We start from the raw sequence: 55336 nt of genomic DNA on the forward strand, positions 1-55336 counted from the left end.
AACGAACCGGTCGCCTACATTCAGAACGAGGTGCGCGAGGGCGGCGCCGATGCCAACACGATGCTGACCGGGGTCGTCGACGTGCACAACGCCAGCTACGACTACATCCATCAGAAGCAGCCCGGAGCTCAGGTCACCGCCAACGTCGGATATGTCGCGGGTGCGGAGGATCAGGTCAACGGCGAGTTGGTCGACCGGATCGGCGCCCGGCTCGACTACGTGGGCGTCGACTACTACTTCGGATTCGACCCGGCGCAGTCGCTGTACAGCGCGATCGGACGGGCCACCGGTTCCGCGATGCCGCCCCTGCCCGGCCCGCGCATCTGGGAGATGCCGCTGCGCACCGAGGGCATCTACTATGCGCTGCAACACTATTCGCGCCGTTTCCCGGGCAAGCCGCTGTATATCGTCGAGAACGGCATGCCCACCGAGAACGGCCTGCCCCGCGGCGACGGCTATACCCGCAGCGACCACCTCCGCGACACCGTCTACTGGCTGCAACGCGCCAAGGCCGACGGTATGAACGTGATGGGCTACAACTACTGGAGCCTCACCGACAACTACGAATGGGGCAGCTACACACCCCGTTTCGGCCTCTACACCGTCGACGTCCGCACCGACCCGTCGCTCACCCGCCGCCCGACCGACGCCGTCGGCACCTACGCGCAGATCGTCGCCGCGGGCGGCGTCCCCGCCGACTACCGCCCCACCCGACCCCCGGCCCTCTGCATCTTCGTCGACCCCCCGGCCAGCTGCGTCAGCCCGGTCGCGGGGCCGTAGGCATTCCGGAAGTCATCCGGGCCGCTCCACTGATGTCATCGATGCCGTGGTGTGACGGTGGCACGCAGTGGTTAACTCCTCTGCGACAACACAAGTGGAGAGGAGCGGGCCGTGGCCGACGACGGCGGTGTGGTGGATCTCGGACAGGATCGGGCGCACAGTGCCCGCATATACGACTACTACCTCGGCGGACGTGACAACTACGAAGCCGACCGGGTGGCGGCGGCAGCGATCGAGCAGGCCATCCCGTCGGTGCGGGCGGTGGCGCGGGGTAACAGGGCGTTCATGGCGCGCGCGGTCCGGCACCTGAGTGCCGACCTCGGCGTTCGCCAGTTTCTCGACGTCGGCACCGGAATCCCGACCGAGCCGAACCTGCACCAGGTCGCCCAGGAGGCCGCACCCGATGCGCGCGTGGTGTACGTCGACAACGACCCGATCGTGCTGGCCCACGCGCGGGCACTGCTGACCGGGACTCCGGAGGGGGTCACCCGATACGTCGAGGCGGATGTGCACGATCCGGGAAGGATTCTGTCCGCGCCCGAAGTGGAAGCGACACTGGACTTTTCGAAGCCGGTGGCGCTGAGTCTGATAGCGCTGTGTCATTTCGTACCGGGAGACGAGGTGTACGACATCATCGACACCCTGCTGGCACCGCTGGCCTCTGGATCGTTTCTGGTGATGACGCACCTGAGCCCCGATTTCGCCCCGGACATGGTCGAGGGGACGGTCGCGGCCTATCGAAAGAGCGGGATCGAGATGGAAGCTCGGTCCTACGACGGGGTCGCGCGCTTCTTTCGCGACATGGATGTGATCGAGCCCGGCATCGTGGCGATCGACGACTGGCACGCCGGCGGGGTGGCTCCCGCACTGCCCGACGATGTGAGCACGCTCGACACCGGTGCGACCGCGCCTCCGGCCGCCGGATATGCCGCGGTCGGCCGCAAGCGGTAAAGATTTCTTCCGATGATGTCGATTCCAGGGGTGTCCCGTTCGAGGGGTAGGTGAGGGGCTGAGAGGCAGCCCACCCTGGAAGGACACAAGCATGCGCACAGTGGTGGCTTTCGAGCACATGACGCTGGACGGTTACGCCTCCTCCGGCGAGAACCTGGGATTCGAGTTCACGTTCCGCGCCTACGACGACGAGTTGCAGGCGTATGCCGAACACATTCAGGCCGACTTCGAGACCGCGGTCTACGGGCGGGAGACCTATCTGGGGATGTTCGGATACTGGTCGCAGCATCCGAATGCCGACAGTTCGCCGGCCGAACGCAGGCACGCCGAATGGGTCAACGCCGTGGACAAGATCGTCTGCTCCACCACGCTGGAGTCGGCCGAATGGAACAACACCCGGCTGATCAGCAGCGACCTCGCCGCGCAGATCGAGGCGCTGAAGCGTGAGGACGGCGGCGTGATCGCGATCTACGCCAGTCCCAAGCTGGTGCATTCGTTCATCGATATGGGTCTGGTCGACGAATTCCGCATCGTCGTCCATCCGGTCACGCTCGGTTCCGGCACGCCGGTGTTTCACGACAAGGCGAAACTGGATCTCGACCTGCTGGAGTCGAAGGCTTTCGGTTCGGGCGCGGTGTATCTGCGTTACCAGGTGCGATGAGGAAGGATGCGGACATGCGCTATCTGATGCTGATCCGTCTCGATCCCACGGCCGCGCCGACGCAGGGGCCGGATCCGGCGATGGCCGAGAATATGGGCAAACTGCTCGAGGAGATGACCAAGGCCGGCGTCCTGCTCGACACGGCGGGACTGCGACCGGTCGAGGAGGGCGTGCGGGTTCGCCAGACCGCTGGCAAGCAGAGCGTGCTCGACGGCCCGTTCAGCGAGTCCAAGGAGGTCGTCGGCGGATACTGCCTCGTGCAGACCCGCTCGCAGGACGAAGCCGTGGAGTGGGGTTCGCGCTTCCTGCGGTTGCACGGGCCGGAATGGGATATCGAACTGGAGATCCGGCAGCTCGACGACCAGGCTTGACGTTATGTCCTTCCCCGAGGTGAGTGGCCGCCCGCACGATGGTGCCGACGGCCGCTCACCGGCGGCTCGGGCCGTCGAGGCGGCGTGGCGCATCGAATGGCCGAAACTCGTGGCCGGACTCACCCGACTGGTCGGTGATATCGCCACCGCCGAGGAATTCGCACAGGACGCACATCTGGCGGCCCTGGAACAGTGGCCGCGCGAGGGGATTCCGCCGAACCCGGGCGGCTGGCTGATGCTCACCGCGAAACACCGCGCCATCGACCGGATCCGGCGTGACGCCACCTTCGCCCGCAAACTGCCGATGCTCGGACACGACCTGCTCGCCGAACAGGCCGGCGATCAACCGAACGACATCGATGACGACCTGCTGCGCATGGTGTTCACCGCATGCCATCCCGCGTTGTCGCAGCCGGCTCGGGTGGCATTGACGCTGCGCATGGTCGGCGGCCTGACCACCGAGGAGATCGCCCGCGCGTATCTCGTGCCGGAAAAGACGGTGGCACAACGGATCGTGCGAGCCAAACGCACCATCGCCGAGAAGAAGCTACCCTACGAGGTTCCGGCGGGTCCGCAGCTGGCCGATCGGCTGGAATCCGTGCTCGAGGTCATCTATCTGATCTTCAACGAGGGGTACGCCGCCACCTCCGGCGACAACTGGGTGCGCGCCGAACTGTGCGACGACGCATTGCGATTGGCGCGCATCCTCACCGGGCTGATGCCCCGGGAGCCGGAAGCATTCGGCCTCGCCGCCCTCGTGGAATTGCAGGCCTCCCGGACCGGTGCGCGCAGCGACGCGACGAAACAGCTTGTGCTGCTGCCCGATCAGGACCGCAGCCGCTGGGATCAGCTGTCCATCCGCCGCGGTTTCGCCGCCCTCGGCCGGGCCCACAACCTGGCCGTGCGTCGTGGTGTTCCGCCCGGCCGCTACGCCCTGCAGGGCGCCATCGCCGCCGCGCACGCCATGGCCGCCACCTCCGAGGACACCGACTGGCGGCGCATCGCCGGCCTGTACGCCGTTCTCGCCGAACGCTTTCCGTCGCCGGTCGTCGAGGTGAACCGCGCCGTCGCGGTGGCCATGGTGCACGGCCCCGCCGCGGGTCTCGACCTCGTCGACGCGGTGGCCGCGACCGGCACACTCGACTCCTACCATCTGCTTTACGCCGTGCGCGCCCACTTCCTCTCGCAGCTGGACCGCCCGGCCGACGCCCGCGCCGCCTATTTGCGCGCCGCCGCACTCACCGCCAACGCCGCCGAACAGGCGTTGTTGCGCGACCGTGCCGCCCGCCTGAATTAGGTCGAGTGTCGCCGGGCGCCTTCGATTTCCGGCGGCGTCGCCACCGCGTCGAGACGCGTTGTCAAGGTGGTGCGGTGAGTTCTCCGGAGGCATCCGAACGGTAGCCGCTCGGCCTGTGGGCCGGGCGGCGTTGTGAGCAGGGTTCCCGCCGGTGGCTGAGCGACCGGTGCGGTTGGCGTCTCTCGCAGCGCCGGATGATGCCGGATTCTTTCGCCGGGCGCCCGCATACGTGTGCGCCCAGTCTCCTGGAGTACTTCCTCATGCCCCCTGTGGTTTTCGTGCTGGCTGTCGCGGTGTTCGCGCAGGGCACATCGGAGTTCATGGTGTCGGGTCTGCTGCGGCGGATCGCCGACGATGTCGGCGTCTCGCTCGGCGCCGCCGGTTTGCTGACCTCGCTGTTCGCCGCCGGAATGGTGATGGGAGCGCCGGTGATGGCAATGACCGCGGGCCGGTTGCCGGTTCGATATTCGGTCACGGCGTTTCTCGGGGTCTTCTGTGCCGCTCACGTGATCGGCGCTACCACAACAGGTTTCGCACCGCTGCTGGTCACGCGGGGTGTCGCGGCGGTCGCCGAGGCCGGATTCCTCGCGGTCGTGCTGGCCGCACTGCCTCGGTTGGCCGGTCCTGCGCTGGTCGGGCGCGCGGCCTCCGTGGTGGTCTCCGGCGTGACGGTGGCCTGTATCGCCGGTGTGCCCGCGGGCACGATGCTGGGTCAGATCTGGGGCTGGCGTTCGGCGTTCTGGGCCGTCGCGGTGCTCAGCGCGGCGGTGCTCGTGCCGGTGTGGACGATGCTCGGCCGGCGAACACAGGCCGAGGGTGGTGCGCCCAGCGGGACCGTCCCTCCGATGCGGCGCGAATGGTCCGCGCTGACGCAGCGCCCAGTTGCGCTCGCCGTCATCGCCGGAGTCCTGGTCAACGCCGCGACCTTCGCCGCATTCACCTATCTGGGCACCATCACGACCGCCGTCGGCGGGGCCGGCGGGTGGGTTCCCCTGGTGCTGGCCCTCTTCGGCGCCGGCTCGTTCCTCGGTGTGACGGTCACCGGTCGCTACAGCGACCGCCATCGGCGCCGGATCATCCGCGCCGGAACGGTCCTGCTCGTCGGAGTCTGGGTGGCGGCCGCGCTGGTCGCGCACACGCTGATCGGGGTGACGGTCATGTCGGTGGTGGCGGGCGCGGTCGCGTTCGGCGTCGGCTCGACACTGATCGCGACGATTGTGCAGACCGCTACGCCGACCGCTCCCCGGATCGCCGGCGCGCTGGCGACCACCGCCTTCAATATCGGTGCCGTACTCGGGCCGGTCGCCGCCGGTTCGACCGTCGATCACACCGGTCGCCCGGCCACCGCGTTGTGGTGCGGTGCGGCCTTCACCGCTGCCGCGCTGGGTGTCGTCCTGCTGGAACGGAATCGGCGCGAGGCGAGCCGATCGAGCAGCGATATCGCCGATCGCTGCCCGTCGCGGCGTGGCAGGTGACGGAGCGGTTGCCGGGTCCCGAATTTGCCCGCAACCTGTTCCAACTACCCGAACAGCGATAATGAGCGCGAAAGTGTTCGAAACCGAGATGGTGGGAGAGACGACTGTGAAGCTGATCGGTGTGATCGGTGGCGGAACCATGGGTGCGGGAATCGCCGAGGTATGCGCGAAGGCCGGGAGCGAGGTTCTCGTCCTGGAGACGACTCCGGACTTCGCCGAGGCGGCGCACAAGCGCATCGAATCGTCGATCTCGCGGGGAGTGACGAAGGGCAAGATCACCCAGGACGAGGCCGACGCCGTGCTCGCCCGGGTGCGGGTGACCCTCGACATCGAGGAGTTCGCCGATCGCGACCTGGTCATCGAGGCCGCTCCGGAGATCGAGTCGCTGAAGTACGAGATCTTCGGCAAGCTGGACAAGATCGTGAAGCCGGCCGGCATCCTCGCCACCAACACCTCCTCGATCCCGGTGATCAAGGTGGCCGGAGCCACGCAGCGTCCGGAGCAGGTCGTCGGCCTGCACTTCTTCAATCCGGTGCCGGTGATGCCGCTGGTGGAGGTGATCTCGACGCTGGTCACCTCGCCGGAGACGGCCGCCGCCGTCACCGACTACGCGAAGAACACCCTGCACAAGACCACCGTGCAGGCCGGTGACCGCTCCGGATTCATCGTCAACGCGCTGCTGATCCCGTACCTGTGCCAGGCGGTGCGGATGCTGGAGTCGGGCTACGCCAGCGCCGAGGACATCGACGCCGCGATGAAGGGCGGCTGCGGCTACCCGATGGGACCGCTCACCCTCCTCGACACCGTCGGCCTCGACATCGCGCTCGCCGCCGCCGAATCGCTGTACGGCGAATTCGCCGAGCCGCACTACGCACCCCCGGCGCTGCTGCGCCGCATGGTCGACGCCGGCCGCCTGGGCCGCAAGACCGGTCGCGGGTTCTACGAGTACAACTAGCGGCGTTGGCCCGCGTTCCCGGTGATATCCGGCCGGGAACGCGGGCTCGAGCCGAATCAGGTGTCGGGATCCTCGTTCTGGTCGCGGGCGGGTCCGGGCCCGGCCAGTTTGCCGGAGTGCTCCGGCGGCGCATCGACTGTGCGCCGGCCCTGGGTTTCCTGATCGTCCTGCTCGGCGTCGGCGCCTGCGTCGGTGTTCTCGGGGTGACTCATGCCGTGCGCGTACCCGTTCGGCGGCTGTCGAATCGCGAGCCCGCGCCGACGCCCCGGACCGTTCTCGACGGCACAAGAAGGAACCGCCCCCGGGCGAGGCGCGGATCGGAAGTTACTCCTCGTTCTTAGCGGAGCTGCTCGCTGGCGCGACATTGCCTTCTTGTCGTGTATGACGGAAGGTGGGATGTCGATGTGTCGCACTCGTCGGCCGATAGTCAATGTCACTGTCGTGGAGCTCTTCTGAACTTCCGGACGCCGGATCTCGACGTGGGTGAATTCGTGCGAATCCGGCGACGCTCGGCCGGTGGGGGTGATAAGTTATCTATCATTCTCTCAACAACGGCACTGCGTCCCCGGGTGCGGAGGTCGCGGCAAAGCTGCCGAGTGATTCGGAGGTGTCACCTTGTCTCCGTTTGCACGCTGGAAGTCCCTCGCGGCCGCCGGACTGGTGGCGGTGACGTGTGGCCTGGCGCACTTCGGCGGTGGCGCCCCCGCGCACGCGTCGCCGAGTTGTCCCGGCCTGTATGTGCTGGCCGTGCCCGGCACGTGGGAAACCTCCGATGCCGATCCGCGCAAGGGGATGCTCGCGGCGAGTGTGGATGCGCTGCCGGGCGACGTCGGGGTCGGCTATATCGCATACACCGCGACCGCCTTCCCCTGGGAGGGTGAGGTCTACGGCCGCTCCAAGCGCGAAGCCGTCGACAAAGCCCGTGCCGCGGTCGCCGCGGTGGCAGGGTCGTGCACCGCGACCCGCATCGCGATCGTCGGCTACAGCCAAGGCGCCGACGCCGCGGGTGATCTCGCGGCCGAGATCGGCACCGGCCACGGTGTGGTGGCGCCCGACCGAATCACGTTGGTGGGCTTGATCTCCGATCCTCGCCGCGCACCCACCGACACCCTGATCGGTCCGCCTGTCGCCGGGGCCGGCGCGGGCGGCCCGCGCCCTGGCGGATTCGGTCTGCTCGGTCCGCGGACCTACACGTTCTGTGCGGCCGGAGATCTGTACTGCGCAATGCCCGACGGCGATTTCGCCGGCCGTATCGCCGGATTCTTCGTGGAGATCTCGAATCCCGATCCCGCGATGTTCGACCGGTACTCCCGGGATGCGGGGGATCTTCTCGATTCGACGCTGGCCGCGGGAGGTCTCGGCTTGCTGGCCGGCCAGCTCGACGCGAACGCCGTGGACGAGCGCAAGGCCCAGATCGCGGAGTTCGTGAATTCCGGTGTCCACCAGAGCTATCCGTTCTACGTCGTCGGGCCCGACGGCGAGACGGCGCTGTCCTGGCTGCGCCGGCAACTGGTGGATCTGATAGGCAGGTGAGGTGGGTATGCGGGAAACGGCCGATCGTGGTGCGGTGGCGATCGTCGGTGCGGACGGGCCGCTGGGAAGTGTGATCGATCGCGTCTGTGGGCAGCAGTCGGTGGCGGTGGTCGGCCGGGTCACTCGCAGAGGCTGGGTGATCGACGGGCCGCCCACGGTGGTCATCGACGTCGGTTCTGCCGAAAACCTGTGGGACAGTGCCGAATTCTGCCAGCGGTGGGGCAGCGCCCTGCTGTATTGCGCGGCGAACCCGGATCCCGGCGGATTCACCCGGCTGCGTGAATTGAGCGCAACCGTACCGGTGGGACTCGCCACGACCCTTGCCCGACGCGATACGGGGCTCGAGTTGCTGGCCGCGCAATTGCTCGGTGTCGCCGGGGAACTCGCGTCGGCGGTCCCCGGCTGGTATCCGATGGCGGATCGGTTCTTCGCGGCGAACTAGTCGGCGGGTGCGACGCGTTCGGATTCCAGCTGCCGCCGCAGCAATTTCCCGGTCGCGTTGCGCGGCAGTTCGTCGACGAAGACGACGTCGCGCGGAACCTTGTGGCGGGCCAGATTCGCCTTGACGTAGTCGCGGATCTGCTCGGCGTCCACGTCGGCTCCGCCGGCGCGAACGACGAAGGCGCGCAGCCGCTTTCCGAAGTCGCGGTCGTCCACGCCGACCACCGCGGCCTCCGCGACGTCGGCCCGGCTCACCAGCAGGTTCTCGACCTCGAGAGGGTAGACGTTCTCGCCGCCGGAGACGATCATGTCGTCGTCGCGGCCGTCGACGAACAGCCGGCCGTCGGCGTCGAAATGCCCGACGTCGCCGCTGCACAACAACCCGTCGACGATCTCCTTGTGCTGCCCGTCGGTATATCCGGTGAAGCTGAGGCCGCTGGAGACGAAAATCGTGCCCACCACACCGGGCGTGGTCACCGGATTGCGGTCGGAGTCGTAGATCGCGACCCGGCATCCGACCGGCGGCCGGCCGACCGTTCCCGGCGCCTCGCGCATATCCCGCGGTGTCGCCACCGCCGCCACCGCGACCTCGGTAGAGGCGTACAGGTTGTAGAGCACGTCGCCGAAGACGTCCGCGGTGCGGCGGCTCAGATCCGGTGAGATGGACGAACCGGCGGCGAAGATCACCTCGAGCGACGACGTGTCGTACTGCCGCAACACCGACTCGTCGAGATCGACGATGCGCTGCAACATCGTCGGCACCAGCACGAGGGTCGCGGCGCCGTATTCGGCCACCGCGGCGAGCGTGCGAACCGGATCGAACTTGCGCTGCCGGAGGATGATTCGATTACCCAGCGCCCAGCCTAGCGTGCACTGGGACAGCCCGGTCCCGTGGAAGATCGGCGCGGCCATCACCATCGTGGCATCGCGCGGCAGCGGTATCCGGTCGAGGAACTGGGCCGACTGCAGCGGGGAAACCTTGTCTCGCGGAGCGCCTTTCGGTGTTCCGGTGGTCCCGCTGGTGAGAATCACGAGTCCCCCGGGGCGCGGCGGCGCCGGTACGGGGTCGGTGGAATGCGGCCCGGCCTGCGCGTAGATGGTGGTGAGGGCGGAGGTCTCGTCGTCGTCCCAGGTGAGCAGCCGGGGGATGCCGGCCGGAACGGCGCGGGCGCGGTCGACGAATTCGCTGTCCAGGAGCAGAGCCTCGATCTTCTCGCGGTCGACGACCTCGGCGAGTTGCGGGCCCGCGGACCCGGTGTTGAGCAGCACCACCCGGGCGCCCAGCTTGCCCGCGGCCAGCAGGCTCAGAACCATGCCGCGGTGATCGCGGCACAGCACGGCGAGCACGGATCCCGGCCCGAAACCGCGCGCGGCGAGCCCGCGGGTGAGTGCGTTGGATTCCCGGTCGAGGTCGTCGAAGGTGAGGGTGCCCCGTTCGTCGACCAATGCCGGCGCCGTCGGATCGCGGCGCGCGGCGTGGGCGAGCACGGTGACGAACGGGCCGTAGGTCCCGGCGTCACGCGCGGTGCGCACGATATCGAGCGGATGCCACGGGTCGAACATGCCGCGCCGCCGCAACACCGACGCGGCGGCGAACGCGTCACCGACGGACCGGACCAGCCCGCTCGCAGAAGTCGACAGCACCACACAGACCTCGATCCCAGCCAGGCCGGCGAACCCTTCGTATCGTGTCGCCGAATAATTCAGAATATACATTCACATATTGCGGGATGCCCCGGTTTCGGGGGCATTGCCGCCGACCTTCGGATGGTGAGAAGATGAGACGCCTAATGTCTCAGTGATCCTCGGAGTGATACGTATGAATCGAGCCGCCCGAACCGCCGCCGCGGCCCCGCCGCCGGATGCCGGACTCGCCCGCCGGCGGCAGTACATGGCCGGTCCCGCGGCATTGCTGGGTGGCCCGGCGAATGTCGTGATGCAACTCGGTTTGCCGCCGGTCGGCCGCGGTGTGGTCGAAAGTACCGTGGAGAGCGGCCAATACGCGCGGCATCCGCGCAAGCGCGGTCGCACCACGCTGACCTATCTGGCGGTGGCCATGCTCGGGACCGAAGAAGACCGCGCCGCCTACCGTGCCGCCGTGGACACCTCGCATCGGCAGGTGCGTTCGCGTCCTGGCAGCCCGGTCCGCTACAACGCCTTCGACCCGCAACTCCAGCTCTGGGTGGCCGCCTGCATCTATCGTGGCGTCGATGATTCGACCCGGTTGTTCTACGGAAGAATCGACGATAACTTGGCGGAGGAGTTCTACCGTGAGTCCGCACGCTTCGGCACCACCTTGCAGATGCCGGAACGGCTGTGGCCGCCGGACCGGGCGGCCTTCGAGGAGTACTGGAACGCCAAGCTGGGCGAGATCTCGTTCGACGACGAGGTTCGCCGCTATCTGCTGGATCAGGTCATCGGCCTGGGGCCGTACAGCCGTGTCGAGCGAATCGCCTTCGCGCGGGTCAATCGCTTCTTCACTACCGGCTTCCTTCCTCAGCAGTTCCGCGACGCGCTGGGGCTCGGATGGGGGCCGCGGCGGCAGCGCGCCTTCGAGATCGTGATGCGAACCATCGGAACGGTGCTGAAGCGCCTGCCCGAACACTGGCGCAGCTACCCGTTCGACGGGTACCTCGAGGATATGCGGCGGCGGCAGGCGCTCGGAAAATCGTTGGTGTAGAAGACGGTCAGGTCGGTCCGCCGTCCCTGCGAGAGGGATACCGTGGTTGTCATGCCTTTCCGCGTATACACGACAGCGAGTGGGCCGGACCGAGAACAGTCTTTCCCCGACCCGGAGGACAATTTCAAGTTCCTCGAGGGGGGAGTGCTGGCGGTCTACACGGCGGCGAAGTACACGTATTTCGCTCCCGGCTACTGGACGCACCTCGAAGAACACAAGCCCTGAACGTTTCCCGGTCGGCGGACTCGGGTGCGTACTCGCCCGCCGCCGGGCTGCTACCGCGCCGACAGCGCGGTGCGCAGTTTGGTGAGGAACCGGCTCAGGTGGGGGTCGGATTCGGGGAGGGCGTCGTCATCGATGTCCCACCATCGCCCATCGGCGAATTCTCGTGGGTCGAGTGCGAAGGGACGTTCGCGGTCGCCGCGCATCACGTACCACAGCGAGACGTCGCGGTGTGGATGCGCTCCGACGGTCCGGGTGATGGTCAGAAACAGGGGGCGTTCGCCGACAACGGTGAATTCGGCCTGCGTTCCGAGCTCTTCGGCGGCCTCTCGTCGCGCTGTGTGCAAGGGATTTTCGGCCGGGTCCACGTGACCGCCCATCGGCAGGTGCAGTCCGGACTTGCGATGCGCGCCGAGCAGTACCGCGCGGGCATCCGGATCGACGACCACCACATACGACACCAGGTGCTGCGGCGGTGTGGCGGGAGGTTCCCGCCGGAAGATGTCGTCGGTGTCGTCCAGCCAGGACAGCGTCTGCTCGATGTGCTCCTGCTCCACGGGGTCCAGCGGCGTGATCGCTGCGACGATGTCCGCGACGACTGCGGTGGCCGGGTGCATATGCGGACGATAGCCGCGGGTACCGACAATCGGCCGGAGTTGATCGGGGCTAGTGCGGACGGAGGCGCAGTTGTGCGATGAGCGCCTTGTGATCGGCGCCGGGCAGGCGGAACGTGTCGACGGTGTCCGCGTGACCGTCGGCGACCAGGATGTGGTCGATGCCGACCAGTGGTGGCCAGCGCTTGTCGGTGGGATACGTGACGAGGTGGCCGGCGCCCTCCTGTTCGGCCGCGTCGTGGAACCGGCCCGAGAGCATCGCGCGGAATTGGGCATGGTCGAAGGTGGCGTTGAAATCGCCGCCGACGATCACCGGCCGGTCCGCGGGCGAGCGGTCGAGAATGGCTCGCAGCCGGGACAATTCGTCGGCCCACAGGTGTGTTCCGGAGATCGGGGGCACCGGATGGAAGGCATAGACGGTGACCGGTCCGGCTCCCGGGACGGTCGCGGTCGCGGAGAGCTGGTTCAGGACGAATCCGTCGTATTCCACCGTGTCCGAGAGGGGATACGCGCTCCAGATCCCGGTACCGGTGGCGGTCCGTCCGGGTGACAGATACCGATGCGGCAGCAACCTTTCCAGGCCCACGCCCTCGAGTGCGCGCACCGCGGCCGGCGTCAGTTCCTCGACGGTGAGGATGTCGACCTTGCGTTCGCGCACCTGCTCGATCAGCGCCTGCGGATCGGCGCCGTCGAACAGCAGATTGGCCTGCATCACCGTCAGCGGCGTGCCGTGATCGCCGGGGGAGTGGCCGACATACAGCGGAGCTTGCGTCCAGATCGCCACGCCCGCAACTGCAATGGCCACCGCGACCCCGGCCCACCGCTTCGCGGCAGCGAACAGCGCCACCCCGGCCAGTGCGGTGCACATCAGATACGGCGCGCCCGACGCCGCCAGAACCAGCCACCGGGACTCGGTTCGATTGAAATGCAGAACCACACCGGCGGCGCCCACCACGGTCGCGACCACGGCAAGCGATTCGAGCGCGATCCGCCCCCACGCCGCCCTCACGCGCCCGACCTCCGCACCCCGGATCCGGCGATCGCCCGCCGCGCGGCCTCGATCGTCGCCGGCGCATGCCGCAGGCGGAACGCGGAGGGGTAAGGCCGTTCGGCCGTCGTCCGCAGAAGATCGTCGTGCTCGTCGCCGACTGGGGGCGTCCCGTGCGCATACGGCTCGGGCAGGGGGAACGGCACGGCACTCCCATCGATCGATCGGCTCGCGGACGTGGTGAGTGTATTCATGGCTCGCGGACGGGTTTTCGGCCGTCGGCCGACGTAGCCGTGCCGTGCAGGACGTTGGCGACCAGGGTGGTGGCGAAGTGCTCGCCGAGTGGCAGGTTCGGCAGCAGCAGGCGGTGGTAGCAGGCGCCCCACAGCTGGTCCACGAGGATCTCCGGGTCGACATCGGCACGCAGTTGCCCGCGCTCCTGTGCGCGGCGCATGGCCTCCACGGCCAGCCGGCGGCGCGGTCCGGAATAGCGTTCGAGCAGCGCGGCGGACAGGTCCGGATCGGTTTGGGCCAGGCCGATGAGTTCGGCGATCACCCGCCCGGCGCGGGTGCGCGTGAGGACGTGGACGAACGAGCGGAGCTGCGCGGTCAGATCGGCCTCGATATCGCCGGTGTCGGGAAAGGTCAGGGCGGATTCGACGGCGTGGAAGTATCCGTCGAGTGCGAGCGCGCCCTTCGACGGCCACCACTTGTACAGCGTCGTCTTGCTGACGCCGGCCTTCTCCGCGACCGCCTCGATGGTGAACGCGCCCATCCCCGACTCGAGCAGCAGCGCGCCGGCGGCGTCGAGCGCCTCGGCGCGCACCTCGGCGGCCGGACGGCGGCCACGGCCTCGTCGCGGGCGTGCCACGTTGTCCAGTTCCGGCATCCTCACCCTCCTTTTCCGAATGTTCTCAGCGTGACATATGGACGCAGCGTCCACAATTTGATTATATGGACGCTGAGTTCATAAGTTTCGAGGAGGCATCATGGCAGAACACACGCGCGTCGCACTGGTGACGGGCGCCTCGGGCGGCATCGGTCGCGCCGTCGCCCGGCGCCTCGCCGCCGACGGGATGGCCGTCGGCGTGCACTACGCCGGCAACAAGGTCGCGGCCGACGAACTCGTGGCCGAACTCGAAGGGCGCGGTGGCCGAGCCCTCGCGGTGGGCGGCGACGTGGCCGACGAACACGCGATGGCTGCCGCGTTCGACGCCGTCGAGGCCGCCTTCGGCGGGATCGATGTGGTCGTCGACACGGCCGGGATCATGACGCTGGGGCCGGTCGCCGACTTCGATCTCGACGCCCTGGATCGCATGCACCGCATCAACATTCGCGGCACCTTCGTGGTCGCCCAGCAGGCCGCGCGGCGCGTGCGCGCGGGCGGCGCCGTCATCACCTTCTCCACCTCGGTGACCCGCCTGGCGCCTCCCGGGTACGCCGCCTACGCCGCGAGCAAGGGGGCGGTCGAGGCGATGACCCTGATCCTGGCCCGCGAACTGCGAGGCCGCGACATCACCGTGAACGCGGTCGCCCCGGGCCCCACCGCCACGCCCCTGTTCCTCGACGGAAAGGATCAGCAGGCCGTCGACCGCCTCGCCGCGCAGTCTCCGCTGGAACGACTCGGCACTCCGGAGGACATCGCCGAAGCGGTCGCCTTCCTCGCTGGCCCCGGCCGCTGGATCAACGGCCAGGTCCTTTTCGCCAATGGCGCCATCGCCTGAGGCCCACCCAGCGGGAGGATTCGCCGGAAGGAGCCGGCGAGCCGCCACACTCTTGCCATTCTGAGCGGAGGACTCGCCGGAGTGGAGGTGGGCGAATGGACGAGCCGGGTGCCGAAGCGCCGAGACTGCGCGAACTCGGTGCGGACCCGGACGCCGTGCTGCGGCTGATCCGATACTTCGACGGTTTCGACGAATCCGACGCCAACGCGGATGCGGTGGTCCGCGCCGCGGCGCTACTGGCCGAATGCCCGGCGGGGGCGAGGTGGCCGGCCGGGACCGTGATTCGCTACGACGCGGCGGGGCGTCCGCTGCCGGCGGTGATGCCGCCGCCGGAGGTGATGCCGCCGCCGGAGGTGACCGGCGAGCCGGCGGTGTGGCTGGAGCGGGCCGGCGCCCCGCACGCCCTCGACGCGGTCCTGGTGGATCGGCTGCGGCACTGTCTGCGGGTGGTGGCGGTGCGCGGTTCGGTGGCGGAGCCGACGGGTCTGGACGATCCCGCGCTGCTGGAGGTGGTGTTGTCGGAGAAGCAGCGGCGCGAGGATCGCGTGCGGGCCATGCGCCTGCTCGGCATCGACCCGGCGCAGCCGATGCGGGTGCTCGCCGTGTCGGGACCCGGTGCGGTGGAAGCGGTCCGGATCATCGGCGCCCGGGTGCGGCTGGTGCGTTCGGCGCCGATCGGCGCGACCACCGCGGTGCTGATCCAGGACCGGGAAGGCTGCCGGGAGCTGTCGGATGTGCTGAATTCGGCTGTGGTGCAGGAATTTCCGGCGTCGCGCCGGGGCGCGTGCGGGCCGTGGGTGGGGATGGGGGAGCGGTTGCCGGCCTACGCGGCCGCCACGTCGTGGGAGCAGGCGCGGCGGGCGTTGCGTTTCGCCTCCTCGACCTGGCACGGGCGCCGGGTGGTCGCGTACGAACGCCTCGGGTCGCTGGCCCTGCTCGGTGAGCTTCCGGTGCAGCGACTGCTGGGCATCTCGGATGTGTTGCGGGTCAACGAGTTCGCCGCCACCGAGGCCGGTGCGCTCGCCGTCGACACGCTCGAGGCGTTCTGTGTCTTCGGATCGCTGCGCCGCACCGCCGCGGAACTGCACCTGCATCACAGCACCGTGGCCGCGCGCATCGCGCAGGTCGAGGCGGTGATGGGTTGGGATGTCGACGAGGCGCTCGACCGCTTCATGGCCACGCTGGCGCTGATGGTGCGACGCATCGCCCTGTCCTCGGCCGAACTCGCCGCGGATCCGGAAGCGGCCGGGCGCCCCGATCCGACGCGTGTCGGATGAATGCGGCCCATCCGGCGACGGGCGGCGGGTGATCCGGATCACTCGGTTCGGCCATGCTCGGCAGCGACAGAAGGAGTTTCGACATGGCAGTCATCGATCCGAATCGCACCTGGGCTCCGCTGGAAGAGCGGCTCGCCACCACCACGAACGAACGGCACCGGCAGGTCCTCGAGATCGTCATCGAACATATGAAGGCCGAAGCGACGCTGGATCTGGACGGTCTCATGCGGACGCTGGTGCCCGAACCGGCCTACCAAGCTGCTGCTGTGGCCCGTCGACGCGGAAGGACGGATCGTCGGTGAGGACTCGTATCACTCAAGTCCGGTCGAGATTCGCAAACCGAGTTTCGGCGAATTGCCGGGCGAATACATCGAACTCGTGCACTCGAAGGCGTGAAACGGCCAGACTCGGCTGATGGAAGGCGATACGGAAATGACTGAACTCTCCCATGCGACCGCGGACGTGCGCCGCACGGATATCGCGACCATGCTGCTCGACCGGCTCGGAGACGAGCGGCTCGGACTGCGCACCCGTGATCGGGATTGGACCTGGGACGCGGTGGTCCGGGAATCGGCCGCCCGTGCGGAACTGGCGCGCTCCCTGCGCCGCGACGGGCCCTTCCATATCGGGGTGCTGCTGGACAATGTTCCCGACTTCGTGTTCTGGCTGGGTGCGGCGGCCTTGGCGGGCGCCACGGTCGCCGGCCTGAATCCCACCCGCGGAGACGCTCAGCTGGCCTCGGATATCCGATACGTCGATTGCCAGTTGATCGTCACCGACGCGGCCGGGATGACGCGACTGCGCGAACTGGATCTCGACCTTCCCGGCGACCGGTATCTGCAGGTCGACGAACCCGGTTATGCCGCGCTCGTCGACGCCCATCGCGTCGAACCGGCGGCCGCGGGCGGCCCGGACGCGCTGATGCTGTTGCTGTTCACCTCCGGCACCACCGGAACCTCGAAAGCGGTGAAATGCAGTCAGCGCCGCCTGGCCATGATCGCGTACGCGGCGCGGGACAAATTCGGTCACGTGCGCGACGATGTCGACTACTGCTGTATGCCGCTGTTCCACGGCAATGCCATCATGGCGTTGTGGGCGCCCGCGCTGACGGTCGGCGCGACGGTATGTCTCACACCGAAATTCTCTGCCTCCCAATTCCTTCCGGACGTTCGATATTTCGGCGCGACCTTCTTCACCTACGTCGGCAAGGCGCTCGGATATCTGCTCGTCACCCCCGAAACACCGCAGGACGGCGACAACAGTCTGGTGCGCGGTTTCGGCACCGAGGCGTCGGTGGCCGATCAGGCCGAATTCCGGCGCCGGTTCGGCGCCGAATTGTTCGAGGGCTACGGTTCCAGTGAGGGCGCGACTTTGGCGGCGCTGGACCCGAATGCCCCGCCCGCCGCCCTCGGCCGTCCCGCGCATGCCGGCGTCGCGGTGGTGAATCCGGATACGCTGCGCGAATGTGTGCGTGCGGAACTCGACGAATACGGCCGGGTCCGCAATCCCGACGAGGCGATCGGCGAGATGATCGACAAAGCCGGCGCGTTGGCCTTCGAGGGCTATTACAAGAACGATGCCGCCGATGCCGAACGCATTCGCAACGGCTGGTACTGGACCGGAGATCTCGGCTACATCGATACCGAGGGATTCCTGTATTTCGCGGGCCGCAAGGGTGATTGGATTCGCGTCGACGGTGAGAACACCTCCGCCCTGATGATCGAACAGGTCCTGCGCCGCCATCCCGCGATCGTCGCCGCGGCCGTGTTCGGCGTGCCCGACCCGCGATCCGGTGACCAGGTCATGGCGGCCGTGGAGGTCGCCGACCCGGATTCGTTCGATGTGCGCGAATTCGCCGAATTCCTTACCGCGCAAAGGGATCTCGGCACGAAGGGCACCCCGCGACTGCTTCGAGTTTCGGCGAATTTGCCGGTCACCGGGTCCAACAAGGTTCTCAAGCGCCGACTGCAGGAGCAGGCGTGGCGCACCGACGATGCCGTCTATCGCTGGATCGGCCGCGGCGAACCCGCGTACGACCGCATGACGCCGGCGGACAAGCAGGCGTGGGAGGCCGAATTCGCGACCTACGGCCGGGAGCGCATGCTGTAGCGGCACGAGGCCCGGCAGCGAGCCCGCGGGTGCCGGAATTCCCTCGCACGTTCCCCGTGCTCGCCGGTAACTGGGCGGTTACTGTGAAGCTGCGGCATCGTCGCGCACGCGGTTCACGGTCGAAAGGGGTCGTGATGAACGGCATCGTGGTTGCGCTCGTCGGAGCTCTGCTCTGCTTCTACGGCATCAGATCGGTGCACCTGGGGATCCTGGCGATCGGATTCGGCATCGGGTGGCTGGTCGCGGATCTGTTCAATCCGTCGTTTTTGTGGTTGCTGCTGTTCGGAGCGATCGGCGCGCTCTCCTCGTGGGTGGTGACCTCGCTGGTCTTCCGTTTCGCGTCGTATGTCATCGGCGGGCTGACCGGCGCGATGGTCGGCGCCAAATTGGCGTCGGTGCTGCAACCGGGAGACAAGAACTGGGCGCTGAGCATGATCGTGATCCTGGCGGTCGGCGTGGCCGGCGGTTTCCTCGCCGACCGATTCCGGGCCCGGGCACTGCTGTGGCTGACCTCGATCGGCGGCGCGAGCATGGTGCTGAGCGGGATCGGTCGCACGAACGATCATCTGTCGTTCCTGCGGGCGCCGGCTTCCACCTGGGAGCAGATCTTCTCGGCGCTGGCCTGGATCGCGCTCTCGGCGGCGGGCTGGATCGTGCAGCGCCATCTGTTCGCCGAGAAGCTCGGTATCGACCATCTCGCCGGTCGGCACAAGAACGACGGCGGCGCGGTCGCCACCGGGAAGTAGCTCGCACTTCATCCGATTCGGGTGAGGTGAGCCGGGTTCACCTGCGCGACAGTCATCGCCAACCCTGCTCGGAAGGAGTCGGAGATGACAACCTCGTCGCAGCACCGGGCGCCGGCCCACAGCCACCCCGTGCGGCAGGGCTTCGCCGCCGGGACCTCGATCGGCGCCGCGATCCTGCTCGTCACGGTCGGCATTCTGTCGATCCTGCAAGGGATTTCGGCCGTGGCCGACGACACCCTGTTCGTGGCCGGGCCCGATTACGTCTACAAGGTCGACCTCACCACGTGGGGCTGGGTCCACATCGGACTCGGGATCGTGCTCGTGGTGTGTGCGCTGGGCCTGATGACCGGAACCGCGTGGGGCCGCGGTGCGGCGATCGGCATCGCGGCCCTGTCGATCATCGCGAATTTCCTGTGGTTGCCCTGGTATCCGTGGTGGTCGCTGACCGTGATCGCCCTCGACATCGTCGTCATCTGGGCCGTCGCGACCTGGCGCCCGCAGATGTGATGCGCAGATGGGCGCTGTCATCGGCGATCTGCTGCCCCTGGCGGTCGGTGTCGCGATCTCGCCGATCCCGATCGTGGCCGCCATCCTGATCATTCTCTCGGCGAATGCCGCGCGGGCCGGGACCGGCTTCGCGATCGGCTGGCTCCTCGGGATCGTCGTCGTCACCACGATCTTCGTGTTGTTGTCGGGAACGCTGTCGGATTCGGAGGACGAGCATCCGTCGACGGTGACCGCGTGGATCAAGATCGTGCTGGGCATCGTGCTGCTGGGTCTGGCCGCGATGCAGTGGCGGTCTCGCTCGGAAACCGACGTTCCCGGGTGGATGCGTGCGATCGACACGTTGAGCGCGATGGGCGCGGTCGGTCTGGGCGCGATGCTCTCGGCGGCGAATCCGAAGAATCTGCTGTTGTGCATCTCGGCCGGGGTGGCCATCGGCACGAGTGGGATCGGCGGCGGCCGGCAGGTGATCGCGGTGGTGGTGTTCACCGTGATCGCGGCGGCCAGTGTGCTGGCGGTGGTGATCGGATATCTGGTCGCCGCCGATCGGCTGCGGGAACCGCTCGACAGCGCCCGGCGATGGTTGCAGGCCGACAACCACGTCGTGATGGCGATCGTGCTGCTGGTGATGGGTGCCGTCGTCCTGGGAAAGGGAATCGGCGGGCTCTGACCGGTCAGCGCCGGCTGCGCCGGGTGAGCAGGCCCGCGACCCAGCCGACGAGGAACATGATCAGCAGGACCAGCCACATCGGCGACCGGATGGTGACGGTGAGGATGTTGATGTCGACGCGATGATGGTTCTGCGCGACGAAGATGACGGTCAGCACCGCCAGCACGATCGCCACCCACTGCCGCGCCGAAATGCGTGACAGCAGGGAAGGTTTCGCGGCCCGATCCATAGCGTCCTCCTGGTACTCGTCGGTGACACGATTGCCGAGGCGGCAGCGCCGCATGCCGTCGAGCCGATGATCTCGCGTGCGAGGCGTGCGGGCTTCACCCGTAGGAGGTGATCTCCGCTCGGACCGGTGCGTGCATCGGGCGATGCGGCCACGGCAGTCATGCTCACCCGTCTCGGGTGAGGTGATTTCTCGACGCCGCTGGGAGGGTCGCAGGCGAGTCGACACAACCACAGCCTTCGTGCAGATTGGGGTGCGTGCCATGAGCGGCCAGGGCGACGTTTCCGGCAGTGTGCGGACACAGAACGAGGAGGCGACACGGGCGCTGCCCTTCGGGGACGATCAGGATTTCGCGGATGCGCGGCGCGGGTTCATCGCGGCGCTGGAACCCGGAGTGATCGAGAATGCGGCGGGCGATGTGGTGTGGGACAGCGACGGATACTCCTTTCTCGACGCGGAATGCCCGCCCACCGTGCATCCCAGCCTGTGGCGGCAGTCGAAATTGTGTGCCATTCAGGGTTTGTTCGAGGTGACCGAGGGGATCTATCAGATTCGCGGGCTCGATCTGTCGAATATGACCGTGGTCGAGGGCGATACCGGTGTCATCGTGATCGATCCGCTGATCTCGCTGGAAACCGCCGCCGCGGGACTCGCGCTCTATCGCACTCATCGCGGCGACCGGCCGGTGACGGGGGTGATCTATTCGCATTCGCATATCGATCACTTCGGCGGCGTCAAAGGCGTGACCACGGCGGAGGACGTCGCGGCGGGCCGCTGCCCGATTCTGGCGCCGGCGGGATTCGTGGAACATGCGGTCGAGGAGAACGTCTACGCCGGCACCGCCATGGGCCGGCGCGCCGCCTATATGTACGGCGCGGCCCTGGCGCGCGGCCCGAAGGGCGCGGTCGGCGCCGGCTTGGGGCCGACGACCTCGACCGGAACCCCGACCCTGATCACACCCACGATCGACATCACCCACACCGGGCAGACCGAGGTCGTCGACGGTGTGCGCATCGAGTTCCAGATGACTCCGGGCACCGAGGCGCCGTCGGAGATGAATTTCTATTTTCCCGACCGGCGTGCGCTGTGTATGGCGGAGAACGCGACGCACACCTTGCACAATCTGCTGACGTTGCGCGGAGCTCTGGTGCGCGATCCGCATGTGTGGTCGAAATATCTGACCGAGTCGATCAATCGCTATGCCGCGCGGGCGGATGTGCTGTTCGCCTCGCACCACTGGCCGACCTGGGGCACCGAAAACCTCACGGAATTCCTTGCGCTGCAACGTGATCTGTACGGATATCTGCACGACCAGACATTGCGCGCACTGAACAAGGGCGCCATCGGTATCGAAATCGCCGAAACCATCGAATTGCCCCCGGCCGTCGCCGCGGCCTGGCATGCGCGCGGATACTACGGTTCGGTCAGCCACAACGTGAAGGCGATATACCAGCGCTACATGGGATGGTTCGAAGGTAATCCGGCCACCCTGTGGGAGCATCCGCCGACCGAATCGGCGAAGCGGCACGTCGACTACATGGGCGGTGCCGAGCAGGTGCTGAACAAGGCGCGCGACTCGTTCGCCGCCGGCGATTTCCGTTGGGTCGCACAGGTTCTGAACTACGTGATCTTCGCCGAACCGGACAACCGCGAGGCGCGGGAGCTGCAGGCCGACACGTTCGAACAACTCGGCTACGGCGCGGAGAACGGTACCTGGCGCAACTTCTTCCTGATGGGCGCCTACGAATTGCGCCACGGATCGGTCGGTACACCGACCGCCTCGGACGCACCCGACATCGCGGCCGCGCTCACGGTGGAACAGCTTTTCGACGCCATCGCGCTGCGGATCGACGGTCCCAAGGCCTGGTCGGCCGCCATCACCATCGACTGGAACGTCTCCGACCGGAATCTCGTGCACCGCACCCAGCTGCGCAACGGCGTCCTCGTCCACTTCGACGCGAACACGGATATGCCCGCCCCGGACGCCACATTCACCCTGTCCGACGCCGATCTGCACGCGGCCCTGCTCGGTGCGAAGGATATGCGGCAGCTGATCGCCGACGGCGCGGTCACCGTCGAGGGCGACGTGTCGAAGCTGATCGAACTGGTCGGATATCTCGACGCGCCCGACCCCGACTTCGCCATCGTGACGCCCTAGGCCAGTGAAAGGTCCGCTGTAAGCGGACCGTCACAGCTGTTCGAGATCGCGAGTTGCCGGTCCCTCCAGCAGTTTTCCGTCGTGGGTGAATCGCGAGCCGTGCAGCGGGCAATCCCACGAACGCTCGGCGTCGTTCCAGTTGAGGATGCCGTGCAGGTGCGGGCAGATCGGTGAGACGGCCGAAGTGGTGCCGTCGACGGTGCAGACTCCGGCAGGCCGGATTCCGCGGCGCTCCACCCTGCCCTCGCCCTCGGCGGGGGTGCCGCCACCGCCGAAGGCCGCGCTGAGCCAGCCGGTCGTCAGATGCCGTGCGACTTGGAGATTCATCGACGCGGCCTTCACCAGCCCGGTCACTTCGCTGCCGCGCCAGGTGCGATACGCCTGCGCCCACGGCTGATGGCCGCCGAGCACGGTGCCGGCCAGCGCGAGGCCCGCCGCCACCGCATTGGTCATTCCCCATTTCGCGTAGCCGCTGGCGACGAGGATGTGATCGCTGCCGGGCAGCAGCGGTCCGGCGTAGGGCAGTTCGTCGATGGCCGAGTAGTCCTGGGCCGACCAGCGGTGGGTCAGCTCGGCGTCGGGGAAGTGGGTGCGCGTCCAGTTGTACATGTCGGCGACGTGCGCCTTCTCCGAGCGGGTGCGGCCGACGACGTGCCCGCTGCCGCCGACGAGCAGCAGATCCTCCCCGTCGTGCGGGGCGTACCGCAGCGACCGCGTGGGCTGGTCGGCGGACAGGTACATGTCGTGCGGGAATACGCCGGGCACCCGGAACGCGGCCGCGTAGGAGCGGTGCGGCTCCAGTCGCGCGAAGTACCCGCCGCGATCGAGAATCGGTGTGCCCGTGGCCAGCACGACGGTTCCGGCGCGGATATCGCCGCGGTCGGTCGACACCGTATCGCCGTGGACGGCGTGCACGCGGGTGTGTTCGAAGATCGTCGCACCGTGCCGGCAGGCCTGCAGGGTCAGTCCCTCGAGGACGTCCATCGGATCGAACTGCGCCTGGTCCGCCAGTCGCACGGCGCCGTAGGTGGGGAACGGCAGGGCGGTGTCGTCGGACCACGCGACGTCGAGACCGGCCCGCTCACAGGCGCGAAATTCCTTGCGCACCGAGTCGGTTCCGGCTTCGGTACCGGCGTAGGTGATCGCGTCGGCACGCTGGGTGGCGATATCGTTCTCGGCGCAGAACCGCAGCAGCCATTGCTGGCCCTCCAGATTCGCGTCGACGTATTTGCGCACTGTGGCCGTCGAATGCTTCGCGGTGATCGCCGAGAGGTGGGTGCCCTGCAGCAAGCTGAGCTTGCCGGTGGTGTTGCCGGTCGCGGCCGCGCCGATCGTGCGGCCCTCGAGGACCGCGACCGTGCGCCCGGCGCGCGCGAAGAGCAACGCGGTCACCAGACCGGTGAGCCCGGCGCCGACGACCACAACGTCGTACTCCCCGCCGGGATCCGGAGTCACCGGGACCGAGACGGGCGTTCGATCGAGCCACAGAGATGTCACCGAACCAGCCTCCTGTCGTTCCGCGCGCCTCGTCACCGCAGGTTGCCCTCTTTGTCCGGCGGCTCCGTCGGACCCGACCGGTGATTGTGGATCGTGCGGTACAGCACCACCGCCGCGACCAGGACGACCAAACCGGCGATCACCAGTAATTCCATACCGAGCCCTTACCCGGGATGGTCGTCTTCAACCCGGGTCATCGGATCCGCCGCAGCTCACCCGATCCGCCGCAGCGACAGGGCCAGGCGCGGGCACAGGCTCACCGCGTCGCGGGCCGCGGCGGCCGAACCGCTGTCGAGGACCGGATCGCGGTGGTCGCGGGTGAGCGGAAAGCCCCAGTCGTCGCGGGCGATGGCATGGGGCAGCAGTTCGCTGCACAGGCCGCGGCCGTCGCAGCGGGTCCAGTCGATGTGCAGGCGCCAGGTGGGGCGATCGGGTGCGGTCACAGCGCGGCTCCCCGGGAACGGGCACGGCAGGAACCGTGCCGGTGGCGGTCGATTTCCTCGGCGAAGACGGCCAGGGCCGAACGTGCCAGGCGCGCGGTCCCGTCGGGGTGGTGGCAGGCGCCGCGACCGTCGACCAGATCGGCGATGCGGGCGACCTCCCGGGGCCGGGTGCGGCCGCGGGCCGCCAGATCGCCGACGGTGCGGGCCAGCTGCGGTAATCCGTTCCGGCACGGCCCGCACTGTCCGGCGCTCTGGGCGGCGAGGTACGCGATGATGTCGGCGGTGACCCGCAGCCCGCATTCGTCGTGTCGGAGTACGCGCACGACGCCGGCGCCGGGCGATGCGTGCCGGTGGCGCAGGGCGTTGCGGGACATCGCCGCGCCGGCCAGTGCGCTGCCCGGCAGCCAGGTGCCGTGGTACCCGCCGATCAGGACCGCCTGGACCTGGGCCGGATCGGTGCGCCCGAACCGCTGGATCAATTCGATCAGGCCGATGCCGAGCGGGATCTCCACAACGCCGGATGCGGTGGTGCCGGACAGGGTGACCAGCATGGTGCCGGGTTCGTCGGGGGTTCCGGCAGCACGGAACCAGGCCGGGCCGAATCGGGCCAGCAGTGCCAGATGCGCGAGCGTCTCCACGTTCTGCACCAGCGTCGGGCGGCCGTTCAGCCCGGATCGAGAGGTGCTCACCGGCTTGTCCCTCGGTATCGGTGCGCGACCGGCCAGCCGCTCCAGAACCGCGCTCTTCTCCCCGGCCAGGAAGCCGTCGGCGGCCGGGGTGAGATCCACGCGCCGCGTGTCGTAGCCGGTGGACTGCCGCTCGGCGAGGGCGTGCCGAATCGGGTCGAGCACCCGCTCCGGTGCGTACAGGTGGCATCGCCGCGCTCCCACGGCGGCGGCCGCCACGGACAGTCCGTCGAGCACCAGATGCGGTGCGCGCCAGAGCAATACCGCGTCCTTGTCGCCGGCCGGCTCGCCCTCGGCGCCGTTGGCGACCACGACGGCGCCCCGGCCGTCGGCCACCGCCGCGAGTTTGCGCGCCACCGGGAAGCCCGCGCCCCCGCGACCGGTGAGACCGGCAGCCGCCACCACGTCGATGAACTCGCTGCCGACCGCACGGGCGGGGCCGTAACACGCCACATGCGCGGAAAGGCTGGAATCGCCGGCCGCCAGCAGCCGGTCGGTGCCGGCCGGGGCGGGTGGAGTCGCGGGATTTCCGGTCAGTGTCGCCGTCATCGCCGGCTCCTTTCGGGGACTGTGGTGAATTCGGTGAAACCGCGGCTGAACCGCCAGACGCCGGCGGTGGCGACGGCGAGAACGCACGCGCCGACGAGGGCGAGCATCCAGATCCGGTCGATGTCACTTCCCGATCCGAGCGTGTGGATCAGGGCCACCGGCCACAGTGCGTACACCGACCAGTGCACTAGGCGGAAGACGGTGGGGCCCAGCCGATGTCGCAGCAGCGCGGTGATCACCACCACGGCCAGCAGGTCGACGGCCAGGGTGCCGAAACCCACCCACAGCGGCCGATAGCCGCCGGTGAACGGCACCACCACGGTCAGCAGCCGCAACTGGGCGTACGGATCGAGGAGCATCGCCAGCACGTGCAGGGCGACGAATGCCGTCGCCGACAGTGCCGCGCCGCGGTGGAATTCGGCGAGGCCGGCGCGGGGGAGCAGGACGGCCCGCCCGGAGCGCGCGGCGATCCCGGCGACGGCCGCGACGGTCAGCAGAATCAGTGCCGTGATCCCGCCGGCCCGGCCGAACGCCCACAATGCCTGGTCGAACGCGGAGGTGTTCATCGAATTCCTTCCGGCTCGTCGGGCCAGCCGCCGAGAGTGACGACTCGCCCGTGCCGGTCCACCAGCCGGGCCGGCAGCCCCGCGGAACGCAGCCACGGCAGTGCCGCGCGCCCGCGCACGACCGCGGCGGTGGCGGCCGCATTGGCCGCGAGGCAGGAGTCGGCGGCCACCGACACCGTGCGCCAGACCGGCTCCGCGGCACACCCGGTGCGGGGATCGAGGATGTGGTGCAGCGGCCGTCCCCCGCGAATCCAGCGCCGCCGCACCGTACTCGAGGTGGCGATCGCCGCACCCGCGGGCAGTCGGACGAGGGCGGCGGGCTGGGTCGCATCGTCCTGGACGAGCACCTGCCAGTGCCCGTCGGGAGCGGGCCCGGCGGTGGCGATGTCGCCGCCCAGGCTCACCAGCACGCCGCAGTCGAGTTCCTCGGCGACCGTGCGCGCACACCGGTCGGCGGCCAGGGCCTTCGCCGTCGCACCGAAGTCGAGCCGCATGCCGGCGGGCAGCGTCACCGACCGCGGCGACCGGATCACCTGCGACCAGTCGGGTCGCCGGGTGACGCTCAGCGGGACGACCGCCGGCCCGGCGGTGATCTGCGTGAAATCGCGGTCGTAGCCGAGGTTGTCGAGGTCGGCGCCGACCGTCGGATCGACGTCGCCGTCGGTGTCGCGAGCGACGGTCAGGGCCGCGTCGAGATATTCGTCGAACACCGCGCTGACGGTGACCGGGCGGCCGGGCGTCAGCATGCCGATTTCGGAGTCGGCGCGAAAACGGTTGCAGGCGTTGTCGACTCGATCCAGGTGGGCGTCGACGAGGCGGCGCGCGCCGGCCAGCGCGGCCGGATCGGTGACGACGAGGCGAGCGGTGGTGCTCCACAGCTCCCATTCGGCTGCGGCGGTCTCCGCCGCGTGTGTCGAGGTCATGAGCCGCTCGAACGCGCGTGCGCGGTGCCGTGGCCGGGGCTCAGCTGGGGCACGGTGCCCGCGGTTCCGGAGGACTGATCGGTGCTCGCGCTGCCGGTGATCGTGCTGCCGGTGTTGTCGGTGATGCTGGTGGTCGCGGCGGACTGGTTGTCGGCGTATGCGACGACCGCCGCCGTCGTGGTGCCGACGGCGCCGACGGCCAGGAGTACCCCGGTCGCTGTCCGGCCCACGCGGCGGTTCGGATGTGACGTTCCCATATCGGTCACCTGCTCGTTCGGTGCTGTGCCGACGCGCGTCGGCCCTCTCTGAAAGGCCAGCATGCGGACCGAGGCTGGGTGTGAGCTGTGCGTGAGCAATGAGTTGCCGGGGCGGCGACCGTGAGCTGAAGATCAGCTGAAGCTGCGGCGATAGCTGTGCGGACTGACTCCGGTGGTGCGTTTGAACCGCTCGCGGAAGGCGGTGGGCGAACCGAATCCGACCTGGGCGCCGATGCGTTCGACCGAGTGGGTGGTGGATTCCAGCAGATGCTGGGCGCGGCGGATGCGGGCGCGATGCAGCCACTGCAGGGGCGTGGTGCCGGTGTGCTCGCGGAAGCGGCGAAGGAGGGTGCGGGTGCTGACTCCGGCGCGTGCGGCGATCTCGTCGAGGGTCACGTCGGCCGCGAGGTTGGTCTCGAGCCAGTTCAGCAGCGGCTCGAGATCGGAGCCGCGCGGCGTGGGCGCGAAGCCGTGGACGATGAATTGGGCTTGTCCGCCTTCGCGTTCCAACGGCATCACCGAGAGCCGGGCGGTGTCCGCGGCCACCGCCGAACCGTAGTCGCGGCGGATCATGTGCAGGCACAGGTCCAGGGCCGCGGCGGCGCCGGCCGAGGTGAGGATCTGGCCGTTGTCGACGTAGAGCACATCCGGGTCCACCTCGATCGCCGGATACGCGGCCGCCAACTCGGCGGCGGCGATCCAGTGCGTGGTGGCGCGCAGCCCGTCGAGCAGTCCGGTGGCGGCGAGCGGGAAGGTGCCCGAGCAGATCGAGGCGATGCGCGTGCCGTGCGCGGCCGCGCTATGCAGCGCGTCCCGGACGGCGGGCGAAATCGGTGCGGCCGGGTTCGCGGTGCCGGGCACCATGATGGTGTCGGCGTCCTCGAGTCCGGCCAGCCCCCAGGGAGCGCGCAGGGTGAAGGCGCCGGCGTCCACCTCGGGTTGTTCGGCGCAGACCCGGACCTGATAGCCGGGGCGGCCGTCGGGTAGCCGGGTCCGGGTGAAGGCCTCGATCGGGGCGGCGAGGTCGAACGAGACGACCCCTTCCAGGGCGAGGACGGCGACGGTGTGCATGGCCGGAACATACCTCGTCGCCGGCTGTGATGTTCGCCATGATGCGCCGGAAGTCGCCCTCTTCTCCTAGGTGGTAGCGACTTTTTCGAGGTATGTCGTTTTCCCGTCGAAACCTGTCGAAAACGCCACTGGGAACCCCGTATTCGCCCGAATACCGTCGGGGCCGTGCCCGGGCCGGCCGGGCGGATTCGAAGGGATTCCCATGCATGCTCAGATCGTCCTGTTCGACGGGTTCGATCCGCTGGACGTCATCGCCCCGTACGAGGTGCTCTATGCCGGCGGGACCGCATCCGACGGTGCCGTGAGCGTCGAACTGGTCTCGGCGGAAGGGCCGCGGGAGGTGGTGAGCGGCACCGGCGGCCTGACCTTGCGCGCCACCGCGGCGTTCGATCCGGCGCGACCCGGTGTGGTGCTGGTCCCCGGCGCCTCGGGCCGTATCGGCGAGCCGGGGGAGATGCCGGATCAGGATGCCGGGGCCGCCGGCGAGTGGTGTCGCGACGAATCGATCCCGGTTCTGCTCGGCCGCACGCTGACCACCGGACTGCCCGAGTTGCTCCGCGCGGCGATGGCGAATCCGCGGATCACGGTTGCCGCCGTCTGCGGCGGGTCGCTGATTCTCGCCATGGCCGGGCTGGTGGAGGGGCGTCCGGCGACCACCCATCATCTGGGACTGGATCTGCTCGAGGCCACGGGCGTGCAGGCCGTGGACGCGCGCGTGGTCGACGACGGCGATCTCGTCACCGGCGCCGGCGTCACCTCCGGGCTCGACCTCGGTCTCCATCTGCTCGAACGCGAGGTCGGGCCGCGCATCGCGCACGCGGTCGAGCGGCTGTTCGCGCACGAACGCCGCGGCATCGTCTGGCGTCGCCAGGGCCCCGTTCCCGTCACCGTCTGATCCGACCTGCTCACCCACGACACATCCGAGGAACAACTGCGTCATGTCCGCCGAAGGCATTTGGGATCTGTCCATCTCCACCCCGATCGGCAGGATTGCCGTCGAACTCGATATCCGTCGCGAGAACGGCACCCTCGCCGGCACGGCAAGCGGTGCGGGCGAACGGGTTTCGCTGCACGACATCGTGCTCGACGGTGATCGGCTCACCTGGAATCAAGCCGTCAGGAAACCGATGCGCCTGAATCTCGCCTTCGCGGTGACCGTCGAGGGCGACGCGCTCACCGGCACCGCCGAGGCGGGACGCCTGCCCGCGTCGAAGGTCACCGGCGTGCGCCGCGGTGGAGTGGAGCACATCCGGTGACGAAAGTGCTGCTGTCGCTGCATGTTCTGGCCGCGGTGATCGCGATCGGCCCGGTTGCGGTCGCCGCCAGCATGTTTCCCGTGGCTCTGCGCCGGGCCGCTGGGTCGGCCGATATGAACGCGAATCTTCAAGTACTGCACCGCATCTGCCGGGTGTACGCGGCCGTCGGGCTCGCGGTTCCGATCTTCGGGCTGGCCACCGGCGCCGCCCTGGGCGTACTCGGGACGGGATGGCTGATCACCTCGATCGCCCTCACCGCTGCCGCCGCCGCGATCCTGGCCACGATGATCCTGCCCGACCAACGCGCCGCGCTCACGACCGTGGCAGCCGGCCGCGTCGATGCCACGGCCGCGCGCCTGGCCATGTCGGCCGGAATCTTCAACCTGCTGTGGGCGATCGTCGCGGTGCTGATGGTCGTACGCCCGGGATCGACCACCGGCGTCTGAATTGTCGGCGTGTCCGGTCGCGACACGACGACGATCGCGCCGGGGTCGGTGCATTGCGCCGCCGCCCGGAATACCGTGGACGTATGCGCGCTGTCGTCCATCTGGTGCTGTTCGCCTGTGGGGTCGTGATGGCGGTCGGAGCGTTCGGGCCGTTCGTCGGAGTTGTGCAGGCCCGCCACATCCGGCTCGTCGATATCCGCGACGGCTTCGCGACCGGCATCCCGCTGGACGGGGTGCAGGCACAGGCGACGCAGCTGCGCGCGTCCTACACGGTGGTGTTGCTGCTCGTCGCTCTGGTGATGCTGTTGGCGGGGCTGTTCGGCTCGCGCGTCCTGGGATGGCTGGCGGTGCTGGCCGGAATCGCGGCGATCGCGGTACCGGCTTGGCGATTGGATCAGCGGTTCGACAGACAGTTGCGCGACGACTACCAGCATCTGCTCACCGGCACGTGGGGGTTGTACCTGTTCGGCGGCGCGGTGGTGGTCGCCGTCCTCGCGCTGCTCGTGCCCGGTGAGCGTCCCCGGCGCCGGGCGGTCGCGGCCGCGGGGCAGAAGCCGGCCCGCTAGGCGTTCATTGCAACCTCACTGCTCGCTCACAGGTAGCTGTGGAGCTGCGCGGGCTGAATAGGCACCGTGACTACATCACTCCTCGAGAATTCGCCGGTGCTACCGTCCGAGCCCGCGAAACCTGGCGCCGCTCCCGGATTCGGCGGCAGAGCCGTCGAGCGGGCCGGTCTGGTGGTGCTCCTGATCGCGACGGCGGTGATGTACCTGTGGAACATCACCGTCAACGGGATGGGCAACCAGTTCTACGCCGGCGCCGCCTGGGCCGGATCGAAGAACTGGGAGGCGATGCTGTTCGGCTCCCTGGATCCGGCGAATTTCATCACCGTCGACAAACCACCCGTCTCGCAGTGGGTGATGGGGTTGTCCGGGCGCATCTTCGGCTTCTCCAGCGCGAGCATGCTCGTTCCGCAGGCGTTGATGGCGGTGGCCGCGGTCGCGCTGCTCTACGGCGCGGTCCGGCGGATCACGAACAACCACTGGATGGCGGTGCTCGCGGGCGCGGCGCTGGCGCTGACGCCGGTGGCGGCGTTGATGTTCCGATTCGACAATCCGGACGCGGTCATGGTGCTGCTCATGACGGCCGCCGCCTATGCCACGGTGCGGGCACTCGACCGCGCCTCCACGACGTGGCTGCTGCTGGCCGGTGCGGCGTTGGGCTTCGCGTTCCTGGCGAAGATGCTCGAGGGGCTGATGGTGCTGCCCGCGCTGGGCGTGGCCTACCTCGTGGCCGCTCCGACGTCGCTGCGCACCCGCCTGCTGCAACTGCTCGGCGGACTCGCCGCGCTGCTGGTGTCCAGCGGCTGGTATGTGCTGCTCACGCTCTGGTGGCCCGCGTCGAGCCGCCCGTACCTGGCCGGCTCGACCGACGACAACTTCATGAACCTGGTGCTCGGGTACAACGGTTTCGCCCGGGTGCTCGGCCGCAATCACGGTGGTGGGGCGGCGCCGGCGCACGAGTCCGCGGCCGCGGCCCAGGCGGCCGCGTCGGCCCACGCGGCCCCGCCCGCGGACGCGCACAACGGATTCGGTGGCTTCGGCGGGCAGGTGCACGGTGTGCAGCGGTTGTTCACCGGGGAGTTCGGCTTCGAGATCGGCTGGTTACTGCCGGCCGCGTTACTGGCGATGGTGCTGGTGCTCATCTCGCGCGGCCGCGCACCGCGCACCGATCGGATCCGGGCGGCGGCCATCGTGTTCGGCGGCTGGATCGTCATCGACGGCGGTGTGCTCAGCTACATGAACGGCATGGTGCATCCGTACTACTGCCTCTCGATCGCCCCGGCGGTCGCCGGAATGTTCGCGGTCGGCGTCGCCGAACTGTGGAACCGGCGGCACACGGCTTTCGGCCGATTCGGCACGGCCGCACTGCTGGTGGTGACGGGCGTGTGGAGTGTCGTTCTGCTGCACCGCAACAGCGGCTGGTATCCGGAGCTGCGCTGGATGATCGCGGTGGTGACGATCGCCGCAGCGGTCGCACTGGTGTTGCCCCGGACCTACGACGTGTCCGGCCGCCTCGCCGCCGTCGTCCTGACGATCGGGCTGATCGGTGGTCTGGCGGGCGGTGCGGCCTACTCGTTCGCGACCGTCGCCACCGCGCACTCCGGCGGCGGACCGACCGTCGGCCCGTCGCAGGCCGGCGGGCGTGGCGGCTTCGGTCGGACGCGTCCGGATCCGCAGCTCTCGGCGATGCTGAAGGCGACGACCACGACCTGGGCGGCGGCGACCAACGGTTCGTCCGCGGCCGCCGCACTCGAACTGGAAAGCGGCAGGCCGGTGATGGCGATCGGCGGGTTCTCCGGCAGCGATCCGGTCCCGACGTTGGCGCAGTTCCAGGCCGACGTGAAGGACGGAAAGATCGCCTACTACGTCGTGCAGGCCGACGGTCGCAACCAAGGTCCGGCGGATGCGCGGGACCAGGCCGCGCCCGGCGACCGGAATCCGGGGACGACCGGGCGCGCCGAGGGTGCGACCACGAGCCGGGGCCGGGAGCAGACGGCACCGGGAAGCACGCCGGGGCAGCCGCAGCCGGATACCACCGAGAACACCGGCGGCCCGGGCGGTTTCGGCCGCAATCAGCATGCCGACATCACCGCCTGGGTCACCGCCACCTTCCCCGCTCAGCACACCGGCAACGCCACGGTGTACAACCTGAGCGGATACCGGGGGTAGGAGTGCGACAGCGGCTCGGTGGGCGAATCCGATTGCCGCACACGGCTCACGGCCGGGTGACGGTCGCCAGATTGATCAGTGACTGCTGGCGGCCGTCGGGGCCCGCCGGGGTGTGGTCGAGGCTGCGAATGTAGTCGGGAAGGTAGACGCGCTCGCCGCTCCATCCGCGATCGGTGAACCAGGCGGTGGCCTCGCTGCGCGGCTCGTTGTAGATCAACTTCACCCATTCCGAGCCGGATTCTCCGTCTGCTGCCAGGGCTTCGGCGGCCTCGGCGGGCAGGGGATCCATCTGTTCGACGGCGGCCCGGCTGCCGGGTGCGCTGAGCGAGTGGACCGTATCGAACAGCCGGTCCTGGGCGGCGGGTGTCAGGTAGATCAGCAGCCCCTCGATCAACCACGCGGTCGGCCGGTCGGAGTCGAAGCCGTTGTCGCGCAGGGCTTTCGGCCAATCGCCGCGCAGATCGACCGCCACCTCCCGGCGATCCGCGATCGGTTCGCGCCCGGCCTGCGCGAGGGTCGCGCGCTTGTACTCGAGTACCTGCGGCCGATCCAGTTCGTAGACGGTGCAGCCCGCCAGCCACGGCAGTCGATAGGCGCGTGCGTCCAGGCCCGCCGCGAGCACCGCCACCTGCCGGATTCCCGACGACACCGCGGCCTCCAGGTAGTCGTCGAAATACCGGGTGCGGAAGAGCTGATGCTGCTGGAACGGGATGCCGAAATCGGTTGTCAGCAAGGGATGTTCAGGCAGTCGTCCCGCCATCAGATCCGCCCACTCGCCGCCCGCGGCCGAGACGAACAGCTCGGCGAGCGGGTCCCGAGCCGGGGCGTCGTCCGCGCGGCCGCCCAGGGCGCGAGCGGCCGCGACGAACAATGCCGTGGATCCGACACCGGTGTTGATATCCCAGGAATCCTCGTCGGTACGCATGATGGCCAACCTACCGACCGGGGTGCGGCCCGGCAGGTACCCGCGCCGTGCTCGTGCGAATCCGCCATGAAACCCCTGCCACCACGTGTTTCCCGCCATCGAGCGTGGATTGCCGCCTATGCCCGCACGCGCTCGAGCAGTTCGGTGGTCGCCTCCCACAGGCGGCGCTCGCGGTCGCGGTCGTGGGCGACCGGCTGCACCTCGGTGAGCGCGGTCTTCACCACGAAGGCGCCGTCGCGCAGGTGTGCCCACGTCTCGTCGAGGGCCATCGAGGCCAGGAGCGGTCCCGAGCGTTGCGGGGTCGAGACGCCGGGGAGCCGGCCGATAGCGCGGCCGATCGCTCGCACCGGCGCGGGAGCGCCGCGGCCGAGCGCGGTACCCGGCATCCAGCCCGGTTCGAAGACCGAGACGTTGATCCCGGGGCCGGCGTGGCGCTGCAGTTCGTGGGCGTAGTACAGAATCGCCAGCTTGGCGTTGGAGTACGCGACCCCCGATGCGGTCATGCCCGGCGCCTGCTCGCCGGTGGCCGGGCGAGCGAGATCGAGCGGATCGGCCCATTCGGCCTCGGCGACATGGAGCAGCCTGCGCCAGAAGTTGGCGTGATAGGTGTTCGAACCGAGCAGAACGATCCGCGCCGGGGCGGTGAACACGTCGAGCAGATCGCCGATGAGCTGGGCGTGGGCGAGGTAGTTGACGGCGAAGGTCGTCTCGTAACCGTCGGGCGTGGCCTGCCGGGTGTCGGCGGACATGATGCCGGCATTGGCGATCAGTGCGCGCAGTGGTCGCACGGCACCGGAGGAGAGAAGTTCGCGCACGGTCGTCGCGGCGGCGCGGACATCGGTGAGATCGGCCAGGTCGCAACCGATTTCGCGGATCCGGGCGCCGCGCGCCCGGGCCTCGTCGGCGATCGCGGTCAGATCCGGCCCGGCGCGGCCGACCAGAAGGAGGTCGGGACGCTGTCCGACCGGGCGGCCGGCCATCGCCAGCGTGGTGGCGCGGCCCAGGTTGCGGGTCGGGCCGGTGATGAGAACAGTTCCGGTTTCGGTCATGTCCCCAGCGTGCGGGCCGGGCCGGGCCGTAGGCAGTCGTCCGGTTGTCGTAGGACTGCCAGGGCCAGGACAAGCCGGCGCGCGCTCGCGCAGACTGGACTACGTGGAAGCGTGGGAATTCGGCCGGACGGTGCGCCGCTGGCGCGACCGGGTGGCGCCCGAGGCCGTCGGCGTGCCGGTGGGGTCCCGGCGCCGGGCAGCCGGATTGCGCCGGGAGGAACTGGCCGCACTCGCCGGCATCTCCGCCGACTACCTCACCCGCCTGGAACAGGGGCGCGCGACCGCGCCGTCGGCGCAGGTGGTGGAGGCACTGGCCCGGGCACTGCGCCTGTCGGATGCCGAACGCGACCTGCTCTACCGATTGGCCGGGCATGCCGCACCGGGCCCGGACGTCGTGCCCTCGCGGATCACCGCGAGCGTGCAACGACTGCTCGACCGGTTGTCGCACACCCCGGTCGTCGTCTACGACGCGAGCTGGACGCTCGTGATGGCCAACGCGCCGTACAACGCGCTGATGGGCGACACCACCGCGTGGCGCGGCGTGGAGCGCAATGCGGTGTGGCGCAACATCACTCGCATGCCGACCCGGGTCGTGCACTCCGAGCGGGAGCAGGCGGAGCACGAAGCCCGGCTCGTGGCCGACCTGCGCCTGACCGCCTCGCGCTATCCCGCCGACCGCGCCCTGCGGCGCCTCATCACCGACCTCGGCGCGGCGGGCTCTAGCTTCACCGACCTCTGGAACGCCGAGACGCCACCGCCCGCGCCGGACCCGTCGAGGCGGAAGACGATCGACCACCCGGCGGTCGGCCTGATCACCCTCGACTGCGACACCCTGCTCGTCACTCTCGATGATCTGCGCATTTCCGTCTACACCGCCGAGCCCGGTACCGAGGACGCCGCTCGGCTCGACCTGGCGATCGTGCTGGGCACGCAATCGCTGGCACCATGAGCACCCCGGTCGCGGGGGTGCGGCCGGGCGACGACCGCGGTGTCTTCGGTCGTGGTCACCTGTGCACCTCCATCCCGGCCTGATCGGCGAGCAGATTCGAAAGGCGCTGCAGCGCTTCGGGAATCACCTTGTCCTGCTGGGCGAAACAGCAGCTCGTGCCGATCTGCTCCGTGGTGAACAAACCGGCCTGCGGCAATCGCGCGATCTCGTCGTGGACCTGTTCGGAAATTTCCACCTCGACTCCGAGGTGGTTGATCGTGCCGCCCGCACCGGTGTTCTCCAGCAATGCCAGCTTCAACGGCGGCTGCTCGACGGCGAGGTTGGCGTGGTGGACATATGCCCAAAGCGCTTCCCGTGATCGACATGTCCGCCCCGGTGTGCTGCGCCCCGGTGGCGGCCGGGCCGGTCGACGACGCCGCGGCCCTGGAGGTGGCGCTGCGGCTGAAAGCGCTCGCCGATCCGGTGCGGGTGAAGTTCGATCCGGTGCGGGTGAAGTCGATGTCGCTGCTGCTGGCGAGTCCGGACACGGGGGAGAACGGTGGTGACCTGGCCGTCGCGGTGGGGCTGGCGGAATCGACGGTCAGCCATCATCTCGGCCGGCTCCGCAAGGCCGGGCTGGTCGAATCCGGCCGGGTCGGAATGAATGTCGTGCAGCACGCCAAACGCGATGCGCTGGCGGTAGTGAGTATCACCGCCCCGGTGACAGCCGCGGAACCGGCCTTCGCGTGCTCGCCGTTCCCGCCCTCGACATCGGGGCGAAAATTATGTGGCCGCGCCGATCCTAATATGCTTAGGTTACATCCTAAGTAGATTAGGTTAGGAGCGGAACATGTCCCCCCGTGCGGGATTGTCCAGGCAGCGAATCGCCCGCGCCGCAGCGGAACTCGCCGACGAAGTCGGATTCGCCCACGTCACCCTGTCCGCGGTGGCCCGCAGGTTCGGGGTGAAGGATCCCAGCCTCTACACCCACGTCCGGAACCTGCGAGATCTGCAGGTGCAGGTGGGATTGCTGGCCGGGGCGGAGATGAACGAGCGCATCGGCGCGGCGGTGGCGGGGCGCTCCGGGCGCGAGGCGTTGTTCGCGTTCGCCGACGCGTACCGCTCCTACGCCCTCGACCATCCGGGCCGGTACGCGGCAACGCAGATCCGCATGGATCCCGAGGAGGTCGCCGGAGAGCCGGCCCTGCTGCGCGGTATCGAGCTCACCGCGGCGCTGTTGCGCGGATACGGATTGAGCGAACCCGGGTCGACCGACGCGGGACGCTTGCTGCGCAGCACATTTCACGGCTTCGCCACCCTGGAGGCGGCGGGCGGATTCGCGCACTCCCGGGCGGTCGACGCCAGCTGGCACCGCATTCTCGAGGCCCTGCATCGCACCCTGTCGCAGTGGCCGTCCGGCCCCGAAGAGGAAGTAGCGCAATGAGATCCGACACACTGACCGTCCCCGGCGCGACGCTGTACTACGAACTGCGCGGCGACGGGCCGCTGCTGTTGCTGATTCCCGGTGGCGGCGGCGACGCGGGTGTCTTCGACGAGATGGCCGAGGTGCTCGGGCGCCGTTTCACCGTCGTGGCGCTGGATCCGCGCGGCTGTTCGCGCAGCGTGCTCGCCCACGGGCCCGAGGATCAGCAGGTGGCGGTGCAGGCGGACGACGTGGCCCGGCTGCTCGCGCATCTGTCCGATGAGCCGGCGTTCGTCTGCGGAACGAGCAACGGCGCGATCGTCGGGCTCGACGTGCTGGCGAGACATCCCGACCGGGTGCGCCGGCTGGTCGCGCACGAACCACCCTGCTTCGCCGTCCTGCCGGACGCCGACCGGCACCTGGCGATGGTCGAGGAGGTCTATGCCCTGCTCCACACCGCGGGCGTCGCCGCGGCCGGCGCGAGATTCCTCGCGGGCATCGGTCCCGCGATGAAACCGGCGCCGCAGGTTTCGCAGCTGTCGGAGCGTGCCGCGCAGATGTGGGCCCGCCTCGCCGCCAACGGCCCGCTCATGATCGAACACGAGTTGCGTGAATTCACCTCGTACACACCGGATTACAGTGTGCTGGCCGCGGTGTCGGACCGTCTGGTGCTCGCGGTCGGCCGCGAAACGCGCGGGTGCCTGCCGTATCGGCCCGCGGTCGAGATCGCGGCCCGGCTCGGACTCGGGGTGGTCGAGTTCCCCGGGGCGCACAACGGCGTGCGCACCGAGGCCGAAGAATTCGCGAACCAGCTGATGGAGGTCATGGAGATTACGTCACCGCAGCGTCATCCGACGGATTCGTAGCGGCACCGGTAGCGGCGATGCTCGATGAGTGTCCGGCACCGCGAACCCGCGGCCGGCGGCCCTACCGGTTTCGAGGAGTTTCCATGACCACGGTCCGTTTTCATCTCATCTCCACCCTGAGCCCCGCCGAGGTCGTGGGCGTCCTCACCGACTTCGGCCCGTCCCGGGCGCAGGTGTGGCCGACGATCGATGCCGAGCACTTCGTCGTGCACGAGCAGGGCGAGGGGTGGGCCGAAGTCACCGAAGGGACGGAGGCGGCTTGGGAGCGCGCCCGCTACGAGTGGGACCCGGCGGGCGACACCGTGACCGTGACCACCCTGGATTCCAAACTCTTCGGCGCCGGTGGTGGGTGGGTCTTCCGTGCCACACCTGCCCCGGAGGGCAGCCGTGTCGACGTCGAACTGACCCGGACACCACAGGCGTTCAAGGGGAAGCTCCTCGCCGTGCTGCTTCCCCTGGTCGGCCCGTCGTCGCTGCGCAAATCGTTCCGAGTTCCGTTGCGGGCGGCCTGATTCCGGCCGGGCCACCCGGCTCAGGCCTCGACCTCCCACACGAATCCGTCGGGATCGGTGAAGGAACCGAGGGGACCGGTGACGGCGATGCGATGCGACCCGGAGCCCTCCGCCGGGACACCCGCGTCCTTGGCAGCGGCCTTGCGGCCGTAGAGCGCGAGCTTGACCGACCCGGCCGGCGACTCGAACTCCGCGTACTTACCGCCGAAGCTCTTCGCCACGGTCAAGCCGCGCTCGACGTAGAACTGTTTGGTCGCCTTCACACTCTCGACCCCGAGCAGCAGAACGAAATCGTCGATCTCGCGGGTGGCCGGGCCGGTGTCCTTCTTCGCCGAGGTGGCGATCTTCCAGACCGCGCCGTCGGGGGCCTGCACGACGCCGCCGTACCCCCAGAAACTCTTCTTGGCCGGCTTGACCGTCGTCGCGCCCGCCGCGACCGCGGAGCCGATGAGGCTGTCGACGGTGCTCGGCTGGGACACCACGAGGGAGAGGATGTATCCGCGGAAGCCGGTGGTCTCCGCGTCCGACTTGCGGACCCGCAGCCGGTCGCCGAGTCCGAACGCGGCCTCGTAGAAGGCTGCGGCGGCAGCCGGGTCCGGGGTCTCGAGGATGACCGATGCGATGGTGCTCTGAGCAGTGGTGATGTTCATGTCGAAGACGTTATCGGCGATCGCACGACCGTCGCTTCTCGATTCCTGATCACTCTGGGAGCCTCTGCACGCGCAAGGTCGGATGAGGGGATCCGCGCCGTCGTCCCGAGTGTCGAGCCCGGATCCTCGTGCCCATCGGGTCGTTCCATGGCCGGTGGGCAATTTCTGATGATCTCATCATTTACTCTTGACAGCGGGGTCGATCGCATCTGATGATTTGCTCAATACCTGCCTGTGGCGTTGGCGGTTTTCTCGGAAGATCACCGCGGAACGATTCTCGGACAGGGCTTTTCGCAGTGCGTCGAGCGAAGTCGCCCGCGCTCGACCCGCGACCGATCAGAGCCGATTCGGAAAGTGAGAATCCATGAACGCCACTCGCCTCATCTCCGCGATGAGCCGTCGTCGCGCACTGGGTACGGCCGTCGCCGGCACTCTCGGCGTGGCCGCGGTCGCGGCGGCGGTGTTGCCCGCCGCGCAGGCGGCACCGGTGCGCGACCAGCGGCCCGCGCCCTCCGGCACCTACCGCATCGATCTGCACGCGCATTTCCTGCCCCCGGACTACCGTGCCGCCCTGATCGAACACGGCCACCTCACCATCGGCGGTTACCCGACACCGGAGTGGTCGCCGGAGCAGGCGCTGGCCTTCATGGACTACTACGGCATTCAGGCACAAGCACTTTCGGTGTCTGACCCGGGTGTGTCCTTTCTGAGCGGGAAGGAGGCCAACGATATGGCGCGCTACTGCAACACCTATGCCGCCGGCCTCTTCCGATCGAATCCGACGCGGTTCGGCGCCTTCGCGGTCCTGCCGATGCCCGATATTCCCGCCTCGATCGCCGAGGCGATCTACGCCCTCGACGAACTGCATCTCCACGGGGTGGTCCTGCTGTCCGCCTACCACGGCGTGTACCTGGGGGATCCGCGGTTCGAGCCGTTGATGGCAGCGCTGAACCAGCGCAACGCCTACGTTTTCGTCCACCCCGCGGCGATCCCCGACGACGCCAAACCCACACTGCCGCTACCGGATTTCCTGGAAGAGTTCACCTTCGACACCACCCGCGCGGCGACCATGATGATGGTCACCGGTGTCACCCAGCGATATCCGAACATTCGCTTCCAGTTGGCCCACGCGGGCGGCACGGTGCCGTTCTTGTCGCACCGGATCAGCGTGGCCTCTCAGACCGTGCTGGGGCAGTTGTGGCCGCAGGACCTACCGAAACCCTCCGTGCTCGACATCCAGCGACAGATCTCGACCTTCTACGTCGACACCGCGCTGAGCGGCTCGGCTGCCGCGATGGCGAGTGCCACCGCGGTGATGGGCCGTGAGCACATCGTCTTCGGTTCGGATTGGCCGTTCAGCGCGTTGACTCTGCCACAGTCGGGCAGCCACGATCCGGCGCCCGGTCTCGGCGACATTTTCGACGCCGACCAGCGGATGGAGGTCGAGCACCACAACCCGCTGCGGCAGTTGCCCCGCCTGGCCCGAGCCGTGAGCGGGTAATCGTCCGATTGAGCACCGCCGCGGTGGGTAGGTCGTTGCATGTCAGGAAATTGCGACGGAAGGGGACTCCGTGTCCGACCACAACAGTGGCCCGCGTGAAGGCATCAAGGGCGTCGTCGAGGATGTGAAGGGGAAGGCCAAGGAGGCGGCGGGCATCGTCACCGGCAACAACGACCTCGAGTCGGAGGGCCGGGCCCAGCAGGACAAGGCCGAATCGCAGCGCGAGGCGGCCGAGAAGGAAGCTCAGGCCGAGAAGGCCCGGGCCGAGGCCAACGTCGACGAGGCACGTCAGCGGTCCCACCAGCAGGGCAGCTAGCTTCCCGACCGCTCACCCGTTCCGTGCCGGAGGAGGTTCCCGTGGTTTCACACGACGTCATCGCCCAGCTTCGCCAGGACATCACCACTGCGTCCGATGCCGGAGACGAGGCGGAAGTGCAACGGCTGCAACGCGAACTCGACACCGCGCTGCAGGCGTACCGCGAGAGCGGCGACGACGGCACGGAACGGGGAGCGGAATGAGGGAGGACATCGTGGCCGCCCGGGAGGCGGGGCGATGACCGAGGGCGCCGCCGAGCGGATCGCCGAGCTGGCCGCGGCGGCCGGTTCGACGATCGCGGTGGCGGAATCGCTCACCTCGGGCAAGATCGCCTCCGCCCTCGGCGCGGCACCGGATGCGGGACAGTGGTTCCGCGGCGGGGTCGTCGCCTACAGCCCGGAGGTCAAACGCACCGTCCTGGATATGCCCGATGTCCCCGTGGTGTCGCGGCCGGCGGCCGAGGAGTTGGCGGCCAACGTGCGCAAGCTGCTCGGCGCGAGCTATTCGGTGGCGGTCACCGGTGTCGGCGGGCCCGAACCGAGTGACGGCGAACCGCCCGGCACGGTGTGGTTCGCCACCGCCTCCGAGACCGCCGTCACCGCCTGCCGGGCCGAATTCGACGGTGAACCGGAAGAGGTGCTCGAGCAGACGGTGCGGTTCGCGCTGAGCTGTCTGCTGGACCGCTTGACCGCCGATCGATGAACGGTTCGCGGACGAGCGCACTGTCCGCAATATTCGCAACTTCGCCGGATCGATAACGCATAACTAGGCAGTTGCAACGTATTTCGACGGGTACCCCTCCTGAGTAGCGTCCGAATCATGCGATTCACCGACGTTCCCGGGAGGTCCCGACTGTGAAGAATCACCTCGTTCGCACGCACCGCTCCGCCGAGGTGTTCCCGCGGGCCGAACACCTGGCGTGGCGCATCGCCGAGGTCGCCACGGATCCGGTCGCGGTGGCGCCGGAGACCGAAGAGATGATCGTCAACCGGATCATCGACAACGCCGCCGTCGCCGCCGCATCGATCACCCGGCGTGCGGTGGCCGACGCCCGCGCGCAGGCGCTGGCGCACCCGTATCGGCCCGGTGCCGCGGTATTCGGCGTTCCCGGCACGTATTCCCCGGAGTGGGCCGCGTGGGCCAACGGCGTCGCGGTGCGCGAACTCGACTTCCACGACACCTTTCTCGCCGCCGAATATTCTCATCCGGGCGACAACATCCCGCCGATTCTGGCCGCCGCCCACCATGCCGGACGCAGTGGTCGTGATCTGATCCGCGGCCTGGCCACCGGCTACGAGATCCAGATCGATCTGGCGCGGGCGATCTGCCTGCACGAACACAAAATCGACCACGTCGCGCATCTGGGTCCTTCGGCCGCCGCCGGGATCGGTACGGCGCTCGGCCTCGATACCGAGACGATCTATCAGGCCATCGGTCAGGCGCTGCACACCACCACCGCGACCCGGCAGTCCCGCAAGGGTGAGATCTCCAGCTGGAAGGCCTACGCGCCGGCCTTCGCGGGCAAGATGGCGATCGAAGCCGTCGACCGGGCGATGCGCGGCGAGGGTGCGCCCGCGCCCATCTGGGAGGGCGAGGACGGGGTGATCGCCCGGTTGCTGGCCGGGCCCGACGCCGAGTATTCGGTACCGCTGCCGGGTCCGGGCGAGCCCAAACGAGCGATCCTCGACTCCTACACCAAGGAGCATTCGGCCGAATATCAGAGCCAGGCGCCGATCGATCTGGCCCGGCGGATGCGCGACCGCATCGGGGACCTCGGCCGGGTGGCCTCGATCGTGCTGCACACCAGCCACCACACCCACGTGGTGATCGGTACCGGTTCCGACGATCCGCAGAAATTCGATCCCGAGGCGTCGCGGGAGACCCTCGACCACTCGGTCATGTACATCTTCGCGGTCGCCCTGCAGGACGGGACCTGGCATCACGAGCGTTCCTACGCGCCCGATCGTGCCCGCCGGCCCGACACGATCGAGCTGTGGCGCAAGATCTCCACCGCCGAGGACCCGGAATGGACTCGCCGCTACCACTCCGCCGATCCCGCCGAGAAGGCCTTCGGCGCCCGCGCCGAGGTCACGCTGACCAGCGGTGAGGTGATCGTCGACGAACTCGCGGTCGCCGATGCCCACCCGCTCGGCGCGCGGCCGTTCGCCCGCGAGCAGTACATCGCCAAATTCCGCGCGCTCGCCGAGGGCATCGTCGACGCGGCCGAACAGGATCGATTCCTCGACGTCGCGCAGCGGGCGGGCTCGCTGTCGGCGGACGAACTGCCGCAACTGACGTTCACGGTGTCCGACGAGGTGCTCGCCCGCGCCCCGAAACTGTCGAAGGGATTGTTCCGATGACCGGACTGCTCGCCGCCGCCACCTCCGCCGCCGACAAACGCGTCGCCTTCCGCGCCGGGCTCGCGTCGGGGTCGATCCAGCGATTCCCCGGCGCCTTCAATCCCTTGGTGGCCAAGTTGATTCAAGACATCGGGTTCGAAGGTGTCTATGTCTCGGGGGCGGTGGTGTCGGCGGAACTGGGGCTGCCCGATATCGGGCTGACCACGCTGACCGAGGTCGCGGGCCGCGGCGCTCAGGTGGCCCGGGTGACCGATCTGCCGGTGCTCGTCGACGCCGATACCGGCTTCGGGGAACCGATGAACGCCGCCCGCACGGTGGCGCTGCTCGAGGAGGCCGGCCTCGCGGGCTGTCACCTGGAAGACCAGGTGAATCCCAAGCGTTGCGGCCACCTCGACGGCAAGGCGGTGGTGCCCGCCGACGAGATGGTGCGCCGCGTGCGTGCGGCGGTCTCGGCGCGGCGTGATCCGAATTTCGTCATCTGCGCGCGTACCGACGCCGCCGGGATCGAGGGCGTCGACGCGGCGATCGAACGGGCCCGCGCCTACGCCGACGCCGGAGCCGACCTGATTTTCACCGAGGCATTGAGCGGCGCGGCCGATTTCGAGAAATTCCGGGCCGCGGTCTCGATTCCGCTGCTGGCCAATATGACAGAGTTCGGAAAATCCGAACTGTTGCCGGCGCGGATTCTGGAATCGATCGGCTATAACGCGGTGATCTATCCGGTGTCCACTTTGCGCCTGGCGATGTGGGCGGCCGAGACCGGATTGCGCGAAATCTACGAGACCGGCACCCAAACGGGACTGCTGGATCGGATGCAACATCGCAGCCGCCTCTATGAACTGCTGCGATACGAGCGCTACAACGAATTCGATTCCGACATATTCACATTCACTCTCGGAAGGAACCAGTGATGACGAAGGCCGCGACTCCGGCGATCAACAAGGGCCTGGCGGGCGTCGTCGTCGACACCACCGCGATTTCCAAGGTGGTGCCGGAAACGAATTCGCTGACCTACCGCGGATATGCCGTCCAGGATCTGGCGGCGCACTGCACTTTCGAACAGGTCGCCTATCTGCTGTGGTACGGCGAACTGCCGAACGACGCTCAGCTGGAACGGTTCTGCCAGCAGGAACGCGCGGCGCGACGGGCCGATCGGTCGCTGCTGTCGCTGGTGACGAAACTGCCCGACACCTGCCATCCGATGGATGTGGTGCGCACCGCGATCAGCTACCTCGGCGCCGAGGATCCGCTCGAGGACGACAATTCGCCGAAATCCAACCGCGCCAAAGCATTACGCATGCTGGCGGTGCTGCCGACCATCGTGGCCGCCGACCATCGCCGTCGGCACGGACTCGATCCGATCACGCCGCATTCGCATCTGGGATACGCGCAGAATTTCCTGAACATGTGTTTCGGGACCGTGCCGGCGCCGGAACTGGTGAAAGCGTTCGAAGTCTCGCTGATTCTCTACGCGGAGCACAGTTTCAACGCCTCGACGTTCGCCGCGCGCGTGGTGACCTCGACGCAGTCGGATATCTACAGCGCGGTCACCGCCGCCATCGGCGCGTTGAAGGGGCCGCTGCACGGCGGGGCGAACGAGGCCGTCATGCGCGACATGCTCGAGATCGGCGAGCCCGAGCGAGCCGAAGCATGGTTGCGGAAGAAGCTGGCGGACAAGGACAAGGTGATGGGATTCGGCCACCGGGTCTACAAGAACGGCGATTCCCGGGTGCCGACGATGAAGCAGGCATTGCTCGATATCGCCGCTGCCACCGACGGCGGCCGGTGGGTGCGCATATACGAGATACTCGAACGCACGATGGCCGAGGCCACCGGGATCGCGCCGAATCTCGACTTTCCCACCGGCCCGGCGTATTACCTGCTCGGATTCGACATCGAGACCTTCACCCCGATCTTCGTGATGAGCCGGATCACCGGCTGGGCCGCGCACATCATCGAACAGGGCGCCTCGAACGCGCTGATCCGCCCACTGGGCGAATACGTCGGGGTCGGGCAGCGCTCCGTTCTGACCTGATCGGCTTCCGGACAACTCAGCCGTGCCGGATCCGCGGGGAGGCGAGGGCGGTGGGTGGCACGTAGTCGCCGACCGCGTCGCGGTGCCACCACACATGGTCGCGGCGCAGCTCTTCCCGGGTGCTGAATCGGTAGAGGTACTGGCGCACTCGCACATGGGCGGGCGGGAAGTCCGGGAAAGGGTTGTGCCGCAACAGGTGCAGGGTGGCCGGGTCGTTGATCAGCAGCCGCCGCAGGAACGGGCCCAGCCAGGAACGGGCGTAGATCGGGGAGATGGCGGCGAACCACATCAGCCAGTCCAGGCGCAGATGGTAGGGCGCCCATTGGCGGGGCAGCCGATGCGGATCGCCGGGCTTGCCCTTGAAATCGTATTCCTCCCAACGGGTTTGCTCGGTGATGTGCCGGTCGTGGGTGCCCTCGACCACCAGTTCCCATCGCCGGCGCTCGATCCGCCCGAACGCGCCGTAGGTGTTGACCAGGTGGTACCGGTTGAAGCTGGCGTTCATTCGCTGGTGCCCGGACAACAGATTGCGTATCGGCCAATAGCTGAGAACGGCCACCGCGGCCGTGAAGGCGCAGACCACCGCGACGAACCATATCGGCGGATCCGCGAAGGCGGGCTGATCGGGTAGCGGCAGCACGGTCGCGGCCGAGCGGGCGTCGATCGCGGTACAGGCCAGCAGGATCGTCAACCAGTTGAGCCATGCGAAATTGCCCGAGGCGACCAGCCACAGCTGGGTGATCACGACGACGGCCGCGGCGACACTCGCGATCGGCTGCGGGGTGAACAGCGCGAACGGCACGACCAGCTGGGCGATGTGGTTCGCTGCCACCTCCACGCGGTGCAGCGGTTTGGGCAGGTGGTGGAACAGCCAGCTCAGCGGGCCGGGCATGGGCTGGGTTTCGTGGTGGTAGTACAGGCAGGTCAGATCGCGCCAGCAGGGGTCGCCGCGCAGTTTGATCAACCCCGCGCCGAACTCCACCCGGAACAGCAGCCAGCGCGCCAGCCACAGCACGAGAATCGGTGGCGCGGTGTGACCGTTGCCGAGAAAGATCGCCAGAAATCCCGTCTCCAGCAGCAGCGATTCCCAGCCGAACGAATACCAGGCCTGGCCCACGTTGACGATCGACAGATACAGGACCCACGCCGCCAGCCACAGCACCATCGCCGCCCACAGCGGCACCTGATCGCCCGCCCCGGCCGCCAGTGCCACCGCCAGCGCCGCACCGGCCCAGGAGACACCGGCGAAGAACCGGTCCGAATAGTGCAGATGGAAGATGCTCGGCGATCCCCGGAACGACGACCGGGACAGGAAGGCGGGCACCGGCAGCATGCCCCCGGCGCCGATGAGCGCCCGGAACTGCCGCGCGGCGCCCACGAACGCGATCAGATAGACGACCGCGAGGCCGCGTTGGAACACCTCGCGCGCGAACCAGTACTCGGGCGCCGTGAACCACTGCATGCTCGGGGCATACCCGCTGCGGCCGGTCGCGATGCCGGTTCAGTCCTTGAAGTAGACCAGCTGATGCGTGGTGGCCAGCGGCCTGCCGTCGGCGCCCCACAGTTGTGCGGACTGATCGAAATAGCCGCCGCCGAAATGCTGTCCCCGCGCGGTGGCGAGCACCGGACGGTCGCCGTGGGCGGCGAGAGCGGCCGCATCGGCGTGGAAGTAGACGGTGAGCGAGACGGTACTGGCGGCGACCATCCGCCCCTGCCGCACCATCACCCGCGGGATGAAGACGTCGGCCAGGGCCGTCACCGCGGGAAAGTCCACCGGCCGGGCCGGGAGGTCTCGCACCCACAGCGTGGTCGTGGAGGTCGGCTGTTCCTGCGGATCCGACGCGATCGGCCCGCCGCCTTCGACGAATCGCATCTCGTAGTTGCGCATCCACACCGGGAACTCCGGCGGTTGCGCCACGGCCACCGATTCGGCGGGCGGCGCGGCGGGCGGTTCGATCTCGGTATCGGACCAGGTGGGCCGCCGGGCCCCGCAGACGACGGTCGCGGTGGTGGTCACCGCGTCGTCCTGGGTCAGCGTCAGCAACCAGTGCTGGGTGCTGCGGTTGGTCCGGACCGGCGTGCTCTCGATCGTGAACGGCCCGTCCGCGATGGCGCCCGCGTAGTTGACGGTGATCGACACCGGTTCGGCCGCGCACCGCGGATCGTCGAGGACCGCGCGCAAGGCGGTGGCCGCGGTGACACCGCCGAAGGGGCCGACCATATTCGAGTACTCCGCCGTGGTGCGGCCCAGATAGCGGCCCGCGCCGGCGGGCGCGGGCGCGGTGGCGAGATCGAACGGGTGGGTGCCGATATCGGTCGGATTCACGAGCGGGTACTCCTTGTCTCATGCGTTCGGCCTCCTCGGCGGCCTCGGCCCACCGACTATAACGATCGTCATAGGCGCGGTGCCGGTCCGGGTCCGAGCGGAGCCGCGACGAGTCTGGTTCGATGGACGATGTGACCCTGTTCGTCGGGACTTCCGGCTGGCAGTACCGGGACTGGCGCGGAGTGCTCTACCCGCCGGGCGTGCCGCAGCGGCTGTGGCTGGAACGGTATGCGGCCGCCTTCGCGACCGTCGAGAGCAACAACGCCTTCTATCGGTTGCCCAGTCGCGAGGTCTTCGCGGCCTGGCGGGAACGCACACCCGAGGATTTCGTCGTGGCCGTGAAGGCCAGCCGCTTCCTCACCCACGTCAAACGCCTCCGCGAGCCGGCCGAGCCGGTGCAGCGGCTCCTCGATCACGCCGCGGGACTGGGCGACCGGCTGGGGCCGATCCTGGTGCAACTGCCGCCGACCCTGCGGGCGGACGCGGGCCTGCTCGACGACTGCCTGCGACAGTTCCCCGCGACCGTGCGCGTGGCCGTCGAACCGCGCCACGAGTCGTGGTGGACACCGCGCATCCGCGCCGTACTGGAGGAACGCGGCGCGGCACTGTGCTGGGCGGATGCGCGCTCGCGCCCCGTGACGCCGCTGTGGCGCACCACCGACTGGTCGTATCTGCGTCTGCATTCCGGATTGGCGCGGCCGCAACCCCGGTACGGCCGGCGCGCCCTGACCGCATGGGCGCATCGGCTGGCGGACACCTTCGGTCCCGCCGACGGTTACGTGTACTTCAACAACGATCCGGGCGGCGCGGCCGTCCACGACGCCGTGGTGTTCGCCGGGCTGGCGCGGGCAGCGGGACTGACCGTGACTCGCACCGACGTGCCTTCCTGACCCGCCGGCGGGTCACCCGAGGTGGTCGAGGACGGCCCGCGGGAGCGCTATCGCGGTCTGTCCCGGGGCATTTCGCGCCGTGCCGGCGGAGAGCCGCCGGACGACGGCGAGCAGTGCCGGGCCCTCGTCGAGCAGCGGGCGCACCAGCCCCACTTCGACGCAGCGGCGCAGGGCCGGCGCGAGAACCGCCTCCGCCTCCTCCGACCGGCCCGCCGTCTCGAGACAATTCGCGGACAACAGCGTGGCGCACAGGGCGGCGCGCGGGCGCGCCGCGGCGTCGATCGACTGTCGCAGGGCATCGGCGCGGTGCAGCGCCCGTTCGGGATCAGCCCGCAACAGCCACCGGACGGCCGCTTCCTCGGTGAGTTCGCGAATCGTCGTGGCCACGCCGTCCTCCGCTGGGCGGGCGCCGGCCGGCTCGCCGGGCACGATCTCACCGAACCCCAGCCGAATCCGCTCGAGTTCGATCCGTGCCGACAGTCGCGGCAGGGCGTGTGCGGTGGCGACCTCGGCGCCGTCGGCGAGCAGTCGCTGCGCGGCCGCGCGATCCCCGCGCAGCGCCTTGATACGCGCACCGGTGCCGTAGACCCCGGTCAGGAAATCGACTGTGCCGCCTTCGAATCCGAACTCCACCGCGACGTCGAGCAGCTGGTGTGCCTCCGCGATCTCGCCGCGGTCGTAGAGGAAATCGCCGAGTGCGGCCGAGGCCAGGCGGGCGGTGAAGGAACTCTCCCCGGTCGTGGTGCGCGCCAGATGCAGCGCCGTGCGGAAATGCTCCTCGGCCGCCTCCTCGGCGAGTTGCTCACGCGCCGCCATCCCCGCGAAGCAGTGGCTGTACATGATGCTCAGCGCTCCGGTGATGTCGCGGAAATAGATCCGGCCCCACCGGTGCCATTCGTGGACGCGGTCGAAGTCGAATCGGTGCAGGGCGGTGAAGGCGCCCAGATTGGCCGCCGCCGCCAGCACGAACGACGGCAGCGAATCGGCGCGGGCGCGACTCTGCTCGACGGTGTCCTCGAGGCCGTCGAGGTGATCGGCGAGCGCCGCCTCCACTCCGCACAGAATCGACGCCTCGACCGCCAGATCGGATTTCCGATGTCCCGGAGGCTGTTTCGCCGAATCGGCGGCCAGCGCCAACTGCAGTGCGGTGTGCATGCGGCTCGGCCGGCGCAACAACGCCGCCGCCCAGGCCAGCGCGATCTGCAGGGTCGGATCGGCCGCCGCGTCGGTGACGGGCAGTTTCGCCGCCAGCGCCGCCAGCGTGGCCAGATGCGAATGCTGCACCAGCTCGCGAGCGTGCGCGGAGACCAGCGCCACCGCCCGCTCGGGTTCCCCGGCTGCCATCGCATGGTCGATCGCCTCGCTGAGCATGTCGTTGGCGGCGAACCATTCGGCGGCGCGACGGTGCAGCCGCGGCACGCGTTCGGGATGGTCGCGCTCCAGCCGCTGCCGCAGGAAATCGGAGAACAACGTGTGATAGCGGAACCATTCGCCGTCGTCGTCGAGGCGGCGCAGGAAAAGGTCCCGCCGCTCGATGTCCTCGAGCAGCGCCCGTCCCTGCGGCCGTCCGGTCAGCGCCGTCGCGAGCGGCCCGCAGATCTTCTCGGTGACAGCGGTTTCCAGCAGTGCGGTCAGCAATCCGGGCTCGAGTGCGTCGAGCACGTTGTCGGTCAGATATTCGCTGATCGCCTGGTGCCGTCCGGACATGGTGGCGATCGCGGAACCGGGGTCCGCGCGGCCGCGCAGGGAGATCGACGCCAGTTGCAGCCCGGCGACCCAGCCGTCGATGCCGGTCCGCAGCCGGTCGATATCGGCGTCTTCCAGGGCGAGCCCGCCCACCCGGGTCAGGAAGTCCGCCGTCTCGGACTCGTCGAAACGCAGGGCGGCGGAGTCGATTTCGATCAGCTCGTCGCGCACGCGGATGGCCGAGAGCGGTAGTCCGATCATCTCGCGGCTGGTGACCAGCAGCTGCAGATGGTGGCAGGCGTTGTCGAGCAGGAAACGCAGCGCGGCGGTGGTATCGGCGTCGGTGACACGATGCCAGTCCTCGATGATCATCACGAGCCGCTCGCCGTCGGCGTGGATGCGGTTGATCAGCGTGGTCAGCACGTAGCGCATCACATCGTTGCCGTGTTCCTCGACCACGCGCAGCAGTTCGGTGGTCAGGGCGGGTCGCGCCCGGCCGACGGCTTCGATCAGGTGCAGCAGGAACCAGACCGGATTGTTGTCGTCGTCGTCGATGTTGAGCCAGCATGCGGCGACCCCGCGATTCACCATCCGCTGCGCCCACTGCGCGGCGAGCGTGCTCTTGCCGAAACCGGCCGGCGCGTGCACGACGATCAGGCGCGGCCAGCGCTCGGGATCCATCGAGTCCAGCAGGCGGGGACGGCGCACCAGCGGGCGCGGGGAGAGCGTGGGATGGAATTTGGTTTCGGCGGTCGGTGGTGTCGTCACCAGGTCGGCCGGGGGAAGAAGACCGAGTCGGGTCGGTTCTCCGACGCGATCGGCGGGCGCGGGTTCGGCCGCCGGTGTCTCCGGTGTCGGGATCGCGATCTCGTCCACGCGCAGTCCGCGGTGGCGTTGCAGCTGCTGCGCTCGCTCACCGAACTCCATCGCGGAGACCGGGCGCCCGCCCGGGTCGGCGGCCATACTCTCCTCGATGAGTTGGCAGATGTCGTCGGGGATGCCGCCGGGGCGCAGGTCGGGAATCGGTTCCTCGGTGATGCGCAGGAACTGGGCGACCAGTCGTTCACCGGAGCGGCGCTGGTAGGCGGCGTGGCCGGTGAGCATGCAGAACAGCGTGGCGCCCAGGCTGTAGATGTCGGAGGCGACCGACGGGGTGCCGTCACGCAGAACCTCGGGAGCGGTGAACGCCGGTGACGCCGTGACCACTCCGGTGGTGGTGCGGAAGCCGCCCTCCACCCGGGCGATGCCGAAATCGGTCAGCTGTGGTTCGCCGTAGTCGGTGAGAAGAACGTTGCCCGGCTTGATGTCTCGATGCAGGATCCCCGCGCGGTGCACGGTCTCCAGCGCGCCGGACAGCTTCACCGAAATGCGCAGCGCGGTCGTGATATCCAGCGGCCCGCCGTGCTGGATCCGCTGTTCCAGCGAGCCCCTCGGGTGATACGGCATCACCAGATAGGGCCGTCCGTCGCCGGTCGTGCCGACCTGCAGGATCGCGACGATATTGGGATGTTCCGGCAGCCCGCCCATGGCCCGCTGCTCGCGGAGGAATCGTTCGACATTCTCGTCGCCGAAATCGGGTGCGGCGGTAAGCACCTTCACCGCGACGATGCGGCCCAGTGCGAGTTCGCGGCAGCGATACACCACGCCGAATCCGCCCCGTCCGATGATGTGGGCATCGGCGAACCCGGCCGCTCGCAGACCGTCGTCGATCACCAGGGAGCGGTCGCGCTGGGTCGCCATGGAATCCTTGTCGGCCATCGGAACCGTTTCCGTCTGTACTGCTTGTCGCGGAGCCCGTCGCGCTGGCATGTCAAGTATAGGCTCGGCCTGCGCGGATGCCGGTGGCCGAGACCGCTCGCCCACCCGGTCGGCTGGCGCCGTTCGGGCCGTGCGGCGCGCGCGTCGAAGGGGCAGGCGGCGCAAGGGGATTCGCGTGCCGTGCCGCGCGGGGCCCGGTGACGGGGATGGTCACCGTCCGGGGGCTGCTGGCATGCTGTCCGATATGGCCGACATCCGCTGGGAAATCTCCGACTCCATCGCCACGATCACGCTCGATCGCCCGCAACAGCTCAACGCCTTCACCACCGCGATGGGCGAGGAACTGATCGCCGCCTTCGACGCCTTCGACCGCGACGACCGGGTGCGCGCGATCATCGTGACCGGGGCGGGACGCGCGTTCTGCGCGGGTGCGGATCTGTCGGCCGGAGCCGAAACCTTCGCCGCCGAGGCGACCGACACCTTCCGTGACGGCGGTGGTGAGGTGGCACTGCGGATGTTCGAATCGCAGAAGCCGATCATCGCCGCGATCAACGGCCCCGCCGTCGGCGTGGGCATCACGATGAGCCTGGCCGCGGACTTCCGGCTCGCCGCCGACACCGCGCGGATCGGATTCGTCTTCAATCGGCGCGGCATCGTGCCGGAATCCTGTTCGAGCTGGTTCCTGCCCCGCCTGGTGCCCATGCAGACCGCGTTGGACTGGGTGTACTCCGGCCGGCTGGTCGAGGCCGACGAAGCCTTGGACGCGGGTCTGTTCTACGCCCTGCATCCGGTTGCCGATCTGCTGGACCAGGCCCGGGCGCTGGCCCGACGGCTCACCGAGCATTCGGCGCCGGTGTCGGTGGCGCTGTCGCGGCAGATGCTGTGGCGCGGCCTCGGCGCCGAACATCCGATGGTCTCGCATCGCGTCGAATCGCGCGGTATCAGCCAGCGCGGTGCCAGTGCCGATGCCCGCGAGGGCGTCTCGGCGTTCCTCGAGAAGCGGCCCGCGCAGTTCCCCGACAGCGTCGAGCGTGATCTGCCCGATGTGTTCGCCGGTGAGCTCGCGACCCCGCCCTTCCGGCCCGCCTGATCCGTCCGACGAGCCTGGAGGAGCGCATGATTCGCTGGAGCTGGATGTACATCGACCGGCCCGCCGCACTTTTCGACGAGGCGTTCGCCTTCTGGTCGGCGGTCACCGGCACCCGGTTGTCGGCTCGCCAGGGTGAACACGCCGAGTTCGCGACCCTCGACCCGGCGACCGGCGACGCCTACCAGGCGGCGCAGGCGGTCGGCGGGGACGGGGGCGCCCATCTCGACATCGATGTCGTCGATCTCGACCGCGCCCGCCGCGCGGCGCGCGATCTCGGCGCGACCCTGGTCGCCGACCACGACACCTGGTCGCTCGTGCGTTCACCGCACGGCCTGCCGTTCTGCCTGACCACCGGTGAGGGGCGGCATATCCCGGCGCCGGTGGCCGGGCCCGACGGTACCTTCAGCCGCGTCGATCAGCTCTGTTTCGACATTCCGCCGTCGGGCTACGACGGCGAGGCCGCCTTCTGGTCCGCGCTCACCGGCTGGCCCGTGCAGCGCACCGGCCGGTCCGAGTTCGCCCGGCTGCTCGTGCCGGCGCGATTGCCGATCCGAATCCTGCTGCAGCGCTTGGACACCGACCGGGAGCCGGGCGCCCATATCGATATCGCGTGCGCCGATGCCGAGGCGGTGGCGGCCTGGCACGAATCCCTCGGCGCCCGGCAGGTGCGGCGCGGCGCGCAGTGGCTGGTGATGAACGACCCGGTGGGCGGGGTGTACTGCCTCACCGAACGAGACCCGTTGACCGGCAAGGTGTTTCGCCGCGGGCGCGGCTGAACGGATTGCTGCAGGACGTTCCCGAGCACCGCTCGCCGACGTCGGGGCAACGCGGTCACCGCGCTCCACGGGCGCGACGGGTTTCGGGGCGGGCGGCGAAACGGCGGCGAGCCGGCGGGTATCGGCGCATCCTGGAAGGGACATCGCACCAACGACCGCGCCCGAATCCGGCGATCCCGCCAGGACCGGCGCAGAGGAGGGCAGATGACCGATCAGGAGATCCGCGGGGGCGGCCCCCGCAATGTCGCGCAGAAATTGATCGGCTCCCACCTGGTGTCGGGGCGAATGCGTCCGGGGGAGGAGATCGCGCTGCGTATCGACCAGACCCTCACCCAGGACGCCACCGGCACCCTGGTGATGCAGGAACTCGAGGCACTCGGCCTCGACCGGGTGCGCACCGAGCTCAGCGCCCAGTACGTCGACCACAATCTGTTGCAGACCGACGACAAGAACGCCCAGGATCACGAATTTCTGCTGTCGGCCTGCCGCCGCTACGGGCTGTGGTTCTCGAAGCCGGGCAACGGGGTTTCGCATCCCACCCATATGCAGCGTTTCGGCAGGCCCGGCGCGACGATGGTCGGCTCGGATTCCCATACGCCGGCCGGCGGATCGCTGGGCATGCTCGCGATCGGCGTCGGCGGTCTCGAGGTCGCGCTCGCCATGGCAGGTGAGCCGCTCTACATCACCATGCCGCAGATCTGGGGCGTCGAACTGACCGGTGAGCTGCCGCCCTGGTGTTCGGCCAAGGACGTGATCCTGGAAATGTTGCGCCGCCACGGTGTCAAGGGCGGGCTGAACCGGATCGTGGAATATCACGGCCCCGGTCTGGCGACCCTCACGGCGATGGACCGGCACGTGATCGCGAATATGGGCGCCGAACTCGGCGCCACCACCACGGTCTTTCCCGCCGACGACGCGGTGCGTGACTTCCTGCGCGCCGAGGACCGCGCCGGCGACTTCACCGAACTGCGGGCCGACGAGGGCGCGACCTACGACGTCGACGAGCACATCGACCTGTCCGCGATCGAGCCGCTGATCGCCAGGCCGTCCTCCCCCGGGGATGTGGTGCCGGTGCGCGAGGTCGCCGGCGAGCCGGTGGCGCAGGTGGTGATCGGGTCCTCGGCCAACCCCGGGCTGCGTGATTTCGCGATGGCCGCCGCCATCGTCTCCGGCCGCCAGACCCACAGCGACGTCAGCTTCGACGTCAATCCGTCTTCGCGCGAGATCTTCGAGGATCTGACCAAGATGGGCGCCACCTTCGAACTGATCCGCGCCGGGGCGCGCATCCATCAGTCCGGATGTATGGGGTGCATAGGTATGGGGCAGGCGCCGGCCGTGGGCCGCAATTCGCTGCGCACCATGCCGCGCAACTTCCCGGGGCGCTCGGGCACCGATGAGGACGCGGTGTGGTTGTGCTCGCCGGAGACCGCCGCCGCA

The 55336-nt window shown here is 68.9% G+C and carries 58 protein-coding genes and 3 pseudogenes (2 of these 61 cut by a window edge); 40 read left to right on the forward strand and 21 right to left on the reverse strand.

What is annotated here, in order from left to right:
* From IG65_RS0105625 to IG65_RS0105655, 7 genes are all read left to right on the forward strand, one after another.
* On the forward strand, positions 1 to 780 hold the 3' portion of the coding sequence (locus tag IG65_RS0105625) for a family 1 glycosylhydrolase (protein ID WP_030513752.1). 567 nt of this gene lie to the left of the window's left edge; only the last 780 of its 1347 coding nucleotides appear in the window; its start codon lies beyond the left edge, outside the window; its stop codon occupies positions 778 to 780.
* A 111-nt stretch (positions 781 to 891) separates the two neighbouring features.
* Positions 892 to 1731 (forward strand): SAM-dependent methyltransferase, encoded by an 840-nt coding sequence (locus tag IG65_RS0105630; RefSeq protein ID WP_051755420.1) that lies wholly within the window; start codon positions 892 to 894, stop codon positions 1729 to 1731.
* Positions 1732 to 1822: 91 nt separating this feature from the next.
* Positions 1823 to 2392 carry a dihydrofolate reductase family protein gene (locus tag IG65_RS0105635; protein ID WP_030513754.1) on the forward strand — a complete coding sequence of 190 codons (570 nt, stop codon included), beginning with the start codon at positions 1823 to 1825 and terminating at the stop codon, positions 2390 to 2392.
* Positions 2393 to 2406: 14 nt separating this feature from the next.
* Positions 2407 to 2763: a YciI family protein gene (locus IG65_RS0105640; protein WP_030513755.1), complete on the forward strand. Its 357-nt coding sequence runs from the start codon at positions 2407 to 2409 to the stop codon at positions 2761 to 2763.
* A 4-nt stretch (positions 2764 to 2767) separates the two neighbouring features.
* Entirely contained in the window at positions 2768 to 4060 is a 1293-nt protein-coding gene (locus IG65_RS0105645; RefSeq protein ID WP_030513756.1) for an RNA polymerase sigma factor, read from the forward strand.
* Between the two features lie 260 nt (positions 4061 to 4320).
* Entirely contained in the window at positions 4321 to 5535 is a 1215-nt protein-coding gene (locus tag IG65_RS0105650; protein ID WP_063833542.1) for a Cmx/CmrA family chloramphenicol efflux MFS transporter, read from the forward strand.
* Positions 5536 to 5641: 106 nt separating this feature from the next.
* Entirely contained in the window at positions 5642 to 6490 is an 849-nt protein-coding gene (locus IG65_RS0105655; RefSeq protein WP_030513758.1) for a 3-hydroxybutyryl-CoA dehydrogenase, read from the forward strand.
* Between the two features lie 56 nt (positions 6491 to 6546).
* On the opposite strand, the gene IG65_RS37625 is transcribed toward IG65_RS0105655, so the two are convergent.
* Positions 6547 to 6702, reverse strand: a complete 156-nt coding sequence (locus tag IG65_RS37625) for a hypothetical protein (protein ID WP_156055501.1) — start codon at positions 6700 to 6702, stop codon at positions 6547 to 6549.
* A 403-nt stretch (positions 6703 to 7105) separates the two neighbouring features.
* Here IG65_RS37625 and IG65_RS0105665 point away from each other — a divergent pair, with 403 nt between their 5' ends.
* Both IG65_RS0105665 and IG65_RS0105670 read left to right on the forward strand, forming a co-directional pair.
* Positions 7106 to 8023 (forward strand): cutinase family protein, encoded by a 918-nt coding sequence (locus IG65_RS0105665; protein WP_030513759.1) that lies wholly within the window; start codon positions 7106 to 7108, stop codon positions 8021 to 8023.
* A gap of 7 nt (positions 8024 to 8030) precedes the next feature.
* On the forward strand, positions 8031 to 8465 hold the full coding sequence (locus tag IG65_RS0105670) for a hypothetical protein (protein ID WP_146100606.1): 435 nt from the start codon (positions 8031 to 8033) through the stop codon (positions 8463 to 8465).
* On the opposite strand, the gene IG65_RS0105675 is transcribed toward IG65_RS0105670, so the two are convergent.
* Complete coding sequence (locus IG65_RS0105675) at positions 8462 to 10180, reverse strand: acyl-CoA synthetase (RefSeq protein ID WP_081879290.1); 1719 nt, start codon at positions 10178 to 10180, stop codon at positions 8462 to 8464. The genes IG65_RS0105670 and IG65_RS0105675 overlap by 4 nt on opposite strands.
* Before the next feature lie 103 nt (positions 10181 to 10283).
* Between IG65_RS0105675 and IG65_RS0105680 the strand changes: the two genes are divergently transcribed.
* Both IG65_RS0105680 and IG65_RS37630 read left to right on the forward strand, forming a co-directional pair.
* Positions 10284 to 11144, forward strand: coding sequence for an oxygenase MpaB family protein (locus IG65_RS0105680; RefSeq protein WP_030513762.1), 861 nt, complete (start codon positions 10284 to 10286; stop codon positions 11142 to 11144).
* A 51-nt stretch (positions 11145 to 11195) separates the two neighbouring features.
* Entirely contained in the window at positions 11196 to 11369 is a 174-nt protein-coding gene (locus IG65_RS37630; protein ID WP_156055502.1) for a hypothetical protein, read from the forward strand.
* A 50-nt stretch (positions 11370 to 11419) separates the two neighbouring features.
* Here IG65_RS37630 and IG65_RS0105690 read toward each other — a convergent pair whose 3' ends face one another.
* From IG65_RS0105690 to IG65_RS0105705, 3 genes are all read right to left on the reverse strand, one after another.
* The gene (locus tag IG65_RS0105690) at positions 11420 to 11983 is read right to left on the reverse strand and encodes an NUDIX hydrolase (protein ID WP_030513763.1); all 564 of its coding nucleotides are present in this window, start codon (positions 11981 to 11983) and stop codon (positions 11420 to 11422) included.
* 49 nt (positions 11984 to 12032) lie between these two features.
* Positions 12033 to 12989, reverse strand: a complete 957-nt coding sequence (locus IG65_RS0105695) for an endonuclease/exonuclease/phosphatase family protein (RefSeq protein WP_030513764.1) — start codon at positions 12987 to 12989, stop codon at positions 12033 to 12035.
* 229 nt (positions 12990 to 13218) lie between these two features.
* A complete protein-coding gene (locus tag IG65_RS0105705; RefSeq protein ID WP_231509077.1) occupies positions 13219 to 13794 on the reverse strand; it encodes a TetR/AcrR family transcriptional regulator in 576 nt (191 codons plus the stop codon).
* Positions 13795 to 13957: 163 nt separating this feature from the next.
* Here IG65_RS0105705 and IG65_RS0105710 point away from each other — a divergent pair, with 163 nt between their 5' ends.
* From IG65_RS0105710 to IG65_RS0105740, 7 genes and pseudogenes are all read left to right on the forward strand, one after another.
* Positions 13958 to 14692, forward strand: coding sequence for an SDR family oxidoreductase (locus tag IG65_RS0105710; RefSeq protein ID WP_030513767.1), 735 nt, complete (start codon positions 13958 to 13960; stop codon positions 14690 to 14692).
* 95 nt (positions 14693 to 14787) lie between these two features.
* Entirely contained in the window at positions 14788 to 15969 is a 1182-nt protein-coding gene (locus IG65_RS0105715) for a CdaR family transcriptional regulator (protein ID WP_030513768.1), read from the forward strand.
* 83 nt (positions 15970 to 16052) lie between these two features.
* A pseudogene (locus IG65_RS0105720) lies at positions 16053 to 16365 on the forward strand (hypothetical protein).
* A 36-nt stretch (positions 16366 to 16401) separates the two neighbouring features.
* Positions 16402 to 18078, forward strand: coding sequence for an AMP-binding protein (locus IG65_RS0105725; RefSeq protein ID WP_051755485.1), 1677 nt, complete (start codon positions 16402 to 16404; stop codon positions 18076 to 18078).
* A gap of 134 nt (positions 18079 to 18212) precedes the next feature.
* Positions 18213 to 18824, forward strand: coding sequence for a hypothetical protein (locus tag IG65_RS0105730; RefSeq protein ID WP_051755422.1), 612 nt, complete (start codon positions 18213 to 18215; stop codon positions 18822 to 18824).
* A gap of 84 nt (positions 18825 to 18908) precedes the next feature.
* Positions 18909 to 19331: a hypothetical protein gene (locus IG65_RS0105735; RefSeq protein ID WP_030513772.1), complete on the forward strand. Its 423-nt coding sequence runs from the start codon at positions 18909 to 18911 to the stop codon at positions 19329 to 19331.
* Between the two features lie 7 nt (positions 19332 to 19338).
* Positions 19339 to 19998, forward strand: a complete 660-nt coding sequence (locus IG65_RS0105740) for a GAP family protein (protein ID WP_030513773.1) — start codon at positions 19339 to 19341, stop codon at positions 19996 to 19998.
* 4 nt (positions 19999 to 20002) lie between these two features.
* Here IG65_RS0105740 and IG65_RS0105745 read toward each other — a convergent pair whose 3' ends face one another.
* On the reverse strand, positions 20003 to 20227 hold the full coding sequence (locus tag IG65_RS0105745; RefSeq protein WP_030513774.1) for a lipopolysaccharide assembly protein LapA domain-containing protein: 225 nt from the start codon (positions 20225 to 20227) through the stop codon (positions 20003 to 20005).
* Positions 20228 to 20486: 259 nt separating this feature from the next.
* Between IG65_RS0105745 and IG65_RS0105750 the strand changes: the two genes are divergently transcribed.
* Positions 20487 to 22382 (forward strand): alkyl/aryl-sulfatase, encoded by a 1896-nt coding sequence (locus tag IG65_RS0105750; RefSeq protein ID WP_030513775.1) that lies wholly within the window; start codon positions 20487 to 20489, stop codon positions 22380 to 22382.
* A 30-nt stretch (positions 22383 to 22412) separates the two neighbouring features.
* Here IG65_RS0105750 and IG65_RS0105755 read toward each other — a convergent pair whose 3' ends face one another.
* From IG65_RS0105755 to IG65_RS0105790, 8 genes are all read right to left on the reverse strand, one after another.
* The gene (locus tag IG65_RS0105755; protein WP_036523433.1) at positions 22413 to 23879 is read right to left on the reverse strand and encodes an FAD-dependent oxidoreductase; all 1467 of its coding nucleotides are present in this window, start codon (positions 23877 to 23879) and stop codon (positions 22413 to 22415) included.
* A gap of 32 nt (positions 23880 to 23911) precedes the next feature.
* Positions 23912 to 24034, reverse strand: a complete 123-nt coding sequence (locus IG65_RS39545; protein ID WP_255359447.1) for a hypothetical protein — start codon at positions 24032 to 24034, stop codon at positions 23912 to 23914.
* Positions 24035 to 24091: 57 nt separating this feature from the next.
* A complete protein-coding gene (locus tag IG65_RS0105765; RefSeq protein ID WP_030513777.1) occupies positions 24092 to 24322 on the reverse strand; it encodes a ferredoxin in 231 nt (76 codons plus the stop codon).
* On the reverse strand, positions 24319 to 25557 hold the full coding sequence (locus IG65_RS0105770) for an NADH-ubiquinone oxidoreductase-F iron-sulfur binding region domain-containing protein (protein WP_051755423.1): 1239 nt from the start codon (positions 25555 to 25557) through the stop codon (positions 24319 to 24321). Before IG65_RS0105770 ends, IG65_RS0105765 begins: the two co-directional genes overlap by 4 nt.
* The gene (locus IG65_RS0105775) at positions 25554 to 26123 is read right to left on the reverse strand and encodes a ferric reductase-like transmembrane domain-containing protein (RefSeq protein ID WP_030513779.1); all 570 of its coding nucleotides are present in this window, start codon (positions 26121 to 26123) and stop codon (positions 25554 to 25556) included. Before IG65_RS0105775 ends, IG65_RS0105770 begins: the two co-directional genes overlap by 4 nt.
* Positions 26120 to 27046: an FAD:protein FMN transferase gene (locus tag IG65_RS0105780; RefSeq protein WP_036523436.1), complete on the reverse strand. Its 927-nt coding sequence runs from the start codon at positions 27044 to 27046 to the stop codon at positions 26120 to 26122. The genes IG65_RS0105775 and IG65_RS0105780 overlap by 4 nt, the downstream gene beginning before the upstream one ends.
* On the reverse strand, positions 27043 to 27303 hold the full coding sequence (locus IG65_RS0105785; RefSeq protein ID WP_156055503.1) for a hypothetical protein: 261 nt from the start codon (positions 27301 to 27303) through the stop codon (positions 27043 to 27045). Before IG65_RS0105785 ends, IG65_RS0105780 begins: the two co-directional genes overlap by 4 nt.
* Positions 27304 to 27435: 132 nt before the next feature.
* The gene (locus IG65_RS0105790; RefSeq protein ID WP_030513782.1) at positions 27436 to 28374 is read right to left on the reverse strand and encodes a GlxA family transcriptional regulator; all 939 of its coding nucleotides are present in this window, start codon (positions 28372 to 28374) and stop codon (positions 27436 to 27438) included.
* 202 nt (positions 28375 to 28576) lie between these two features.
* Here IG65_RS0105790 and IG65_RS0105795 point away from each other — a divergent pair, with 202 nt between their 5' ends.
* The 5 genes from IG65_RS0105795 to IG65_RS0105815 all read left to right on the forward strand — a co-directional run bounded on the left by IG65_RS0105795 (position 28577) and on the right by IG65_RS0105815 (position 32808).
* The gene (locus IG65_RS0105795; RefSeq protein ID WP_030513783.1) at positions 28577 to 29269 is read left to right on the forward strand and encodes a DJ-1/PfpI family protein; all 693 of its coding nucleotides are present in this window, start codon (positions 28577 to 28579) and stop codon (positions 29267 to 29269) included.
* A 43-nt stretch (positions 29270 to 29312) separates the two neighbouring features.
* On the forward strand, positions 29313 to 29630 hold the full coding sequence (locus IG65_RS0105800; protein WP_030513784.1) for a hypothetical protein: 318 nt from the start codon (positions 29313 to 29315) through the stop codon (positions 29628 to 29630).
* Complete coding sequence (locus IG65_RS0105805; protein WP_030513785.1) at positions 29627 to 30076, forward strand: hypothetical protein; 450 nt, start codon at positions 29627 to 29629, stop codon at positions 30074 to 30076. Before IG65_RS0105800 ends, IG65_RS0105805 begins: the two co-directional genes overlap by 4 nt.
* A gap of 83 nt (positions 30077 to 30159) precedes the next feature.
* Positions 30160 to 30642, forward strand: a complete 483-nt coding sequence (locus IG65_RS0105810) for a hypothetical protein (RefSeq protein ID WP_030513786.1) — start codon at positions 30160 to 30162, stop codon at positions 30640 to 30642.
* Positions 30643 to 30708: 66 nt separating this feature from the next.
* Entirely contained in the window at positions 30709 to 32808 is a 2100-nt protein-coding gene (locus tag IG65_RS0105815) for a glycosyltransferase family 39 protein (RefSeq protein WP_036523439.1), read from the forward strand.
* 46 nt (positions 32809 to 32854) lie between these two features.
* Here IG65_RS0105815 and IG65_RS0105820 read toward each other — a convergent pair whose 3' ends face one another.
* Together IG65_RS0105820 and IG65_RS0105825 are read right to left on the reverse strand one after the other, a co-directional pair.
* Positions 32855 to 33733: an SAM-dependent methyltransferase gene (locus IG65_RS0105820; RefSeq protein ID WP_030513788.1), complete on the reverse strand. Its 879-nt coding sequence runs from the start codon at positions 33731 to 33733 to the stop codon at positions 32855 to 32857.
* A gap of 116 nt (positions 33734 to 33849) precedes the next feature.
* Positions 33850 to 34782, reverse strand: a complete 933-nt coding sequence (locus tag IG65_RS0105825) for an SDR family NAD(P)-dependent oxidoreductase (RefSeq protein WP_030513789.1) — start codon at positions 34780 to 34782, stop codon at positions 33850 to 33852.
* A 103-nt stretch (positions 34783 to 34885) separates the two neighbouring features.
* On the opposite strand from IG65_RS0105825, the gene IG65_RS0105830 reads away from it, so the two are divergent.
* Positions 34886 to 35731, forward strand: a complete 846-nt coding sequence (locus IG65_RS0105830; protein WP_030513790.1) for a helix-turn-helix transcriptional regulator — start codon at positions 34886 to 34888, stop codon at positions 35729 to 35731.
* A 124-nt stretch (positions 35732 to 35855) separates the two neighbouring features.
* Here the strand turns inward: IG65_RS0105830 and IG65_RS0105835 are convergent.
* Positions 35856 to 36059, reverse strand: a pseudogene (locus IG65_RS0105835) (glyoxalase/bleomycin resistance/dioxygenase family protein); the annotation flags it as partial.
* 8 nt (positions 36060 to 36067) lie between these two features.
* Here IG65_RS0105835 and IG65_RS0105840 point away from each other — a divergent pair.
* The 4 genes and pseudogenes from IG65_RS0105840 to IG65_RS0105855 form a co-directional block, all read left to right on the forward strand.
* Positions 36068 to 36421, forward strand: a pseudogene (locus IG65_RS0105840) (ArsR family transcriptional regulator); the annotation flags it as partial.
* Between the two features lie 139 nt (positions 36422 to 36560).
* Entirely contained in the window at positions 36561 to 37154 is a 594-nt protein-coding gene (locus IG65_RS0105845; protein ID WP_030513793.1) for a TetR/AcrR family transcriptional regulator, read from the forward strand.
* Positions 37151 to 37999 carry an alpha/beta fold hydrolase gene (locus IG65_RS0105850; protein ID WP_030513794.1) on the forward strand — a complete coding sequence of 283 codons (849 nt, stop codon included), beginning with the start codon at positions 37151 to 37153 and terminating at the stop codon, positions 37997 to 37999. The genes IG65_RS0105845 and IG65_RS0105850 overlap by 4 nt, the downstream gene beginning before the upstream one ends.
* Before the next feature lie 83 nt (positions 38000 to 38082).
* Entirely contained in the window at positions 38083 to 38511 is a 429-nt protein-coding gene (locus tag IG65_RS0105855; RefSeq protein ID WP_030513795.1) for a hypothetical protein, read from the forward strand.
* A 20-nt stretch (positions 38512 to 38531) separates the two neighbouring features.
* Here IG65_RS0105855 and IG65_RS0105860 read toward each other — a convergent pair whose 3' ends face one another.
* Positions 38532 to 39161: a glyoxalase gene (locus tag IG65_RS0105860; protein ID WP_030513796.1), complete on the reverse strand. Its 630-nt coding sequence runs from the start codon at positions 39159 to 39161 to the stop codon at positions 38532 to 38534.
* Between the two features lie 364 nt (positions 39162 to 39525).
* Here IG65_RS0105860 and IG65_RS0105865 point away from each other — a divergent pair, with 364 nt between their 5' ends.
* The 7 genes from IG65_RS0105865 (at position 39526) to IG65_RS0105895 (ending at position 45373) form a co-directional block, all read left to right on the forward strand.
* A complete protein-coding gene (locus IG65_RS0105865) occupies positions 39526 to 40662 on the forward strand; it encodes an amidohydrolase family protein (protein WP_156055504.1) in 1137 nt (378 codons plus the stop codon).
* Positions 40663 to 40732: 70 nt separating this feature from the next.
* Entirely contained in the window at positions 40733 to 40978 is a 246-nt protein-coding gene (locus IG65_RS0105870) for a CsbD family protein (protein ID WP_030513798.1), read from the forward strand.
* A 41-nt stretch (positions 40979 to 41019) separates the two neighbouring features.
* Positions 41020 to 41181 (forward strand): hypothetical protein, encoded by a 162-nt coding sequence (locus IG65_RS0105875; protein ID WP_156055505.1) that lies wholly within the window; start codon positions 41020 to 41022, stop codon positions 41179 to 41181.
* Between the two features lie 34 nt (positions 41182 to 41215).
* Positions 41216 to 41680 carry a CinA family protein gene (locus IG65_RS0105880; protein WP_030513800.1) on the forward strand — a complete coding sequence of 155 codons (465 nt, stop codon included), beginning with the start codon at positions 41216 to 41218 and terminating at the stop codon, positions 41678 to 41680.
* Between the two features lie 152 nt (positions 41681 to 41832).
* Positions 41833 to 43338: a 2-methylcitrate dehydratase PrpD gene (prpD, locus tag IG65_RS0105885; RefSeq protein ID WP_030513801.1), complete on the forward strand. Its 1506-nt coding sequence runs from the start codon at positions 41833 to 41835 to the stop codon at positions 43336 to 43338.
* A complete protein-coding gene (gene prpB / locus IG65_RS0105890; protein WP_030513802.1) occupies positions 43335 to 44249 on the forward strand; it encodes a methylisocitrate lyase in 915 nt (304 codons plus the stop codon). Before prpD ends, prpB begins: the two co-directional genes overlap by 4 nt.
* Entirely contained in the window at positions 44249 to 45373 is a 1125-nt protein-coding gene (locus IG65_RS0105895) for a bifunctional 2-methylcitrate synthase/citrate synthase (RefSeq protein ID WP_030513803.1), read from the forward strand. Before prpB ends, IG65_RS0105895 begins: the two co-directional genes overlap by 1 nt.
* Positions 45374 to 45389: 16 nt before the next feature.
* On the opposite strand, the gene IG65_RS0105900 is transcribed toward IG65_RS0105895, so the two are convergent.
* Together IG65_RS0105900 and IG65_RS0105905 are read right to left on the reverse strand one after the other, a co-directional pair.
* On the reverse strand, positions 45390 to 46835 hold the full coding sequence (locus tag IG65_RS0105900) for a lipase maturation factor family protein (RefSeq protein WP_030513804.1): 1446 nt from the start codon (positions 46833 to 46835) through the stop codon (positions 45390 to 45392).
* A gap of 39 nt (positions 46836 to 46874) precedes the next feature.
* A complete protein-coding gene (locus IG65_RS0105905; RefSeq protein ID WP_030513805.1) occupies positions 46875 to 47699 on the reverse strand; it encodes an acyl-CoA thioesterase II in 825 nt (274 codons plus the stop codon).
* A gap of 122 nt (positions 47700 to 47821) precedes the next feature.
* Between IG65_RS0105905 and IG65_RS0105910 the strand changes: the two genes are divergently transcribed.
* Positions 47822 to 48589: a DUF72 domain-containing protein gene (locus IG65_RS0105910; protein WP_228797424.1), complete on the forward strand. Its 768-nt coding sequence runs from the start codon at positions 47822 to 47824 to the stop codon at positions 48587 to 48589.
* Between the two features lie 12 nt (positions 48590 to 48601).
* Here IG65_RS0105910 and IG65_RS0105915 read toward each other — a convergent pair whose 3' ends face one another.
* On the reverse strand, positions 48602 to 52033 hold the full coding sequence (locus IG65_RS0105915) for a serine/threonine-protein kinase (protein ID WP_051755425.1): 3432 nt from the start codon (positions 52031 to 52033) through the stop codon (positions 48602 to 48604).
* A 244-nt stretch (positions 52034 to 52277) separates the two neighbouring features.
* On the opposite strand from IG65_RS0105915, the gene IG65_RS0105920 reads away from it, so the two are divergent.
* The 3 genes from IG65_RS0105920 to IG65_RS0105930 form a co-directional block, all read left to right on the forward strand.
* A complete protein-coding gene (locus IG65_RS0105920; RefSeq protein WP_030513808.1) occupies positions 52278 to 53123 on the forward strand; it encodes a crotonase/enoyl-CoA hydratase family protein in 846 nt (281 codons plus the stop codon).
* 26 nt (positions 53124 to 53149) lie between these two features.
* Positions 53150 to 53899: a VOC family protein gene (locus IG65_RS0105925; protein WP_036523442.1), complete on the forward strand. Its 750-nt coding sequence runs from the start codon at positions 53150 to 53152 to the stop codon at positions 53897 to 53899.
* 204 nt (positions 53900 to 54103) lie between these two features.
* On the forward strand, positions 54104 to 55336 hold the 5' portion of the coding sequence (locus IG65_RS0105930; RefSeq protein ID WP_030513810.1) for an aconitate hydratase. Its footprint extends 774 nt past the window's final position; 1233 of the gene's 2007 nt are visible here — the first part of the coding sequence; it begins with the start codon at positions 54104 to 54106; its stop codon lies beyond the right edge, outside the window.

Source organism: Nocardia sp. NRRL WC-3656 (genome assembly GCF_000720265.1).
In the GTDB taxonomy this organism is placed as follows: domain Bacteria; phylum Actinomycetota; class Actinomycetes; order Mycobacteriales; family Mycobacteriaceae; genus Nocardia; species Nocardia nova.

What these genes read in the sequence shown, in the direction of transcription:
- IG65_RS0105635 (WP_030513754.1), top strand. Translation starts at nt 1,823, where the DNA reads ATGCGCACAGTGGTGGCTTTCGAGCACATGACGCTGGACGGTTACGCC.
- IG65_RS0105640 (WP_030513755.1), top strand. Translation starts at nt 2,407, where the DNA reads ATGCGCTATCTGATGCTGATCCGTCTCGATCCCACGGCCGCGCCGACG.
- IG65_RS0105645 (WP_030513756.1), top strand. Translation starts at nt 2,768, where the DNA reads ATGTCCTTCCCCGAGGTGAGTGGCCGCCCGCACGATGGTGCCGACGGC.
- IG65_RS0105650 (WP_063833542.1), top strand. Translation starts at nt 4,321, where the DNA reads ATGCCCCCTGTGGTTTTCGTGCTGGCTGTCGCGGTGTTCGCGCAGGGC.
- IG65_RS37625 (WP_156055501.1), bottom strand. Translation starts at nt 6,702, where the DNA reads ATGAGTCACCCCGAGAACACCGACGCAGGCGCCGACGCCGAGCAGGAC.
- IG65_RS0105670 (WP_146100606.1), top strand. Translation starts at nt 8,031, where the DNA reads ATGCGGGAAACGGCCGATCGTGGTGCGGTGGCGATCGTCGGTGCGGAC.
- IG65_RS0105675 (WP_081879290.1), bottom strand. Translation starts at nt 10,180, where the DNA reads ATGTATATTCTGAATTATTCGGCGACACGATACGAAGGGTTCGCCGGC.
- IG65_RS0105680 (WP_030513762.1), top strand. Translation starts at nt 10,284, where the DNA reads ATGAATCGAGCCGCCCGAACCGCCGCCGCGGCCCCGCCGCCGGATGCC.
- IG65_RS37630 (WP_156055502.1), top strand. Translation starts at nt 11,196, where the DNA reads ATGCCTTTCCGCGTATACACGACAGCGAGTGGGCCGGACCGAGAACAG.
- IG65_RS0105690 (WP_030513763.1), bottom strand. Translation starts at nt 11,983, where the DNA reads ATGCACCCGGCCACCGCAGTCGTCGCGGACATCGTCGCAGCGATCACG.
- IG65_RS0105710 (WP_030513767.1), top strand. Translation starts at nt 13,958, where the DNA reads ATGGCAGAACACACGCGCGTCGCACTGGTGACGGGCGCCTCGGGCGGC.
- IG65_RS0105715 (WP_030513768.1), top strand. Translation starts at nt 14,788, where the DNA reads ATGGACGAGCCGGGTGCCGAAGCGCCGAGACTGCGCGAACTCGGTGCG.
- IG65_RS0105725 (WP_051755485.1), top strand. Translation starts at nt 16,402, where the DNA reads ATGACTGAACTCTCCCATGCGACCGCGGACGTGCGCCGCACGGATATC.
- IG65_RS0105730 (WP_051755422.1), top strand. Translation starts at nt 18,213, where the DNA reads ATGAACGGCATCGTGGTTGCGCTCGTCGGAGCTCTGCTCTGCTTCTAC.
- IG65_RS0105735 (WP_030513772.1), top strand. Translation starts at nt 18,909, where the DNA reads ATGACAACCTCGTCGCAGCACCGGGCGCCGGCCCACAGCCACCCCGTG.
- IG65_RS0105740 (WP_030513773.1), top strand. Translation starts at nt 19,339, where the DNA reads ATGGGCGCTGTCATCGGCGATCTGCTGCCCCTGGCGGTCGGTGTCGCG.
- IG65_RS0105745 (WP_030513774.1), bottom strand. Translation starts at nt 20,227, where the DNA reads ATGGATCGGGCCGCGAAACCTTCCCTGCTGTCACGCATTTCGGCGCGG.
- IG65_RS0105750 (WP_030513775.1), top strand. Translation starts at nt 20,487, where the DNA reads ATGAGCGGCCAGGGCGACGTTTCCGGCAGTGTGCGGACACAGAACGAG.
- IG65_RS39545 (WP_255359447.1), bottom strand. Translation starts at nt 24,034, where the DNA reads ATGGAATTACTGGTGATCGCCGGTTTGGTCGTCCTGGTCGCGGCGGTG.
- IG65_RS0105770 (WP_051755423.1), bottom strand. Translation starts at nt 25,557, where the DNA reads ATGACGGCGACACTGACCGGAAATCCCGCGACTCCACCCGCCCCGGCC.
- IG65_RS0105775 (WP_030513779.1), bottom strand. Translation starts at nt 26,123, where the DNA reads ATGAACACCTCCGCGTTCGACCAGGCATTGTGGGCGTTCGGCCGGGCC.
- IG65_RS0105780 (WP_036523436.1), bottom strand. Translation starts at nt 27,046, where the DNA reads ATGACCTCGACACACGCGGCGGAGACCGCCGCAGCCGAATGGGAGCTG.
- IG65_RS0105785 (WP_156055503.1), bottom strand. Translation starts at nt 27,303, where the DNA reads ATGGGAACGTCACATCCGAACCGCCGCGTGGGCCGGACAGCGACCGGG.
- IG65_RS0105790 (WP_030513782.1), bottom strand. Translation starts at nt 28,374, where the DNA reads ATGCACACCGTCGCCGTCCTCGCCCTGGAAGGGGTCGTCTCGTTCGAC.
- IG65_RS0105795 (WP_030513783.1), top strand. Translation starts at nt 28,577, where the DNA reads ATGCATGCTCAGATCGTCCTGTTCGACGGGTTCGATCCGCTGGACGTC.
- IG65_RS0105800 (WP_030513784.1), top strand. Translation starts at nt 29,313, where the DNA reads ATGTCCGCCGAAGGCATTTGGGATCTGTCCATCTCCACCCCGATCGGC.
- IG65_RS0105810 (WP_030513786.1), top strand. Translation starts at nt 30,160, where the DNA reads ATGCGCGCTGTCGTCCATCTGGTGCTGTTCGCCTGTGGGGTCGTGATG.
- IG65_RS0105820 (WP_030513788.1), bottom strand. Translation starts at nt 33,733, where the DNA reads ATGCGTACCGACGAGGATTCCTGGGATATCAACACCGGTGTCGGATCC.
- IG65_RS0105825 (WP_030513789.1), bottom strand. Translation starts at nt 34,782, where the DNA reads ATGACCGAAACCGGAACTGTTCTCATCACCGGCCCGACCCGCAACCTG.
- IG65_RS0105845 (WP_030513793.1), top strand. Translation starts at nt 36,561, where the DNA reads ATGTCCCCCCGTGCGGGATTGTCCAGGCAGCGAATCGCCCGCGCCGCA.
- IG65_RS0105850 (WP_030513794.1), top strand. Translation starts at nt 37,151, where the DNA reads ATGAGATCCGACACACTGACCGTCCCCGGCGCGACGCTGTACTACGAA.
- IG65_RS0105855 (WP_030513795.1), top strand. Translation starts at nt 38,083, where the DNA reads ATGACCACGGTCCGTTTTCATCTCATCTCCACCCTGAGCCCCGCCGAG.
- IG65_RS0105860 (WP_030513796.1), bottom strand. Translation starts at nt 39,161, where the DNA reads ATGAACATCACCACTGCTCAGAGCACCATCGCATCGGTCATCCTCGAG.
- IG65_RS0105865 (WP_156055504.1), top strand. Translation starts at nt 39,526, where the DNA reads ATGAACGCCACTCGCCTCATCTCCGCGATGAGCCGTCGTCGCGCACTG.
- IG65_RS0105880 (WP_030513800.1), top strand. Translation starts at nt 41,216, where the DNA reads ATGACCGAGGGCGCCGCCGAGCGGATCGCCGAGCTGGCCGCGGCGGCC.
- prpB (WP_030513802.1), top strand. Translation starts at nt 43,335, where the DNA reads ATGACCGGACTGCTCGCCGCCGCCACCTCCGCCGCCGACAAACGCGTC.
- IG65_RS0105895 (WP_030513803.1), top strand. Translation starts at nt 44,249, where the DNA reads ATGACGAAGGCCGCGACTCCGGCGATCAACAAGGGCCTGGCGGGCGTC.
- IG65_RS0105900 (WP_030513804.1), bottom strand. Translation starts at nt 46,835, where the DNA reads ATGCAGTGGTTCACGGCGCCCGAGTACTGGTTCGCGCGCGAGGTGTTC.
- IG65_RS0105910 (WP_228797424.1), top strand. Translation starts at nt 47,822, where the DNA reads ATGGACGATGTGACCCTGTTCGTCGGGACTTCCGGCTGGCAGTACCGG.
- IG65_RS0105915 (WP_051755425.1), bottom strand. Translation starts at nt 52,033, where the DNA reads ATGGCCGACAAGGATTCCATGGCGACCCAGCGCGACCGCTCCCTGGTG.
- IG65_RS0105920 (WP_030513808.1), top strand. Translation starts at nt 52,278, where the DNA reads ATGGCCGACATCCGCTGGGAAATCTCCGACTCCATCGCCACGATCACG.
- IG65_RS0105925 (WP_036523442.1), top strand. Translation starts at nt 53,150, where the DNA reads ATGATTCGCTGGAGCTGGATGTACATCGACCGGCCCGCCGCACTTTTC.